Genomic DNA, 56603 nt, shown 5'->3' with positions numbered 1-56603 from the left:
GTGGCATCGAGCCCCATTTTCGAACCCAGACCGGAGACCGGCGAGGCGAAATCGAGGTAATCGATTGGCGTGTTGTCGATCATCACCGTGTCGCGCTTGGGGTCCATGCGCGTGGTGATTGCCCAGATGACGTCATTCCAGTCACGGGCATTGATGTCGTCGTCGGTGACGATAACGAACTTGGTGTACATGAACTGTCGCAGAAACGACCAGACACCCAACATCACACGCTTGGCATGGCCGGGATACTGTTTCTTGATCGTCACGACCGCCATGCGGTACGAGCACCCCTCGGGCGGCAGGTAAAAGTCGACGATTTCCGGGAATTGCTTCTGCAGGATCGGCACGAACACTTCATTCAGCGCAACGCCCAGGATGGCGGGCTCGTCAGGCGGCCGGCCAGTGTAGGTGCTGTGGTAAATCGGCTTGATGCGGTGGGTGATGCGCTCGACCGTGAAGACCGGGAAGCTGTCGACCTCGTTGTAGTAGCCGGTGTGGTCGCCGTACGGACCTTCATCGGCCATTTCGCCGGGATGAATCACGCCTTCGAGGACGATTTCGGCGCTGGCCGGGACCTGGAGGTCGTTGCCACGGCATTTGATCAGCTCGGTACGATTGCCACGCAGCAGGCCGGCGAATGCGTATTCGGAGAGGCTGTCAGGCACTGGCGTCACGGCGCCGAGAATGGTGGCGGGGTCAGCGCCCAAGGCCACGGACACCGGGAATGGCTGACCCGGGTGTTTGTCGCACCAATCCTTGAAATCCAGCGCGCCGCCACGATGGCTGAGCCAGCGCATGATCACCTTGTTGCGGCCGATCACCTGCTGGCGGTAGATACCCAGATTCTGCCGTTCCTTATTGGGCCCGCGAGTGACCGTAAGGCCCCATGTGATCAGCGGGCCGACATCGCCGGGCCAGCAAGTCTGCACCGGCAGCATGCCGAGGTCGACGTCGTCACCCTCGATCACGATTTCCTGGCACGGGGCGTCCTTGACGACTTTCGGCGCCATGGCGATGACTTTTCTGAAGATAGGCAGCTTGGACCAGGCGTCTTTCAAGCCCTTGGGCGGCTCGGGCTCTTTGAGGAACGCCAGCAGCTTGCCGATTTCCCGCAGCTCGGACACCGACTCGGCGCCCATGCCCATGGCGACCCGCTCGGGCGTACCGAACAGATTGCCGAGCACCGGAATGTCAAAACCCGTTGGCTTCTCGAACAGCAGTGCCGGCCCTTTGCTACGCAGGGTCCGATCGCAGATTTCGGTCATTTCCAGCACAGGGGAAATGGGTACCTGAATGCGTTTCAACTCTCCGCGCTGCTCAAGCTGCTGCACGAAATCCCGTAGATCCTTGAATTTCATTAACCCGGCCACTCACCAAATAGATGCACATCCTACCTGCTCTGACCGCAGACAGCAGCTTGTGTCCAAATCAAATGCGCGGTGAGTCGCGGAATATCGGCGTGAACAGCGGCTGCATCTTCTCGCCGCCCAGATCCGACAGGTGATCTTCGTCTTTGTACAGCGAACGCCCGTCAACTTCGGCAGGGCACAAGCCGCCTTCGCACAGCAGCGGTTTAGGGTCTATCAGGTGAACGCCCGCATCCGCCTCGCTCAGGCTGGCGAACAGTTGATTGATGAACGCCTGCCGCGCATCGAGCTCTACCAATGGACGTCCAACCTGCGCAGCCGAGCGCCCGACTCTCGCCAGGCTGCTCAATCTCTCGATCGCGCCCTTGCGCTGCTGCGGCACTTCCTTGAACAGCCAGACCTGCGCGCCGGCTGCCCGCAACTCAGCGACCTGCGCTTTCAGGGCGTCCGCGAAATACGCTTGGTTTTGAGCAATGGATTCCCGTTTCAGCAGCACGTAGCCCTTGTCACCGCCCTCCAGCCCATAGATGTACAAGCTCCAGCGCGCGGCCAGCGTCACGGCAGGGATCTTCTGCGTTCGGACGCGCTCGACGTTCAGGGCGTTGAAGTCCTGACAGCGCTTACTTGTTGCGGTGCTGACAAGCGGCGGGCATCCGCTCATGCTCGCCAGCCAGACAGGCACGTGCGCTTGCTCGGCCGCGATTCTGACGCCAGGCCACAAGGCCGCCGCATGACTGTCGCCCCAGATGAGATGGGACGGCGCGGCGTCCGCATTTCCACCTGCCCGACAGACTTTGTCCAGGCTTTTGCTGTGCTTTGAACCGAGCAGAAAGCAGTCCATCTGGCCGGCGTTCCATTCCTGCGACTGAGCATACGCAAGCGCCTGACCTGACATGCGTTGCGGCACGCCATCGCTGGAGCGTACCGCCTGCCCCATCAGCGCCAGAACGGCCAGGGTCAGCAGGCCGCCAATCAGCACCGGTTTGCGGCCGGCCAGTACGCGGCGTTCACGGAACGGCAGCTCAACGAAGCGCCAGCTCAGCCAGGCAAGGGCGCCTGCCAGAAGGATCCAGCCGATCGCTTCCAGATCGGAAATACCGTCGGCGGAAATCGCGTTGGCGTAGACATGAATAGGCCAATGCCACAGGTACAGCGAGTAGGAGATAAGCCCGATCGCCACCAGCGGTTTGATGCTCAGCAAACGTCCGACCCAAGACGCAGGATGACCGTTGGCCCAGATCATTGCCGTGGTGCCGAGCACCGGCAGCAGCGCCGCCCAGCCGGGGAATTGAGTGGTTTTGTCAAAACTCAGCATCGCCAGCACGACTGCCGCAAAGCCGCTCAGGCTGATTGCCTGGTACACCCAACTCGGCAGCGGGCGTTTAGGCGCAGGCGCAACGGCCAGCATGGCACCGCACAGCAGTTCCCATGCACGCATCGGCAGCAGAAAGAACGCCGCCTCGGGTTTGTGCTTGATCGCCCAGATATTCAGCCCGAACGACAGCACCAGCAAGCCGAGCAGCAACCAGCGCCAGTGCCGCACGTACCGCGTCGCCAGCACCATCAACAGCGGAAAGAAAATGTAGTACTGCTCTTCCACCGCCAGTGACCAGGTGTGAAGAAGCGGTTTGAAGTCTGACGCGGAATCGAAGTAGCCGTCATGCCGCATGAACAGCAGGTTGGACATGAACATCGATTGATACCGCACTTCGCGGCCCAGCTCGGCGTAGTCCTTGGGCGTCAGCAATATCCAGCCAAACATCAACGTCGCTAGCACAACAACGGTCACGGCAGGGACGATACGCCGCGCGCGACGGGCCCAGAAATCGATGAAGCTGAATCGCCCTGCGCTGATCTCGCGGAAGATGATGGACGTGATCAGGTAGCCGGAAATGACGAAGAACACGTCGACGCCGACGAAGCCGCCGCTCAGGCCAAGACCGAAGTGAAACAACAGCACCGGGACCACGGCCAAGGCCCGCAGTCCGTCGATATCGCGACGATTGCCAAACGTGTGCATGACGCTCCGAGCCTCAAATTCGAGGCAAAAAAAATGGTGTCCAAAAGGACACCATCTTTCTACATTCGGTTCAGCGCGGTGTTACTTGCGCTTCATCGACAGGAAGAACTCATCGTTGGTCTTGGTCTGTTTCAGCTTGTCGATCAAGAACTCGATGGCTGCGACTTCATCCATAGGATGCAGCAGCTTGCGCAGGATCCACATGCGCTGCAGCTCGTCGTCGGCCGTCAGCAACTCTTCGCGGCGTGTGCCGGAACGGTTGATGTTGATGGCCGGGAAGACGCGCTTCTCTGCGATCTTGCGATCCAGAGGCAGCTCCATGTTGCCGGTACCTTTGAATTCCTCGTAGATCACTTCGTCCATCTTCGAGCCGGTTTCAACCAGCGCGGTGGCGATGATGGTCAGCGAGCCGCCTTCTTCGATGTTACGTGCCGCACCGAAGAAACGCTTTGGCTTCTCGAGGGCGTGGGCATCGACACCACCGGTCAGGACCTTGCCGGAGCTTGGAATGACGGTGTTGTAGGCGCGAGCCAGACGGGTGATGGAGTCGAGCAGAATGACCACGTCTTTCTTGTGCTCGACCAGGCGCTTGGCCTTTTCGATCACCATTTCGGCGACCTGCACGTGACGGGTAGGCGGCTCGTCGAAGGTGGAAGCGACCACTTCGCCGCGCACGGTGCGCTGCATTTCGGTTACTTCTTCCGGACGCTCATCGATCAGCAGAACGATCAGATGGACTTCAGGGTTGTTGCGCGTGATGTTCGACGCGATGTTCTGCAGCATGATGGTCTTGCCCGCTTTTGGCGGAGCAACGATCAGACCGCGCTGACCTTTACCGATCGGGGCACACAGATCGATGACGCGACCGGTGAGGTCTTCGGTGGAACCGTTACCGGCTTCCATCTTCATGCGAATGGTCGGGAACAGCGGCGTCAGGTTTTCGAACAGAATCTTGTTCTTCGCGTTTTCTGGACGGTCGAAGTTGATGGTGTCGACCTTGAGCAGCGCGAAATAACGCTCGCCTTCCTTCGGCGGACGGATCTTGCCGACAATGGTGTCGCCCGTGCGCAGGTTGAAGCGGCGGATCTGGCTGGGAGAGACGTAGATGTCGTCTGGGCCGGCAAGGTAGGAGGCGTCTGCAGAGCGAAGGAAGCCGAAGCCATCCTGGAGGATCTCCAGCACACCGTCACCCGAGATTTCCTCGCCGCTTTTCGCGTGCTTCTTCAGCAGGGAGAAAATTACGTCCTGCTTGCGCGAACGGGCCATATTTTCTATGCCCATCTGTTCGGCCATTTCGAGCAGATCGGTAATAGGCTTTTGCTTGAGTTCAGTCAGGTTCATATAGGAATGACGTAATCATGTATGGAGGGGGAAATTAAGCTTTTGGCTTAATGAGGCCGCGCCGCAGAGAAGGCGACAGGATCGCGTGCAAATCGAAAGGAGACGGTCGGCGACGGCTAGCAGGGGGCAACGGAGAAGCCGTTGCGGGGCCGAATGTACCACTTGATTTTCTGAGCGTCTAGTACGAGGCCCGAAAAAAACCCCGCGATTTGCGGGGCTATATCGTCATCAGATGTTGGCGTCGAGGAACGCTTGCAACTGCGACTTGGACAGTGCGCCGACCTTAGTCGCCGCGACTTCGCCGTCCTTGAACAGCATCAGGGTCGGGATACCACGAACGCCGTGCTTGGCCGGGGTTTCCTGATTGTCATCAATGTTCAGCTTGGCAATGGTCAACTTGCCTTCGTAAGTGCCGGCGATGTCATCCAGAACCGGGGCAATCATCTTGCACGGACCACACCATTCAGCCCAGTAGTCGACCAGTACAGGACCGCTGGCCTTGAGGACATCGGCGTCGAAGCTCGCGTCGGTGACGTGTTTGATCAGGTCGCTACTCATGAGATTTCTCCGAGGTCATAGGCAAAAAAACGTGGGCCATCATAACTGTGTCACGCGGTGACAGGAAGCCGAGCTTAATTGTCTCTCGCTATGAGTCGGTATGGTTGCGTCAATCACCAACATTCAACCGGAGGGTGCGACGAACACGATGCCGGTGCGTAATGCTGCTCCGCGGATGTGCTCTTGCATGGCTTTCTGCGCCGGGCCAGACGCGTTTCGCGCCAGCGCCCGCAGAATTTTGCGGTGCTCCTGCCAGGTTTCCATGGCCCTGCCCGCCCGAATAAAAGGCAGTTTCTGGCTCTCCAGAAAAATGTCGGCGCTGGTGGTGATGATCCCCAGAATCGCCTGATTGCCACTGGCGACGAGGATGCGCCGGTGGAAATCAAAGTCCAGCCGGGCCGCGCAGTCAAAATCCCCTGCCTTGAGCTCAAGGCGCATGGCCTCGACGTTGTCTTCCAATACATCGCGCTCATCGGCTGTCAGCGTGACCGCTGCAAGCCCTGCGGCAAACCCCTCTAGCGCATAGCGCAGCTGAAAAGTCTCGGCAGGTGATGCGTGCGCTGCATACGGCCAGGAAAATCCGCTCGTGCTCCGTTGTGGTTCAGAAACCGCCTGCACAAACACGCCTTTGCCGGGCTGCACGCTGACCAGTCCCAACGCGCTCAACGATGACAATGCCTCACGCAATGAAGCGCGACTGACGCCCAGACGAATCGCCAGATCCCGCTGTGAGGGCAGTCTGTCGCCGGGGACATAGCCCTGCTCGGCGATCAATTTGCGGATCGCCTGGAAGGCGGCTTCAGGCACAGCGACAGGGCTCGGATGCATGGCGTTCAAGGTGCATAAACCGTAGGAAAAATCCCTTGTATCGCCATCGGAGGCATCCGGCAAGTGACGCCCAAGCGAAGGGCGCCGGGCCTTTCAGGCGCGCCAAAGCAGGGCGGCCCGCCAACTCACTGTTCAGACCAGTTAGACCGGATCAAGTCTGCGGGCCGCATTCCATGGTCGCAAACAAGCGGCTGGCATGGGCTGTGCACTGGTGCTTGGCCATCACTCGGGCTTCGCCTACACATTGATCGATTCGGAGACACCACATGACCCAGCGTCACAGCGCCCTGCTCGCCGCCCTGTTTGCCAGCCTGATGCTCGGCCAGGCCCCCGCCCACGCTAATGGTCTGGATGATGTAACCGCCCGCGGCACGCTGAAAGTCGCTGTTCCGCAAGACTTTCCACCCTTCGGTTCGGTCGGCCCCGACATGCAGCCCCGTGGACTGGACATCGACACGGCAAAGCTCATTGCCGACCAATTGAAGGTCAAACTTCAACTGACGCCGGTCAACAGCACCAACCGCATCCCGTACCTGACCACTGGCAAGGTGGATCTGGTCATCTCCAGCCTCGGCAAAAACCCGGACCGCGAAAAGGTCATCGACTTCTCCCGCGCCTACGCACCGTTCTACCTCGCTGTCTTCGGTCCGCCTGAAGACGCGATCAAAACCGTGGACGACCTGAAAGGTAAAACCATCAGTGTGACCCGTGGCGCCATCGAAGACATTGAGCTGACCGCTGTCGCGCCGAAGGAAGCGACGATCAAACGCTTCGAAGACAACAACTCGACCATTGCGGCCTATCTGGCCAAGCAGACCGACCTGATCGCCAGCGGCAACGTGGTGATGGTCGCCATCAGCGAGAAGAACCCCAAGCGCATCCCTGAGCTGAAAGTGAAGCTCAAGGACTCGCCGGTCTACGTGGGTGTGAACAAAGGTCAGCCCGAGTTGCTCGCCAAAGTGAACGAGATCCTCGAAGCGGCGAAGAAAGACGGCACGCTGGAAAAGAACGCGCAGACCTGGCTCAAGCAGCCATTGCCTGCCGACCTCTGATCATCGACTGCCGAGACGCTTAAATGGCTTACCAGTTCGACTTTATCCCGGTCCTGCAAAACACTGACCTGCTCCTGCGCGGCGCACTGTTCACGCTGGAACTGACGGCCATCGGCACCCTGCTCGGCGTCAGTCTCGGCATCGTCGGGGCGATTGTCAGGGCGTGGAAAATCCAGCCGTTCTCGGCCATTTTCGGTGTCTATGTCGAGCTGATCCGCAACACGCCGTTTCTGGTGCAGCTGTTTTTCATCTTCTTCGGGCTGCCGTCGCTGGGCCTGCAGATATCGGAGTGGCAGGCCGCCGTGCTGGCGATGGTCATCAACCTCGGCGCCTATTCGACGGAGATCATCCGTGCGGGCGTGCAGGCGATTCCGCGCGGCCAGATCGAGGCCTCGGCCGCGCTGGCGATGACCCGCTTCGAGACCTTCCGCCATGTCGTGTTGGTCCCGGCACTGGGCAAGGTCTGGCCGGCGTTGAGCAGCCAGATCATCATCGTGATGCTCGGCTCGGCGGTCTGTTCGCAGATCGCTACCGAGGAGCTGAGCTTTGCAGCCAACTTCATTCAGTCGCGCAATTTCCGCGCGTTTGAGACGTACATCATTACCACGCTGATCTACCTCTGCATGGCGCTGCTGGTGCGCCAGTTTCTGGCGTGGATCGGCCGACGTTACATCGCGAGGAGCCGCTGATGGATTTCACCCTTTGGGACGTCGTGCGCAACTTGCTGACCGGCCTGCAATGGACACTGGCGTTGTCGCTGGTGGCGTTCATCGGCGGCGGCGTGATCGGGTTGCTGGTGATGACCATGCGCATCTCCGAGAAGGCAATGCCGCGCAGGCTCGCGCGCTGCTACATCGAGCTGTTTCAAGGCACACCGTTGTTGATGCAGCTGTTTCTGGTGTTCTTCGGCGTGGCACTGATGGGCATCGACATTTCGCCCTGGCTCGCGGCGGCGCTGGCGTTGACGTTGTTCACCAGTGCGTATCTGGCTGAAATCTGGCGCGGCTGCGTGGAGTCGATTTCCAACGGCCAGTGGGAAGCTTCCGCGAGTCTGGCGCTGACGCCGTTCGAGCAACTGCGCCATGTGATTCTGCCCCAGGCGTTGCGCATTGCGGTGGCGCCGACCGTGGGGTTCTCTGTGCAAGTGGTCAAAGGCACGGCCGTTACGTCAATCATCGGCTTCACCGAGCTGACCAAAACCGGCGGCATGCTCGCCAATGCCACGTTCCAGCCTTTCATGGTCTACGGCTTCGTTGCCTTGGGCTACTTCCTGCTTTGCTATCCGTTGTCGCTCAGCGCGCGCTACCTGGAAAGGAGACTTCATGCCTCTGCTTAGAATTTCCGCCCTGCACAAGTATTACGGCGACCACCATGTGCTCAAGGGCATCGACCTCAGCGTCGAGGAAGGCCAGGTCGTGGCGATCATCGGGCGCAGCGGTTCGGGCAAGAGCACGCTGCTGCGCACGCTCAACGGGCTTGAGTCCATCAACGACGGGGTGATCGAGGTCGACGGCGAATACCTCGACGCCGCGCGGGCTGACCTGCGCAGCCTGAGACAAAAAGTCGGCATGGTCTTCCAGCAATTCAACCTGTTTCCGCACCTGACGGTGGGCGAGAACGTGATGCTCGCGCCGCAGGTGGTGAAGAAAGCCTCTAAAGCCGAAGCAACCAAGCTGGCAAAGGAAATGCTCAATCGCGTGGGCCTGGGTGAGAAATTCGACGCCTTCCCTGACCGGCTGTCCGGTGGTCAGCAACAGCGCGTGGCGATTGCGCGTGCGCTGGCGATGTCGCCCAAAGTGCTGCTGTGCGATGAAATCACCTCGGCGCTCGACCCGGAGTTGGTCAACGAAGTGCTCGCGGTCGTTCGCGAGCTGGCCAAAGACGGCATGACGCTGATCATGGTGACCCACGAAATGCGCTTCGCCCGGGAGGTGGGCGACAAGCTGGTGTTCATGCATCAGGGCAAGGTGCATGAAGTCGGCGACCCGAAAGAATTGATGGCCAACCCGAAGACGCCCGAGCTGGCGAATTTCATTGGTTCGGTTGAGCAGGGGTGACTGTAGGACCGGCTTTAGCCGGGAAGGCGTCAGCTGTCATGCCGCGAAACTGATGTCGCACACACCAGCCTCTTCCCGGCTGAAGCCGGTCCTGCTTACCGTGCAAAAGTGTCGGCGAGGCGTTGCCGGTTTGGCGACGGTGATGGATCGTGGCACGATGTCGGAGTTATCGACCGAGACCTTTTGACCATGCCGCTATCCACAGCCAAAAACCTCTCGCTGATCGCCGCGATCGACCTGGGCTCCAACAGCTTCCATATGGTTGTCGCGAAAGCCAATCAGGGCGAAATTCGCATCCTTGAGCGGCTCGGTGAAAAAGTGCAGCTGGCCGCGGGGATCGATGACGACCGCCGCCTCAGCGAAGAATCCATGCAGCGCGGGCTCGACTGCCTCAAGCGTTTTGCCCAGCTGATCAACGGTATGCCGCCCGGCGCCGTGCGCATCGTCGGTACCAACGCCCTGCGCGAAGCCCGCAACCGCAACGAATTCATTCACCGCGCCGAAGAAATCCTCGGCCATCCGGTCGAGGTCATCTCCGGCCGTGAAGAAGCGCGACTGATCTACCTGGGTGTCTCCCACACCCTGGCCGACACGCCCGGCAAACGCCTGGTCGCCGACATTGGCGGCGGCAGCACCGAGTTCATCATCGGCCAGCGCTTCGAGCCTTTGCTGCGCGAAAGCCTGCAGATGGGCTGCGTCAGCTTTACTCAGCGTTACTTCAAGGACGGCAAGATCACCCCGGCGCGCTACGCCCAGGCTTACACCGCAGCGCGGCTGGAAATCATGAGCATCGAGCACGCGCTGCATCGTCTGACGTGGGATGAGGCCATCGGCTCGTCCGGCACCATCCGCGCCATCGGCCTGGCGCTGAAGGCAGGCGGCCACGGCAATGGCGAGGTCAACGCCGAAGGCCTGGCCTGGCTCAAGCGCAAGCTGATGAAGCTGGGCGAAGTGGACAAGATCGATTTCGAAGGCCTCAAACCGGACCGTCGGGCGATCTTCCCGGCGGGCCTCGCGATTCTCGAAGCCATCTTCGACGCCCTCGACCTCAAGCGCATGGACCATTGCGAAGGCGCTCTGCGTGAAGGCGTGCTCTACGACCTGCTTGGCCGTCATCACCACGAAGACGTGCGCGAACGCACCCTCAGCTCGTTGATGGAGCGCTACCACGTTGATCTCGAACAAGCCGCTCGTGTCGAGCGCAAGGCGCTGTCGGCGCTGGAGCAAGTGGCGAAGGCGTGGGAGCTTGAGGACAATTCGTATCGCGAATTACTGAGCTGGGCCGCCAAGGTGCATGAAGTGGGTCTGGACATTGCCCACTATCACTACCACAAGCATGGTGCTTACCTGATCGAGCACTCGGATCTCGCCGGTTTCTCGCGCGAAGACCAGCAAATGCTCGCACTGCTGGTGCGCGGTCATCGTCGCAATATTCCCAAGGACAAGTTTGCCGAGTTCGGCAATGAAGGTGTGAAGCTGATTCGTCTGTGCGTGCTGCTGCGTTTTGCGATCCTGTTTCACCACATTCGCGGCACTCAGGAAATGCCGCAGCCTGTGCTGACCGCCAACGATAACCACCTGGACATCGTGTTCCCGGATGGCTGGCTGGAAAACAACCAGCTGACTCAGGCCGACTTCGCGCTCGAAGCGGAGTGGCTGACCCGAGTCGGCATCATCCTCAACGTACGCTGAGGACCGGGTTGCTGAGTTTTTCCAACAGACTCGCCTGCACATTGCGGGGGTTCTGGTTGCCGGTCGGGGTGCTGCGGATATAGCGCCCGTCCGGCTGCAGCAGCCAGCTATGGGTGTTGTCGGTCAAGTACCCTTCCAGCTCTTTCTTCACACGCAAGATCAGCTTCTTGCCTTCCACCGGGAAGCAAGTCTCGACGCGCTTGTCGAGGTTGCGCTCCATCCAGTCGGCACTGGACAGGAACATCTGCTCGTCACCGCCATTAAGGAAGTAGAACACCCGCGTGTGCTCAAGGAAGCGGCCGATGATCGAGCGCACCTGAATGTTGTGGGACACACCCGGCACGCCAGGGCGCAGGCAGCACATGCCGCGCACGACGAGGTCGATCTTGACCCCGGTCTGACTGGCCTTGTACAGCGCGCGAATGATCTTCGGGTCGGTCAGCGAGTTGAACTTGGCGATGATGTGCGCAGGCTTGCCCTCGGACGCGAACTGCGTCTCCCGGGCAATCATGTCCAGCATGCCTTTCTTCAAGGTGAACGGCGCGTGCAGCAGCTTCTTCATGCGCAGCGTCTTACCCATACCGATCAACTGACTGAACAGTTTGCCGACGTCTTCGCACAGCGCATCGTCCGATGTCAGCAGGCTGTAGTCGGTATAGAGACGCGCGTTGCCGGCGTGATAGTTGCCCGTACCCAAATGCGCGTAACGGACGATCTCGCCAGCTTCACGGCGCAGGATCAGCATCATCTTGGCGTGGGTCTTGTAACCGACTACGCCGTAGATCACCACGGCACCGGCCGCTTGCAGGCGGCTGGCCAGTTGAAGGTTCGACTCTTCGTCAAAACGCGCACGAAGCTCGATAACGGCGGTCACTTCCTTGCCGTTGCGCGCGGCGTCCACCAGCGCGTCGACAATTTCCGAATTGGCACCGCTGCGGTACAGCGTCTGGCGCACGGCCAGCACATGAGGGTCTTTCGCCGCCTGGCGCAGCAGATCGACGACCGGGGTGAAGGACTCGAACGGGTGCAGCAGCAGAATGTCCTGCTTGCTGATCACGTTGAAAATGTTTTCGCTGTTCTGCAGCAGCTTCGGAATCGCCGGAGTGAACGGCATGTACTGCAGCTCGGGGTGACTGTCCAGGCCAGTGATGCTGAACAGCCGCGTCAGGTTCACAGGGCCATTGACCTGATACAGCTCGCTCTCGCTCAGATTGAACTGCTTGAGCAGGTAGTCCGACAGCTGTTTCGGGCAGGTGTCTGCTACTTCCAGACGCACTGCGTCGCCGTAACGACGCGAGAACAGCTCGCCACGCAGCGCGCGGGCAAGGTCTTCGACGTCTTCGGAGTCGAGGGCCAGGTCGGCGTTACGGGTCAGACGGAACTGATAGCAGCCTTTGACCTTCATGCCCTGGAACAGGTCATCGGCGTGGGCGTGGATCATCGACGACAGGAATACATAATTGTCGCCTGGGCCGCCCACGTCTTCCGGCACCTTGATGATACGCGGCAACAGGCGCGGGGCAGGGATGATCGCCAGACCCGAGTCGCGGCCGAAAGCGTCGATACCTTCCAGCTCAACGATGAAGTTCAGCGACTTGTTCACCAGCAGCGGGAACGGGTGCGTCGGGTCCAGACCGATCGGCGTGATGATCGGCGCGATCTCGTCACGGAAATAACGGCGCACCCAGGCCTTTATCTTGGCGTTCCAGTTGCGACGGCGAATGAAGCGCACCTGGTGCTTTTCCAGCTCCGGCAACAGGATGTCGTTGAGGATGGCGTACTGGCGATCCACGTGGCCGTGCACCAGCTCGCTGATGCGCGCCAGAGCTTGGTGAGGCTGGAGGCCATCAGCGCCGGCCTGTTCGCGAGCAAAGGTGATTTGCTTCTTGAGACCGGCGACGCGGATTTCGAAGAATTCGTCGAGGTTGCTGGAGAAAATCAGCAGGAACTTGAGCCGCTCGAGCAACGGATAGGACTCGTCCAGCGCCTGCTCCAACACGCGAATGTTGAACTGCAGCTGCGACAGCTCGCGATGGATATAAAGACTGCTGTCATCCAGATTGGGCACCGCGATGACATGCGGGGGTGGATGATGCGGTTCCAGCGCGGGGACCACTTCAATGGTCGGCTCGACCACAGGAGTGACTTCCTGATTGACGGGCTGAGGGTCAAGCTCGACTGCGGCTTCGATAGATCCTTCGGTGCTCATGAATAATCCTGTAAGGCAATTGGCCTTGTAACAGTTGGGCCGCGCATACGGCCGATGTCGGAATGCCGCTTGCGCCACAACAGTGGTGACGTACAGCGCGGAACAACGGTCACGCCCAGGGCGTGGCAGTTCTGAAGATGTTTGCAGCCTGACTCGATATTGTGCGGCGGGGCGGCCGGCGTCAGGCGAGATGCGGTGAGCGGTTTGACTCTCCACGCTACGGATTTTTCCGTGCCGTGCAACCCCTGATCTGCAAACACGCTGAGGTTGCCTGCGCCCGCGAGCAGGATTTCGGGTCCGGGAACACGCGAGGAGAACGGTAACGGCGGCGACAGCGGGCTCTTAAAAGCGAGTGTTGGGGACGAATCGGTGCAGTCCATTGGACTGGCACGCTGAACTTCGCAGATGAGGGCAACGCGCACGGAATGCTCCCAGCCCATCCAAGCGGGCAAGCGTGACATTTATAAGCGGCGATTATGACACTCGCGTGACAGGTGTAATTGCGACGTAAGGTGTGCGATACAAACCCCCTCTCCAAGCGAATAATCGCTCCCGAACGTAGGAAACTTTAACGCGGTGACACATTTGCATACTTTCCTGAATGACTTGGGCGCGTTAGGCTGCGCGTTCATTTCGCCAGCACCCAAATAATGCTCCAGCATTTTTTACAAGAATTTGGCTACTTCGCCCTTTTCCTCGGGACCTTTTTTGAAGGCGAGACCATTCTGGTGCTTGCCGGCTTTCTTGCGTTCCGCGGATACATGGATATCAATCTGGTCGTGGTCGTTGCCTTCTTCGGCAGCTACGCAGGCGACCAGCTCTGGTATTTCATGGGACGCAAGCATGGCCGCAAGCTCTTGGCACGCAAGCCTCGCTGGCAGTTGATGGGCGACCGTGCACTGGAGCATATCCGGCGCCACCCCGACATCTGGGTGCTGAGCTTCCGTTTTGTTTACGGCTTGCGCACGGTCATGCCGGTTGCTATCGGCCTGTCCGGTTATCCACCAGGGCGCTATCTGTTGCTCAACGGTATCGGCGCAGCAGTATGGGCGGCAGCGCTGGGCGCAGCGGCGTACAAGTTCGGTTCGGTGCTTGAAGGCCTGCTGGGCAACGTCAAGAAATACGAGCTGTGGGTTCTGGGCGCATTATTGGTGATCGGTGTGCTGCTGTGGGTCCGCCGGCGCATCAAAAACGCACGTATCGCCCGAGAAGAGAAGCTGGCCGTCGCGGCCAATGCCGAAGGCAATGTAGAAGCCAGGAACACCCCTGACGAGTAAATCCTCGGCGCATGCCGATGAATCCGGAGACATTCGCTGACGGCGTTGTCCTAGGTTCATGGCTTGCGACAATCAGCGCAATGCTGACCTGCGTAACCGGTTACTGACCGGAGCGCCCGAGAGAGGAACACGCGAATGACCAAAAAAGTGGCCGTTATTCTTTCTGGCTGTGGCGTTTACGACGGCGCGGAAATCCACGAAAGCGTGCTGACGTTGCTGCGCCTCGATCAGCGCGGCGCTGCGGTGAAGTGCTTCGCACCCAATATCTCTCAGCACCACGTCATCAATCACCTGACCGGCGAAGAGATGCCCGAATCGCGTAACGTGCTGGTCGAATCAGCCCGCATCGCCCGTGGCGCCATCGAAGACATCCGCGAAGCCGACGTCACTGAATTCGATGCATTGATCATCCCCGGCGGCTTCGGTGCCGCGAAAAACCTGTCGGACTTCTCTACCCAAGGCGCTGGCTGCAAGGTCCAGGCTGAAGTGCTGGCGATGGCCGAAGCGTTCGCCGCAGCCGGCAAACCCATCGGGCTCATCTGTGTATCGCCGGCGCTGGCCGCCAAAATCTATGGACCGGGCGTCACCTGCACGATCGGCAACGACGCCGACACCGCTGCAGCCATCACCCGCATGGGCGGCACTCACCAGGAGTGCGAGGTCACGGAAATCGTCGAAGACAAGGACCGCAAACTGGTGAGCACACCCGCGTACATGGTCGCCACGTCCATTGGTGAAGCGGCATCCGGGATCAACAAGCTGGTGGATCGGGTTCTGGAGCTGGTGCAGGAAAACGAGGATCGCCTTCCCGACTGATTTGAAAAAGGGCTGGTAACGCATTTACCGCGCACTAGCCTTCAACCCTGCGGGTTTTCGCCTGTGGGCTGCGCGGGATACTCGCGCGCCAACCGTGTCAGGATCCGGTCGAGGCAGTTGGCAAACGCCTGTTTCTCCCGCTCGCCATAGGTGCCCTGCCCGCCACTGGCGTGGCCTTGCTCACGCAGGTCCGTGAAGAGGTTACGCATCGCCAGGCGCTGGCCCATGTTCTGCGCATCGAATTCCTTGCCCCGCGGATCGAGCGCCGCGACGCCCTTCTTGACCAGCCGATCAGCCAGCGGCACGTCGCTGCAGATCACCAGCTCGCCCGGCACGGCGTGCTCCACCAGATAATCGTCAGCCGCATCCGGCCCGCTGGGCACGACAATCAACTTCACCAGGCTCAGGCTCGGCTTGATCTGGCTCTGCCCCGCCACCAGCACGACCTCGAACTTGCGCCTGAGGGCGAACTTGATGACGAGGTCCTTGGCAGCCTTGGGACAGGCGTCGGCATCGATCCAGACGCGCATACGCGACTCCGATTTCAGAAAATGAATTTAGGCAGTTGCCGCGCGGCGCTTCTCAGCTATCCGACTGCGACCATACAACACCACAATCGCCGCCAAGGCTATGGCTTGCGCGCCAAGGGAATAGGCGTCGGCGTGAATACCCAGCCAGTCGAAATCGAAGAACGGCACCGGACGCGTCCCGAAAATCCCGGCTTCCTGCAACGCCTTGACGCCATGGCCGGCAAACACCACCGACAGCGCACACAGCAGCGCAGCATTGATGCCGAAGAACAGCGTCAGCGGCAGCTTCGCAGAACCCCGTAGGATCACCCACGCCAAGCCGACTAGCAGCACCAGCGCCGTGGCGCCACCAGCCAAAACGGCATTGTGGCCAGCGGGGCCTGCCTGCAGCCAAAGGGTTTCGTAGAACAGAATGACTTCGAACAGCTCGCGATAGACCGAGAAGAACGCCAGCACCGCAAAACCAAAACGGCCACCGCCGCCGACCAGGCTGCTCTTGATGTAGTCCTGCCAGGCAGCGGCATGACGTCGGTCGTGCATCCACACGCCCAGCCACAGCACCATGACGCTGGCGAACAGCGCCGTCGCGCCTTCCAACAGCTCGCGCTGCGAACCACTGACATCGATGACGTACGCTGCCAAGGCCCAGGTGCCCAGGCCCGCCAGCAACGCCAGCCCCCAACCGACGTTGACGCTGCGCACCGCCGATTGCTGCCCGGTGTTGCGCAGGAACGCGAGAATGGCGGCGAGCACGAGAATCGCTTCCAGCCCTTCGCGCAGCAAGATCAGCAGACCGGAGATGAAGCTCAATGAGGTGCTCAGGCCATCGCTGCCGAGCAGATCGGCCGATTCCTTGAGCTTGACCTTCGCATCAGCGAGCTTCTGCGCAGCCTGCGCGGCGGGCAAGCCGTCCTGAAGCGACTGCCGGTAAGCCATAAGCGCTTTTTCGGTGTCCTTGCGCACGGTAGCATCGACGTTGTCCAGCGAGCTTTCGACCAGCTCGAAACCCTCCAGATACGCCGCCACGGACAGGTCATACGCCTGCTCGCGATCACCGGACTGGTACGCGGCGAGACTCTTGTCGAGGGTTGCGCTGGTGTAATCGAGCAGCTGCGCCGGGCCGCGTTGAACCTGAGGCGGCTGCGCGCGCTGGGCACGGAAGCTTGCTGCGGCTTGCAGACCTTCGCTGGCACTGACCTCAGCGGGTGTCTGCCGCGCGAGATCAGCGAGGTTGTAGGGCTTGTCCTGCTTCGCAGCGGAATCCGCGCTGAAGCCTGCGATGTAAGTCGCGACGTCCCAACGCTGGCGGTCATCCAGTTGGTCCGCGAATGCAGGCATTTCAGTGCCTTCAATGCCCAGCCCGAGTGTGTTGTAGATGTCGTAGAGACTCAGGCGGTCCACCCGCGCCGCGTCACGCAAATTGGCGGGCGGCGGCGAAAGACCGATTCCGGCCGGGCCGTCGCCTGCGCCCGCATCGCCATGGCACACCGAACAATACTGCGCATACAAGGGCGCGCCACGTGCGGGATCCGGGGTGATCGCCGGCGCCTGACTGACCTCGTACGCCACTGCCAGCTTCGCGCCGAGCTGACGCGCCTGACGGGCCACTTGAGCGCCGTCCTGCTTCTGCTTGACTGCATTCAACAGCGCGTTGACGCCCTGCTCCAGCTCTGCGCGTTCTGGCTTGGCCGGCAACGCGGCGATCGTGCCCTGCAGCGCCGCGAGAAACTCCACCTGCTCGCGGTATTCGGCGTCATCCACGACCTTGCCGTCCGCGACCGTCGCCGGGTAGTCCGCCCCGACGTAATCGAGCAAATGCAAAGCCTGAGCTGCGTCCTCGGCAGGCGCTGCGCAGGCACCGACGCTGAACAGGCTCAACAGCACGAGGCTCAGGCAGGTCAAAAAGCGGGAGCGGAACATGGGGGTGGTTCTCAAATAGGAATGCGAAGGGTTGCCATTGTTCATGTTAGGCGCTGAGGACTCAAGCGCTGCGTTGATGGCTGTGACCCAATTGTAGGACCGGCTTTAGCCGGGAAGACTTAAGCCGTCACACCGCAGAGGTGAGGGTGCTGCCACTGGCCTCTTCCCGGCTAAAGCCGGTCCTACAAAACACCGCGCGCAGCCAATGAGATCGGCTGTGACTCAACTGTGGAGCGGGCTTTTGCCGAATCAGGCCCGGTGCAAGGTGGCGAGGAACGCCGCTGCGCTGACAAACAATCCGGCAAAGGTGCGGTTCATCCGGCGTTGCTGCTTGGGGGTCTTGAGGGCGCGGAGCACCTTCGAGGCCAGGCCGGTGTAGCCCGCCATGACGATCAGATCCACGCACACCATGGTCGCGGCGATGATCAGGTATTGCGGCAGCAGCGGCAGGTGCGTGTCGATGAACTGCGGCAGGATCGCCAGGATGAACACCAGCGCCTTGGGGTTGCTGATGTTCACCAGAAAGCCACGGGCCATGAGCACAAGCGGCTTGCCCACCGGGCGTACCGACGACTCATCCGCCAGATCGCTCGGCAGCGCACGCCATTGCTTGATGCCCAGATAGACCAGGTAGGCGACGCCAAACCATTTGATCAGGGTGAACGCCAACGCCGAAGTGGCCAGCACTGCGCCAAGCCCGGCGGCGACCACGGCGATCTGCACGACGAGGGCGACCTGCAGGCCCAGCGCATTCCAGTAGCCGCGCCAGAACCCGTATTGCAGACCGCTGGACATCGAGGCGATGGCGCCCGCGCCCGGAGACAGACTGATAACCCAGCAAGCGGCGAAGAACGCCAACCATGTTTCGAGCGACATCACGCACCTCAGGCAACGAAATCTTCGCCTAACCTAGTGTTTCCGGGCCTTTAAAGGCCAGCCATTTCTGACTGTTGCGGCGACTTGGCAGACAGCTGTTCCGGTCAGCTGCGTTATACGGCCAACGCAGGTGACGCCATCAGGACAACGCTTCCAGCTCGGCCTGCATCGACTCCAGCAGTTCCAGTGCTTCCATCCACGCTTCTTCGAGTTCGGACTCACGGGATTTGAGCTTGGCCTGATCGGCCAGCAGGTCGCGCAACTTATCTTTGTTGGCCGCCTCGTAAATGCCGCTGTCGCCCAGGGCCACTTCGATCTTCGCCAGTTTCTCGTGCAACGTGCCGAGCTCTTTTTCAAGCTTGTCAGCTTCGCGCTTGTGCGGCGCGAGTTGCTGGCGCAACGCGGCGGCCTGCTGACGCTGGGCTTTTTTGTCGGTCTTGTCGACGTTCACCGGCGTGTTACTTGTCGGCGCATTGCGCAGGCGGTAGTCCACCAGCCAACGGGCGTAGTCGTCCAGATCGCCATCGAACTCCTGAACCAGGCCATCGGCAACGAGCAGGAAGTTGTCAGTCGTGCTCTTGAGCAAATGACGATCGTGGGAGACCACCAGCACCGCGCCACTGAACTCCTGAAGCGCCATGGTCAGGGCCAGGCGCATTTCCAGATCCAGGTGGTTGGTCGGTTCGTCGAGCAGCAGCAGATTGGGTTTGTCCCAGGCAATCAGGGCCAACGCCAGCCGCGCTTTTTCGCCGCCGGAGAAATTCAGCACCGGTTCGTCGAGGCGCGCGCCACGGAAGTCGAAACCGCCCAGGAAATCCCGCAATGCCTGTTCGCGCTCGGTGGGCGCGATACGCTGAAGGTGCAGCAGCGGACTGGCCTTGGCGTCCAGAGAGTCGAGCTGATGCTGGGCGAAGTAGCCGACCACCGTATTTTCGCCACGCACCATGCGCCCGCTCAATGGCTCGAGTTCGCCCGCGAGGTTTTTGATCAGCGTGGATTTACCGGCGCCGTTCGGGCCCAGCAAGCCGATGCGTGCACCCGGCGTCAGTTGCAGCTTCACCTTTTGCAGGATGGCTTTGTCACCGTAGCCCAGTCGCGCGTCAGACAAATCCATCAGCGGGCTGGAGATCTTGTTCGACTCGCGGAAGGTGAAGTCGAACGGAGAATCGACGTGGGCCGCCGACAGCTCTTCCATTCGCTCAAGCGCTTTGATCCGGCTCTGGGCCTGTTTGGCCTTGGTGGCCTGGGCCTTGAAGCGCGTGATGAATTTCTCCATGTGCGCGCGCTGGGCCTGTTGCTTGTCGTAGGCCTGTTGTTGCTGGGCCAGGCGCTCGGCACGGGCGCGTTCGAAAGCGCTGTAACCACCGCGATAAAGCGTGATCTTTTTCTGCTCGACGTGGGCAACGTGATCGACCACCGCATCAAGAAAATCGCGGTCGTGGGAGATCAGCAGCAGCGTGCCCTGGTAGCTCTTGAGCCAGTCTTCAAGCCAGAGAATGGCATCGAGATCCAAGTGGTTGGTCGGCTCGTCGAGCAGCAGCAGGTCCGAAGGACACATCAAGGCCTGCGCCAGGTTGAGACGCATCCGCCAGCCACCGGAGAAGTCGCTGACCTGGCGCTCCATCTGCTCATTGGCGAAGCCCAAACCTGCCAGCAACTTGCGCGCCCGCGCATCGGCGGTGTAGCCATCGGCGCTGTCGAGCTCCGAATGCAGACGCGCCTGCGCGGCGCCGTCCTGGGCGGCCTCGGCAGCAGCGAGGTCATGCTGCACCTGACGCAGACGCAGGTCGCCGTCGAGAACGTAGTCGACCGCCAGACGATCAAGGGTATCGACCTCCTGACGCATATGGGCGATGCGCCAATCGGCGGGCAGCAGGCAGTCGCCATTGTCGGGGGTCAGTTCACCCCGCAGCAGCGCGAAAAGGCTGGATTTACCGGCGCCGTTCGCGCCGATCAGACCGGCTTTCTGGCCGGCGTGCAGGGTCAGCTCGGCGTCTTCTAGCAGACGTTGCGGACCACGCTGTAAGGTAAGGCTTTGAAGTCTGATCATAATGGCGGCGGAGTCTACCAGCTTCGCCCAGAACAGGTAGATGACGATGCTTTCGGACCTATGGAGTTTCACCCTCGATTTCTATGCTCGCCCAGGCGTCGAGCAAGCGTGCCTGAACCTGCAAGCCAATGGCGCCAATGTCTGCGCGCTGCTGTGCGGCGTCTGGATGGACCGGCGTGGTGTGCAGTTCGACTCAGAGCGAGCGCGACAAATCGGACAATTGGCCGACCCGTGGCACGAGAATGTGGTGGGGCCATTGAGGGATATTCGGACACGCTGGAAGGCCGACGCGGCAGAAGACGAAGAACTGACGGCGTTACGCGACAGGCTCAAAACCCTGGAGCTTGATGCCGAGCGTGAGTTACTGGTGCGGCTGCAACGGCTGACCAAAGGCTGGCCTGAGCGAGGTGCTCAACCTACGGGAGTGTGGCTGGAAGCGCTGGCGGGAGGTGCTGCTCAAGCCAGTCCCGACGCGTTGCAGATTCTGCTTCGCGCCGGGACCGATATCGCTTAGGACGCGCTGTTCGACGTCGAATCAGCAGCTGGCGCTGCCGGAGCGGCTGGCGCAGGGGACGCTGCCGGAGCAGCAGGCGCTGCGGCCGCTGGCTTGGCTGTTGCGGAGACAGCAGGCTTGGCGGCGGGTTTTGCCGCAGTCTTCGCTGCGACTGGCTTGGCAGCAGCAGGCTTCGATGCTGCTGGCTTGGCGGCCGGCTTGGCAACCGGGCTCGCTTTGGCGGCAGGCTTGGCGGCGGCACTGGCGGCCGGTTTTGCAGCAGGCGCTTTAGCCGGAGCAGGTTTGGCAGCGGCTTTCACGGCAGCCGGTTTGGCAGCGGCGGGCTTGGCGGCCGATTTCGCGGCAACAGCGGTTTTAGCAGCTGGCTTGCTCGCGGCGCTGGCGGCTGGCTTGGCAGCCGGTGCCTTGCTCGCAGCCGGCTTGGCGGCGACGGTTTTCGCAGTCACCTTGGCAACGGTTTTTTCAGCGACGGCTTTGACTGCAGTTTTAGCAGCAGGCTTTGCCGGGGCCGCTTTTGCTGCAGGTTTTGCTGATTTCGCAGGTGTTTTCGCAGGTGATTTTGCCGCGACAGGCTTGGCAGCAGCTTGAGCCGGGGCTTTTGCGGCACGATCGTTCAGCGCTTTGCCAACGGCTTCCTTCACGCGGCCAATGCCTTGGGCCAGCTTCAGGCTTTCCTGAGCATCACGCTTGAGGTTGAGGATATAGCTGCGGGTTTCGGTCTGACGATCTTTCAAAGCATCGAGCAACGATTCGAGCTCGGACACGCTGTCTTTGGCCTTGCCTTGCGCCTTGGCTTTACCGGCAGCGGCAGCGTCTTGCAATTTGGTGCGCGACTTGTGCAGTTTTTCCTGCGCCTTGCCACGTTGTTTCTCGAGCTTGGCGAGCAGTTTTTCAGCGTCAGCCAATGCTTGGGAGCAGGCGTTCTCGAGATGTTCGAGCAGGCTGCCTGAAAGCTGCTGTAGCAAATGCAACGGAGTGTTTACTGGCTTCTTGGTGGCCGACATGACTTACCTCCTGGCTGATTTGAGTGCGGCCATACTAGACCTCCGCCCGCACCGCCGCTAGGGCATCTTGACACTACAATCCCCGCTCTGTTGCAAGACGCCGAAAAACGCGGCAATACCCGTCACGCTCGGGCTTAAGCGCTGGCATAATCGCTCACTTCCCAGGCCGGAGAGCATTCATGTCGCGCTACCTGTTTATTATGTCGTTGTTCCTCTTGGTACCCCTTGCTCACGCGACCGATGCTCCGGCGTCCGACAACACCCACGACCTATCCTATAGCCTCGGCGCAAGCCTGGGTGAGCGCCTGCGTCAGGAAGCACCCGACCTGCAGTTGCCCGCGCTGCTTGAAGGTCTGCAGTCGGCGTATCAAGGCAAGCCGCTGTCGATCAAACAGGAACGCATGGAGCAGATTCTCAGCGACCACGACGCCGCCCTCGCCCAAGCTGAAAACTCAGGCCAGACCGAACCGCAGACTGAGGCGGCACTGAAGGACGAGCGCAAGTTCATGGACGGGGAGAAGGCCAAACCGGGCGTTCGCCAGCTCGCGGACGGCATCCTGATGACCGAGCTGACGCCGGGCAACGGCCCCAAACCCGACATCAATGGCCGTGTGCAAGTGAAGTACGTGGGCCGTCTGCCTGACGGCACGATCTTCGATCAGAGCCAGCAGCCACAATGGTTCCGTTTGGACAGCGTCATCGCCGGCTGGACCACCGCCCTTGCCGACATGCCGGTGGGTGCCAAATGGCGGCTGGTCATTCCCTCGGCTCAAGCGTATGGCGCAGAAGGCGCAGGCGATCTGATCGATCCATACACGCCACTGGTGTTCGAAATCGAGCTGATCGGGGTATCGCAGTAGCGCCGGCAGTGGCCGAGGCTCGCCGCGACAGATCATAAAAAAAGGGTGCCCAAGGCACCCTTTCTTACATCAGCGGCCTTTTCAGACCTCTTCCTCGACCTGTTCCTTGTGCGCGTTATGCAGCACTTCGATCAGGCAATCTTCCAGTTCAAAGCGCTCGTGCAGCAAGCCGCCCAATTCTTTGAATTTCTCGGCGACGCACTCGCCTTGATCACAGAGATCGTTGAACGCCAGCAGCTTTTCAGTGATGACGTCGATGCGAGGATAGATCGTGTCAGCCAGCTCGAGGCCGCGTTGATCGTTGAACGCCTTGGCTTCGCTGGTGAGTTGCTCGTAGATTTCGAAATGGCCGGCCGACACGTAATCGACCAAAGTGCCGCAGAAGTCCTGCAAGGGCACGCGCTTTTCAGAGAACGCTCCCGGCTCTGCACCCAGGGCGTCGTAGGCCTTGATCAGCTCGTTGCGCTCCAGCAACCAGCGGTCGATCAGCTTATGGACCCCACCCCAGCGTTCCTGAGCGTTCTGACAACTTTCCAGCATGATGTTCTCTCTTCCCTTCAGGGGCATGCTGCTTCAAGCGCTTTCCTGTTCGGCCCGAGATGTGTCGGAGCCGGCCGGGAAAGCGTAGCCAGCAGCATTGATCCGATGATGCGTGCGGGCCAGATTATGCCCGCATGACTGGCCCATCAAGGTACGCAGGACAGAAAGTTCATACAAGTGTTTAATCCGGGGTCCCCAGATCCATTGATCTGAATCGACGGAACTCGATAAAAAGGTAGTACAGCGCGAACAGTCCCAAGCCGGAAAATGCCAACAGGCTCCACTCCGGCAAGCTGATGCCGAACAGCGACCAGTTGATCTCGGAGCACCCTGCACTTCCCGCCAGCACCATCGCCATGACCTTCACGTAGATTTGCGTTTCCATCAGGTAGTGAAGGTTTTCAATGCACGCCGCCATGTTCTCGGGTGGCGATGCCTGCAACCAGACCTGACGTGCCGCGACGCTCGCCCCCAAAGCGGAAAACAGTAAAAGAAAGCCCGCGTAGATACGCCAGCCGGATTTGCCCGGCGCGTGCAGCGCGGCGAGCAGGCACACACCCGCCGATAACGCCATGAGCACACGCTGAAGCAGACACATCGGGCATGGCGCCGCATCAACCACAGGGCCGAGATAAACCGTCGCTCCCACAATCGATGCGCAGGCCAGAAACGCCAGAGAGAACAAGGAGCGCGTACGAGCCAGCTGCATGGAAGATCCGTAACAAAAGACGAAGGCGGCTACGGTAGAGGAAAGCGCGAGTCGCTTTCAAGGCACCCAACGGAGGATATTTCTTTGTTGATGTAGGTAAATCCCGACGCCGTGTTTAAGAGGTTGTACCGATAGCCCTAAGATCCTCTCAACAAGCCACAACAAGCACAGAAAAGTCCTACACAAATCAGCGAATCAGACACTGAAGAGGCCCGCGATCGGGCCTCTTCGGTTTGACGTCCTACTCCAGTCTAAGCGCGTGTCAGCGCTGGCAACGGACGTGCGAGCAAACGCTCATCCAGCAGACCCAGGCCTTCCTGAAACAGTTGATTACTGCGATCGGTCTCGCCCAGTTGCGCAAGCAAACGAGCCAGTTCGGCACACGCTTCCGGGTTGCGCTGCAACCTCAAGCTCGACTCGAGATAATCACGTGCTTTACCCCACAAGCTGCTTTGCAGGCACAGACGGCCCAGGGTCAACAGCAAGCCTGGGTCATTGGTATGACTTTTCAGCCAACCTTCGGCGGTCTGCAGTTGTTTGGCAGGATCGGCGCCGCGCACCAGTCCATACAACCGCGCAAGGTGGGTGTTGTAATCGCGCTTCATGGCCGTGCGCAAAACTTCCTCGGCCTGCACGTCGGCGCCCAAACGCCGCAGTTGTTCGGCGTACGCCAGCACCAGCGCAGGCTCCTGGCGCTGGGCCGAAGTCAATTGCTGCCAGGCGTTTTCCAGCGACGGTAAACCCGTGGCAACGGTATCGCTGTCGGATTCACGATGGGCCGCCAGCGAAAGATTCTCGCCCCAGGCGCGTCTCTCCAGTTCCGCCAGCTCTTGCGCCGGAAGCACTTTGTCCTTGCGCAGCTCAGGCATCAGGCGAATCAATTCCGCCCATTCACCGCGCTCCCGGTACAGGCGCTGCAACTGGCGTAACACCTGCGGGTTATGCGGATGGCGTTCCTGCATGGCCTGCAAGGTAACCAGCGCTCCGTCGAGATCCCCGCGGTCCACCTGCAATTGCGCGTGGCTCAGCGCAATGGCCAGTTCGGCGTGCGGCTGACGCTCAAGCGCGCGCTCAAGCAGGTTATCGCTTTCCTCGTAACGGCCCTGCTCGTTCGCTGCCCGGGCTGCACCGAGGTAGTAAAGCAGTGGCTGACGTTCCGCCTCGGCGGCGCGATGCAAATTGCGTTGCGCGCTGGCCCAACGGCCTTCGGCGAGGTCCATCTGGCCTTGCTCGATCGCGTTTTGCACACGGCGGCTTCTGTTACGACGCGACCAGGGATTGACCACCCCGCCAGAAGTCGTCAGCAACGTGATCAGCACGCGCACCAGCCACAGAATGAACAGGACGGCGACGAGTAACGCCAGCGCTGCCCAGATACTCGATTCGTAGCGGAAAGTGTCGTAGGAAATAAGCACGTAACCCGCATGGCGGGAGATCGCGACACCGATCAGCGCCGCGGCCACCACCAGCACGAAGAGGATGACGTAAGCGCGCTTCATGGCTGTTTCCCGGGCTGCGCCTCTTCAGCGCGTTTCTCCAGCGCACCGCCTACAGGCGTGTGACGCTGTTCGAGATACGCCTGAACCGCAGCCAGACTTTGTGTCAGGTCAGGGGTGGCGACTGAAACCGGCTGTTTGCCCAGCTCATCCAGACGCTGGCCGAGGGCTTTGCTCTGCTGGTTATCGCGATTGAAATTGTTGTCCAGAACGTTTCGGGCTTCAGCCATGGCCTTTTCGTAAACCGGGGCCTGGCCGTTGAGCGCGGCCCATTGTGCCTGCTCGATCGCCAGGCTCAATGCCAGGCGAACCTGGGTCAGGCTCTGGCCTGCCAGCAACGGACGAATATTTTTGTCCGCATGGAAGTCGATTCGCACGTACTGAGAGATCTTGTCCCACCACTTGGCCCAATAGCTGTCCTCGCTGCCATCGGTCAAACCGAACAGTGAATCGCCCTTGTCCTTGTATTCCGGCGCCAGCTCATTCAGCTGCGCGACTTGATCACGCACTGCCGCCAGTTGCAGGAACAATCCGGTGCGATCCGGTTGATCGACGCTGCGCAGCGCAGTCAGGCTTTTGGCCAATTGCTCGCGGGCCGCGAAGGCGCCGGGATCGTCCTGCTCGCGCAGAATCTCGTCAGCGCCCTGCACCAGTGCTGCAGCACTGTTGATGTCTTGCAGCGCAGACAGCCTCAGGCTTGCCAGGCGCAGCAGATGCTCCGCTTCGGCGAGCCGCCAATCCTTGCGGCTGGCACCGAGCACGGTCTCCACACGCTGGCTCAGGCGCTGCTGATCACCCTGCAACTGCGTGACGAGGCGACGGCGATCTTCCAGCTCTTCAGCCGGTGGCAATTGCCCCAGACGTGCGGCGATTTGCTGCTCGCTCTGCTTGAGGGCTTGAGTCTGAGCGCCGATGTCCTGCAACTGCCCCGACTGCTCCTGATGACCGGCCTGCATGGCGCGCAGTTGCCAAACGCTCCAGCCGCCAACGGCAACGCCCGCAGCGCCCAGCAACAGCGCCAGTATGGCGAGCCCGTTGCTGCTTCGGCGATTCGACGGTTCTTTGTACGTTGGATCCGGCAGCGCCTCAGGTTTGGCCAGTACCGGTTCAACGTCATCTTTTGGCAAGACTGTTTCGCTCACGTATCCATCCTTTGCATTTTGGGCGTCGCGTAATCCGACTGATCGACCATTACGCCTGTGAGGCAGGCGCGGGGTGTTCGCGCAATGCTGCCAGCAAGGCCGGGGCGCTCGCGCCACGGCAGTCCACTACGTTAAGAGCCCCGGCAGCACGCGCCTTTTCGGCGACCCGGGGGCTTGGTACAAACAAAGGCATCTGCGCAAGCGTAGGCCAGGCGTCGCCCGCCAACTCACGCAGATGCTCGAAACCCTGTCCACTGCTGACCACCAGCCCATTCAAGCGTTCCGCTTTTACCGTGTCGGGCAGCGCGAAAGCCGGGTATTGCGGCAGGTGCCGACGATACAGCGGCAGGTAATCGACCACTACACCACGCTCACGCAAACGCTCGGCGAGCAGCTCGCGCCCGTCTTCGCCGCGCATGATCAGCACTTTGGGGTCGTAGCCCGAGAGAGCCTGTTGAAACTGCGGCAGGTCGAGCAACGCTTCGCTGTCGTCGCCGTGTTCGGGGAAGAACACGTGCAGGCCATAGTCATCAAGGATCTGGGCGGTTGCAGCGCCGACGGTAAACCACGCCTGCATCGGCGGCTGCGGCCAGACTTCATCGAGCATCGCCAGCCCAAGGCGCGCGGCCGGCTTGCTGACGACGATGACGGCGCAGTACCCCGCGAGGTCGTAAATGATGGAACGGTTGGCTTCTGAAACCGGCAGAGGCTCGATCTCCAACAACGGCAGGCTGGCGCTGTACACGCCGACCTCAGCCAGCGTCTGCGCAAGGGCCTGCGATTCTTCAGCAGGACGCGTGAGCAGCAAACGCCAGGCCTTCACTCGTCGTCTGCCTCGCCGTATACCGCTTTGAGAATCTTCGCCGCACCTTGAGCCAGCAGCGCTTCGGCCACGTGTACGCCCAAGGCTTGAGCGTCCACTTGTGGCGCACGCGCTTCAGCGTGCAGCAGCACTGTGCCGGAGGGATCGCCCACCAGACCGCGCAACCACAGTTGTTCGCCTTCCAATACGGCATAACAGGCGATCGGCACCTGGCAACCACCGTTGAGGTGCTTGTTGAGCGCACGCTCAGCCGTGACCCGCACGGCGGTGTCGTCATGATGCAGCGGGGCCAGCAAAGCATGAAGTTCGATATCGACGCTGCGGCATTCGATGCCCACCGCGCCCTGCCCGCCTGCCGGCAGGCTGTGGTCGATGCTGATGGGGGCGGTGATGCGGTCTTCGAAACCCAGACGGATCAGGCCGGCCGCGGCAAGGATGATCGCGTCGTACTCACCTGCATCCAGCTTGGCGAGGCGCGTGTTGACGTTGCCGCGCAGAAACCGGATTTGCAGGTCAGACCGACGCGCCAGCAACTGAGCCTGCCGGCGCAGGCTTGACGTCCCGACCACGGCGCCGGCGGGCAGCTCATCGAGACTGGCATAGGTGTTGGAAACGAAGGCGTCGCGCGGGTCTTCGCGTTCGCAGATACAGAACAGGCCGAGCCCTTGAGGGAAGTCCATCGGGACGTCTTTCATCGAGTGAACGGCGATGTCGGCTTGGCGCTCGATCAGGGCTGTTTCCAGCTCCTTGACGAACAGACCCTTGCCACCGATTTTCGAAAGCGGCGAGTCCAATAGCTTGTCGCCGCGACTGACCATCGGCACCAGCGTCACGATCAGGCCGGGATGCGCCTGCTCCAAACGCGCCTTGACGTACTCTGCTTGCCAAAGAGCCAGGGCGCTTTTGCGGGTGGCGATGCGGATTTCGCGAGAAGACATGAACCGGTCCGTACTGAGTGAATGCGGCGAATAATAACAGCTCGGCCAGATCGGGCCGAATGACTGTATTCAATCTGCGCGCATCATGATCTCAATCAACCTGCGTACGCCATGCGACGGCGTGTCGCCCGCATCACGGCATGCCCCTCGCGGCACTCGCTTACAACTGCTGCATCATCTTGCGCACACCGGCAACGTGCCGGCGGCTGACGATCAACGCATCGCCGTTGAGCCCTTTCAGGAACAACTGGAAATGGCCCAGCGGCGTGCGCTGCAGGCGTTCAATGCGTTCCCGGGCGACCAGCGCGTTGCGGTGGATGCGTACGAAACGGTCGCCGAATTCGTCTTCCAGGGCTTTGAGCGGCTCATCCAGCAGCACTTCGCCGCCTTCGTGGCGCAGGGTCACGTACTTGTGATCAGCGATGAAATAGATGACCTCGGCCAGCGGGATCAGCTCAATGCCCTTTCGGGTACGTGCGCTGATGTGGCTGCGCGGGCCGGTGCCGCTTTCCGCAGCAGGCCGGGTCATCGCCGCCAGTTGCACACGATTCGGCCGCTCGGCCTTGCGCAACGCCTCAAGCAGATGCTCGGGACGAACCGGTTTGACCAGGTAACCCACGGCGCTGACCTGGAAGGCTTCCAGCGCAAATTCGTCGTGGGCCGTGCAAAACACGACGGCAGGTGGGGTGTCGCGCTCGCATAGCTTTGCCGCGACCTGAAGTCCGTCCAGGCCAGGCATGCGGATATCCAGCAACACCACGTCGGGTTTCAAATTTTCAATTAGCTGCAATGCTTCTTCGCCATTTGTGGCGCTGGGTTCCAGAACCTTGTAACCCTCGAGCTCACTTACCATACGGCTCAGGCGGTCTCGGGCTAGGGGTTCGTCATCAACGATCAGGACATTCATATTGCTCTGGCTTCCTGCGTGAGTCTCGCACAAGGATAGCGTAGACAGGTGAAGTGACGACCGTCTCGGCGCTCCACGCTCAGACTGGCGAGAGGGCCGAAAAGTGCCGTGAGTCGAGCGCCGATATTTGCCAAGGCCTGCTGAGTGCCGCTTGGGTTTTGCCGTAAGACGACCTCATCGTAAGGGTTACTGACGCGCAATATAAATACTCCCCGTTCGTAGTCTGCCTCAACTCTGACCACGCCGCCTTCAACACGGGGCGCGATGCCGTAAATCAACGCGTTTTCCAATAATGGCTGCAAGGTTAGCTGGGGAATTGGCAAGTCGTCAGGAATTGCACTTACGGCCCAGTCCAACTGTAGACGCTCGCCAAGTCGATATTGCTCAATCGATAAATAGCGTTTCGCCAATTCAAGCTCTTCGCGCCATGTCGTCAGGCTGCCGGGCTTGCCCAGACTGGCCCGAAACAGGTCAGACAGATCAAGCACCGCCTGCTCCGCCTTGACCGGATCGCTGGTGACCAGACTGGCGATGCTATTGAGTGTGTTGAACAGAAAATGCGGACGAATACGCGCTTGCAGGGACTCGATCCTGGCCTGAAGCTCCGCCTGCTGCTGTTTGCGCCACTGACTCTGCAGATAAAAGTAGCGCAGCATCAGCGCGGACATGATCAAGGCGATCAGTGCGTAGCGCAGGTACCGCTCGACGACGCCATCGAAGGAGGTCGGGGGATTGACCTGGTAGTAGTCAGTCACGGCGGTGCACATCAGCGTCACCGCGACCACCAGCAGACAACCGATGCAGCCGGCCACGCCAGCACGCAGGCGCGCCAGCCAGGGGCGCAATCCACACAGCAGCGCGGCGGACAACAGCACGATCCACTGCACGAAAAGAGAAATCAGCGCCAGCCGCACCCAGTCGAAATCCGGTCGCATGGGTTCGATGAGCACAAGCACGAAGACCAGCAACTCCGCCAGCACGACCAGCATCAGCAACGCCTGGGGCAGGCACAGTTCCGGGAGGAAGAACTCTTTGCCGGGCGCACTGCTCTGCCCCGGTTGTTTGCGCTCGTTTTGCATGGCCGCCAGTCTCTTCGCTCATACCGTTGCGGGCAAGCCGCCGGGGATAAATAAACGGCAATGCTGTTATCATCGCCCGCGTCTTTAGAATCGGCCGGCGCCGGTTTTTCATCAGTTTCAGCCACCAGCACAGCAGCGAGCGAATCATGAGCACCGACAAGACCAACCAGTCCTGGGGCGGCCGCTTCAGTGAACCCGTCGACGCCTTCGTCGCACGCTTCACCGCCTCCGTCACCTTTGATCAACGCCTTTATCGCCACGACATCATGGGCTCCGTTGCCCACGCCACGATGCTGGCCAAGGTTGGTGTGCTGACAGACGCCGAGCGCGACACGATCATCGACGGGCTGAAGAGCATCCAGGGCGAGATCGAAGCCGGCACGTTCGACTGGCGCGTGGACCTCGAAGACGTGCACATGAACATCGAAGCGCGCCTGACCGATCGCATCGGCGTCACGGGTAAAAAACTGCACACCGGGCGCAGCCGTAACGATCAGGTCGCCACCGACATCCGCCTGTGGCTGCGTGATGAAATCGACCTGATTCTGGCTGAGATCACTCGCCTGCAAGAAGGTCTGCTGGGGCTGGCCGAGCGCGAAGCCGACACCATCATGCCGGGCTTCACTCACCTGCAGACCGCGCAACCGGTGACCTTCGGCCACCACATGCTGGCGTGGTTCGAAATGCTCAGCCGCGATTACGAGCGTCTGGTCGATTGCCGCAAACGCACCAACCGTATGCCACTGGGCAGCGCCGCGCTGGCCGGCACCACGTACCCGATCGACCGCGAACTGACCTGCCAGCTGCTGGGTTTCGAAGCGGTCGGCGGCAACTCGCTGGACAGCGTCTCCGATCGCGACTTCGCCATCGAGTTCTGCTCCGCCGCGAGCATTGCGATGATGCACCTGTCGCGCTTCTCGGAAGAGCTGGTGCTGTGGACCAGCGCGCAATTTCAGTTCATCGACCTGCCTGATCGTTTCTGCACCGGCAGCTCGATCATGCCGCAAAAGAAAAACCCTGATGTTCCCGAACTGGTCCGCGGCAAAAGCGGCCGCGTATTCGGCGCATTGATGGGGCTTTTGACCTTGATGAAGGGCCAGCCGCTGGCCTACAACAAGGACAATCAGGAAGACAAGGAGCCGCTGTTCGACGCTGCCGACACCTTGCGCGATTCGCTGCGTGCCTTCGCCGACATGATTCCGGCGATCAAACCGAAGCACGCCATCATGCGCGAGGCCGCGCTGCGCGGTTTCTCCACCGCCACCGACCTGGCCGACTACCTCGTCCGCCGCGGCCTGCCGTTCCGCGATTGCCACGAGATCGTCGGGCACGCGGTGAAATATGGCGTTGAGACCGGCAAGGATCTGGCAGAGATGACGCTGGACGAACTGCGTCAGTTCAGTGACCAGATCGAGCAGGATGTCTTTGCGGTGCTGACGCTCGAAGGTTCGGTCAATGCCCGCAACCATATCGGCGGCACGGCGCCGGATCAGGTAAAGGCAGCGGCTGTTCGCGGCCAGCATTTGCTCGCCACCCGCTAAACGCATAAACGGGGTCGCCCGGTGCGGGCTACCCCATTCAATTGGCAGGACATCGAGAACAACATGAGCGACAACATCGAAATCGACGACGAAGAGTTCGCTGAAGCGACGCTGATTGAAGCCATCGAAAATCAGATCGAGAGCGACAATCCGCCTGCGGCCAAAGCCACGTTCAACAAACTGACCCTGGTGGGCATCGAGCGCGAAGAGATTCTGCAGATGATGGCTCACATTCTGGCGCTGGAGATCGACGGGATCCTGGCCGAAGATCGCCCGTTCAATACCGTCTGGTACGAAGCGGCCCTGCGTGCACTGCCCGACATGCCGCCGGGCGTGCGACTGGCGGAAGACGAGTAAAACCCGCCACACATGCCGGTCGCCCACCCGACCTGACGACCGGCCAGATACTTTCTGCAAAATCCCCAGACCTGACTACACTCCAACAGCCTCGCTGCCGCATGGCGACGGGGCCGTCACGCCTGCGATTCTGATCGCGGTGTATCCACTGGAAAAAGTCTGGAGCACCTATGTCGTTTACCCCTGAATTGGTTGCCGAGCTGGAAATCCTGTCACTGTTCAATCTGCGCAACACCAAAGAGGGACTGAAGGTCCACCACCATTCTGCGGCTCCCACGGCCGTCGCCGCCGCCCAACGACTCTTCGACAAAGGCCTCACCACGCAAAACGACGGAGGCTACTTGACCAGCCTGGGGCTGGATGCCGCCGACCACGCGCAATCGCTGCTGATCATTCTTGCCACAAGCCAGGAAGCTGCCTGACTTCGTCCCTCGCGAAACCTTTGCCTGGACGCATCAAATAAAGGTTTCGCGAATCCTCTATTTCGACGATGCTGCGCCGATAAAATAATGGCGCCATAAAAAAGACGCGCAGTCGAGCCGTAACGGCCTGACGCCCAGCTGTCTTGATTATCGCTACACCCTCACTTCATGCAGTGCCGCCCGCCGGCTTCGAGTCGCGATGACGCGTAGTTCCGAAATTCGCCCGGATCTGGATGAGGGCATTGATCGCAAGGTCCTCGCTCAGTTACGCAGCCGCTTCCTGGCATTGAGCGAGAGTCGACTGGCGCGCGCGTACGAAGGCCTGTCGAGCCGTCAGCAAAGCGTGCTCTCGCTGCTTCCGCTGTTTTTCCACGTCAATCATCCGTTGTTGCCGGGCTATGTGTCGGGCTCGACCCCCGCTGGCGTTTCCCATTACGAGCCTGACGCCCATTCCCTTGCTGAAGCGCAACGCCTGACGCGGTCGTTCTCCTACAAACCACGCCGGGTGAACCCACCGCAGCCGATTCACGGCATTTTCCTGATGGGCAGCCTTGGCACCCTCGCCCAGGCCGACCAGAGCGACATGGACGTATGGATCTGCCACGACCCGCTACTGTCGGCAGACGAAATCCAGGAGCTGCGCAGGAAGTGCCAGTCGCTTGAAAGTTGGGCAGCAAGCATGGGCGCCGAGGCGCACTTCTTTCTCGTCGATCCGGAGCGTTTTGTCGTCGGCGAACGCGACGCGCAGCTGAGCGGCGAGGACTGCGGCACGACGCAGCACTATTTGCTGCTCGACGAGTTTTATCGCACCGCCATCTGGCTGGCCGGGCGCACCCCGATGTGGTGGCTGGTGCCGGTCTATGAGGAAACGCGCTACGCCGAATACGCCCACACTCTGCTGTCGAAACGCTTTATTCGCGCTGACGAGGTGCTGGACCTCGGCAATATGTCGCACATCCCGCCGGGCGAATTCATCGGCGCCGGACTGTGGCAGCTGTTCAAAGGCATCGAATCGCCTTACAAATCGGTGCTCAAGCTGCTGCTCACCGAGGTCTACGCCAGCGAACACCCGCAGGTGCAGTGCCTGAGCATGCGCTTCAAGAAAGCCGTGTTCGCCAACCGCGCCGACCTCGACGAGCTGGACCCGTATGTAATGGTGTACCGGCGCATTGAGGAGTACCTGCTGGCGCGGGGTGAGCCCGAGCGGCTGGAACTGGTACGCCGCAGTTTGTACCTGAAAGTGAACAAGAAACTCACGGGTTCCACCCGCCACCGCAGCAACGGTTGGCAGCGCCTGTTGCTGGAGCGGCTGGTCAATGAGTGGAATTGGGACGAGCGCCAGCTGGCGCTGCTCGACAGCCGCAGCCAGTGGAAAGTGCGTCAGGTTGCCAGCGAGCGCCGCGCACTGGTCGGCGAGCTCAACTTCAGTTACCGCTTCCTGACCCAGTTCGCGCGGGCGCAAAAGGCAGTCAATTCGATCAACAAGCGCGATCTGAACGTGCTTGGGCGTCGTCTGTACGCAGCCTTTGAACGCAAAGCCGGCAAAGTGGAATTTCTCAATCCGGGCATCGCGCCGGATCTGGCCGAGGACACGCTGACGCTGGCGCAACTGCCGAACAAGCGCGAGCCCGGCAGGTATCAATGGTGTCTTTACAACGGCAGTCTGAGCGCCCACGAGCTGGAGACGTTTGCGCCGATCAAGCGCAGTCGCGAGCTGCTGGAATTGCTTACGTGGTGCCATCGCAACAACGTCATCGACAGCAGCACGCGCCTGGCGCTGCACCCCGGCATCAGCGATCTGACCGAGTTCGAGCTGTTCAATCTGCAAGGCGCATTGCAGCAGAGCATTGCGCTACCGCCGGGCATGGTCGAGGAAGAGGTGCTGCTGAGCGCGAGCGTGCCCCGCGAAATTCTGCTGTTGGTCAACGTCGGCGTCGATCCCCTCAGGCATCACAAAGACCTGAACATCCTGATGACCACCGAGCGAACCGACTCGCTGAGCTACGCCGGTGTGCGCGAAAATCTGGTGCTGACTTTTGACCAGATCACTCTCAACAGCTGGAACGAGGTGCTGGTCAATCGCTTCGACGGCCCCCATGCGCTGCTGGACTGCCTGACAGAATTGTTCAACGGCCTGCCGGAAAAGTCCGCGAGGCCTGTGATCCGCGTGCGCTGCTTTTGCCACAACCGCGCGCAGGCCATCGCCCAGCGCGTGGAGGAGCTCATCGGCACAGCGCAACTGCTGCTGGACCGGCGCCTGAATCATCGCTATCTCATCCAGGTCGAGCAGCGGTATCACGTCCTGGAAATGATCCCCGGTCAGATCAGTCATGTCACACTCGACCACTTGCCGGCGCTCTTTGACTATCTGGGAGAAGAGCTTTCCGCCTACAGCCCGATTCATCTGGACCCCCAGGCACTGGACGACTCGGACCTGTCGCTGTTCATCCCGTACGGCCAGCCTGAGTGCATTCAGGTGTTTTACCGGATCAACGAGCCGAATGCCGACCTGTACGTGCTTGATGAGCGCAATGCGCTATGGCATCAGCAGGTGCCTTATCACGCTGAATCCAGCCTTTTGGTGCCGCTGCAGCGCTTTTTTCAATCGTTGATGTACCGGCGCGTGGCGTTGCTGCCACTGGATCACCCGCTGGAATCAACCTCGCTGGAGGCTTTGTATTACCGCATAACCCCCGATGGATCAGGGCGGGCCCGCCGCGTTGAGCATCGTCCGAGCCCGGCGATGCTCATCGACAAATCGTTTTTTGATGTGCAGGCGATCATCGAGGAGGCGTCCCCCGGCCAGGTCAGCGTGACGCTGTACTGCGACGGGATGGAGTTCTCCGAACTGGAGTTTGGCGATCAGCTGTTCAGCGTCGTGGCGCACAGGATTCTCGAGCAGCGCCGCGAGCCGCAACGTTACCGCTGCTACATCACCGACCTGGACCTGTCCGGAATACTGGGGGATACGCGCGGGCAGACCATCCTGTTCCTGCGCTACAAAGCCGAGTTGGAACAGTCATTGAATGCCGCGATGGACGAGGCGTGACCTACAAGCGATCGGAAGTCGCGCTGCGACGCTGATCCGCCTGCCGCACGATCTCGCGCCGGCGTTCATCGGTCGCCGCCCGCCACTCACGGATGTCTTCGACGTGGCGCTGACACCCCGTGCAGACTTTGTCCTCGTCGAGCCGGCAGATGCTGATGCACGGCGACGGCACAGCCGGGCTGACGTTGCTGAACAGCGGTTTTGGCGGTTTGACCGGCGTTGCGTTAACGGTCACTGGCGGTTGCCATCGCTGCCGTCGAGGGCATCGAAGTCGATCTCTTCGCCGGCCTGCTGCTTTGCCAGACGATAGAGCATCTCGCTCAACAGCTCTTCGCTCTTGTCGCAGATCCAGTGTTTCGCTTCTTCGTCGTAATCAAAGTGAAAACCACCCGACGCAGCCGCCAGCCACAGCTGACGCAACGGCTCCTGACGACTGAAAATGAACTGCGAGCCGTTTTCGAACTTGACGGTCAGCACACCGGCCGAACTCTCAACGTCCAGATCCAGACCGCTCTCGTCGAAGATGTCCTGGAGCTTTTCCTGGGTGGCATCGACCAGGTCGTGAAAACGGGCTTCGGTCAAACTCATTGCATGAACCTCAAAAGTGTCAGCGGATGGCGCAGCGACGCACGATACGGTCGCTCCCCGGCAAATGCAAAGCCTACCCGCCCAAGTGCAATTGTGGGAACGGCTTTGGCCGAGAAGGCATCAAGCTTCTCGCTCCACTGCAGGCTGCGTCAGAAATCCGCGCGTGCAGCGCCGTCTAATTGCGCGGCGGCGTCAAACCCCCGCCGGACGGGAACTCCAGCGCATAGGCAATCTGTCGGGTGGTCGGTATACTCGGGCGCAATTAATGCTTATACAAAGGATTTCGCCATGAAGCGCCTGATTTCCTCCCTGGCCGCGCTGCTTGCAGTTGCGTGTCTGGTCTCTGCCTGCGGTCAGAAAGGTCCACTGTATCTGCCCGACGACGACTCGTCCGCCGACGGCACCAGCCAGACCAAATCGCACTCGCACAAGCATCAGACTTCGACCTACTAGGAATCAGTCATGGACGCCTTCAACTACCGCGACGGTGAGCTGTTCGCGGAAGGAGTGGCGTTGTCTGCCATCGCCGAACGCTTCGGCACGCCGACATACGTCTATTCCCGCGCGCACATCGAAGCGCAGTACCGCGCTTTCGCCGATGCACTGAACGGCATGCCGCATCTGGTCTGCTTCGCCGTCAAAGCCAACTCAAATCTGGGCGTTCTCAATGTCCTGGCGCGTCTGGGCGCCGGTTTTGACATCGTCTCCCGTGGCGAACTGGAGCGCGTACTGGCGGCGGGCGGTCAGGCAGACAAGATTGTCTTTTCGGGCGTCGGCAAGACCCGCGATGACATGCGCCGTGCGCTGGAAGTCGGCGTGCACTGCTTCAACGTCGAATCCACCGACGAACTCGAACGCCTGCAAGTCGTCGCCGCCGAAATGGGCGTGCGCGCTCCGGTTTCGTTGCGCGTCAACCCGGACGTCGACGCCGGCACCCACCCCTACATCTCCACCGGCCTCAAGGAAAACAAATTCGGCATCGCCATCGCGGACGCCGAAGACGTTTACATCCGCGCCGCGCAGCTGCCGAATCTCGACGTTATCGGCGTCGACTGCCACATCGGCTCCCAGCTGACTACGCTCTCGCCTTTCGTTGATGCACTGGATCGCTTGCTCGATCTGGTCGACCGGCTGGGCGATTGCGGCATTCTGCTGAAGCATATCGATCTGGGCGGCGGTCTGGGTGTGCGTTATCGCGACGAAGAGCCGCCACTCGCGGGCGACTACATCAAAGCCGTGCGTGAACGCCTCGATGGCCGCGATCTGGCGCTGATGTTCGAGCCCGGCCGTTTCATCGTTGCCAATGCCGGCGTGCTGCTGACCCGCGTGGAGTACCTCAAGCACACCGAGCACAAAGACTTCGCCATCGTCGACGCCGCCATGAACGACCTGATTCGTCCGGCGCTGTATCAGGCGTGGATGGACGTAACAGCGGTCAAACCTCGCGACGGCGCCAAACGCACTTACGACATCGTCGGCCCGATCTGCGAAACCGGGGACTTCCTGGCCAAGGAGCGCAAACTCGCACTGGCTGAAGGCGATCTGCTGGCGGTGCATTCGGCCGGCGCCTATGGCTTCGTGATGAGTTCCAACTACAACACCCGCGGGCGTACCGCCGAGGTGCTTGTGGATGCTGAGCAAGCCTTCGAAGTGCGTCGCCGTGAAACCGTGACTGAGCTGTTTGCCGGCGAAAGCCTGCTGCCGGAGTAATCCCATGCTGCTGCGTTTTACCAAGATGCATGGCCTGGGCAATGATTTCATGGTGCTGGACCTTGTGAGCCAACACGCGCACATTTTGCCCAAGCACGCCAAGCAATGGGGCGATCGCCATACCGGTATCGGTTTCGATCAGCTGCTGCTGGTCGAGGCGCCGAATAATCCGGACGTGGACTTCCGCTACCGTATCTTCAATTCCGACGGCTCCGAAGTGGAGCAATGCGGCAACGGTGCGCGCTGCTTCGCCCGTTTCGTGCTGGACAAGCGGCTGACCGCCAAGAAGCAGATCCGCGTCGAGACCAAGAGCGGCATCATCGAGCTGGACATCCGCAACGATGGCCAGATCAGCGTTGATATGGGCGCGCCGCGTCTGCTGCCGTCGGACATCCCGTTCGATGCGCCAGAGCAGGCCGCCAGTTATTCGCTTGATGTCGATGGCGAGACCGTCGAGCTCGCGGCCGTGTCCATGGGCAACCCGCACGCCGTGCTGCGCGTCTACGACATCAACAACGCACCGGTGCATGTGCTGGGACCGAAGATCGAGAACCATCCGCGCTTTCCGGCGCGGGTGAACGTGGGCTTTCTCCACGTCGTCGACCGCCAGCGCGCGCAACTGCGGGTGTGGGAACGTGGCGCCGGGGAAACCCAGGCCTGCGGCACCGGTGCCTGCGCGGCAGCGGTCGCGGCCATTACTCAGGGCTGGATGGATTCGCCAATGCTGATCGACCTGCCGGGCGGACGCCTGTCCATCGAGTGGGCAGGCCCCGGCCATTCTGTGATGATGACTGGCCCGGCTGTCCGGGTTTACGAAGGCCAAGTACGTCTATGAGTGAGAGTCCAATGACCGACCAGCCTCAGACTTCAAACGACACGCCCGGCCAGTCCCCTGCCGAGAACGCAGTGCCTGCCCTTGAAGCCGAGGCGGTCGCGGCCTGGCTGCAACAACACCCTGATTTCTTTGCCGAGCACGACGAGCTGCTGGCGATGATGCGCGTCCCGCACCAACGGGGCGACACCGTCTCGCTGGTCGAGCGCCAGCTGAAACTGCTGCGCGAGCGCAACATCGAGATGCGGCACCGGCTCTCGCAACTGATGGACGTGGCCCGGGACAACGACCGGCTGTTTGAAAAAACCCGCCGGTTGATTCTCGATCTGATGGACGCGACCAGTCTTGAAGAGATCGTCATCTGCGTGGAAGACAGCCTGCGCCAGGAGTTTCAGGTGCCCTTCGTCAGCCTTATCCTGTTCAGCGACAACCCGATGACCGTCGGGCGCTGGGTAAGCGCCGCCGATGCGCAGAAAGCCATTGGCGGGCTGATGTCCGGCGGCAAGACCCTGTGTGGCGCGCTGCGTGAGCATGAACTCGAGTTTCTGTTCGGCAGCGAGCAAAGCAAGGAAGTGGGCTCAACCGCCCTGGCCGCCCTCAGCCACCAAGGCCTGCACGGCGTTCTGGCGATCGGCAGCCGTGATCCGCAGCATTACAAAAGCTCGGTCGGCACGCTGTTTCTCAGCTACATCGCCGACGTGCTCAGCCGCCTGCTGCCACGCTTCACCAATTCGCTGCGGTCGGTTCGCTAGTCATGGAGCGGCAACTGGACGCTTACTGCACGCACCTGCGCAGTGAGCGCCAAGTGTCGAGCCATACGCTTGAAGCCTATCGTCGCGACCTGAACAAGGTCCTGGCGTTCTGCGAAAAGCAGCACATCGACAGCTGGAAAGCGCTGGATATCCAGGCCATGCGCAGCCTTGTCGCTCGCCTTCACCAGCAGGGACAATCCTCGCGCAGCCTGGCCAGACTGCTGTCAGCCGTTCGCGGCTTTTATCACTACCTCAACCGCGAAGGCCTTTGCGATCACGATCCGGCCAATGGCCTGTCACCGCCCAAGGGCGAGCGTCGCTTGCCGAAAACCCTGGATGCCGACCGCGCCCTGCAACTGCTTGAAGGCGGGGTCGAAGACGATTTTCTGGCCCGGCGCGATCAGGCCATCCTCGAGCTGTTCTATTCGTCAGGCCTGCGCCTGTCCGAGCTGACCGGGCTGAACTGCGCAGACCTGGATCTGGCGGACGGTCTTGTGCAGGTCCTCGGCAAAGGCAGCAAAAGCCGCGTTTTGCCGGTCGGAAGAAAGGCCCGGGAAGCGCTGGAGGAATGGCTCAAACAGCGGGCGCTGGCCAATCCGCAGGACGATGCGGTGTTCGTCAGCCAGCAAGGCCGCCGTCTAGGGCCGCGCTCGATCCAACTGCGGGTCAAGGCCGCCGGCGAACGCGAGTTGGGCCAGAACCTGCACCCGCACATGCTTCGGCATTCATTCGCCAGTCACTTGCTGGAGTCGTCCCAGGACCTGCGCGCCGTGCAGGAACTGCTGGGCCACTCCGACATCGCCACCACTCAGATCTACACCCATCTGGATTTCCAGCATCTGGCCACGGTGTACGACAGCGCCCATCCACGGGCCAAGCGCAAAGGTAACGCCGACAATGAGCATTAAGCTGATCACCTTCGATCTGGACGACACGCTGTGGGAAACCGCACCGGCGATTGTCAGTGCCGAAGCCAAGCTGCGTGAGTGGCTGGCTGCTAACGCGCCAAAACTCGGGCCGGTTCCGGTCGAGCATCTGTGGGAAATACGCTCGCGGCTGATAGACGAGGACCCGACGTTCAAGCACCGGATCAGTGCATTGCGCCGCAAGGTGCTTTTTCATGCGCTGGAGGATGCCGGCTATGGTCATACCGAAGCCCATGAGTTGGCGGACCAGAGCTTTGAAGTGTTCCTTCAGGGGCGACACCAGCTGGACATTTTCCCCGAAGTGGTTCCGACGCTGGAGATCCTGACCAAGTCTTACACGCTAGGCGTCGTGACCAACGGCAATGCCGACGTCCGCCGCCTTGGTCTGGCCGACTATTTCGCCTTCGCGCTGTGCGCCGAAGATCTGGGTATCGGCAAACCCGACCCTGCGCCTTTCGTCGAAGCGCTGAAACGCGGCAATGCCGATGCCAGCCAAGCCGTGCATGTCGGCGATCACCCGGGTGACGACATTGCGGGCGCTCAACAGGCCGGTCTGCGGGCGATCTGGTACAACCCCGGCGGTAAAGTCTGGGAGGCTGAAAAAGCGCCGGATGCCGAGATCAGCAGTCTGACGCAGTTGCCAGAGGTGCTGGCGCGCTGGGCTTGATCACTACTTCCCGCTTGGTGAACGCCGCTCTTTGTAGGAGCGCGCTTGCCCGCGAACTGCGGTGGGTCAGCTACACATTTATATCAGGCACATCGCGGTTCGCGGGCAAGCGCGCTCCTGCAGCATTGCCCGACGCCAGTACCTGACAAGCTAAATCGCAGGCAATAAAAAACCCGCAGCGACAGCGGGTTTTTCATCAAGCGCACAGCCATTCCCTTAGATAGGACGGCTGCCGTACTTGTTATCGGGCTTCTTGGGCGGATCGGCGACCACGTTGGCCTCCACTTCCACGACCTTTCCACCGCGAGCCAGGAACTCTTCCATCGCGCGAGCCAGAGCATCACGCTCTTTGTTCTTGGCTTCCACGCTGGGCAATTCGTCAACCGAGACGGCGGCCTTGGCCTTGCCTTTGGCCGGAGTCGCAGAGACTTCAGCGCTGTCGTCGACCTCCACTACATCTTCATCGGAAGCCGCTGCAAGCCCCTCACCGTCCTCCCCTTCTTCCAGATCGTCTTCCAGACCTTCTTCAATGTCGTCGTCGCTCATGTTCTACCTCATGACTTGCGAAAGCAGATTAGTTATAGCCCAGCTGGGCGTGATTTCTTGGACAGCCGGAAAAAATTCAACTACCGCGTACTCTCAGCGGTCGTGCCCCTCACCCTGAAGCGTGACGAGGACTTTACGGGCACCGCCTGAATCGCGGTGCTCGCCCAGATAAATACCTTGCCATGTGCCCAACGCCAGCCGTCCATTTGTAACCGGCAATGTAAGCTGGCAGCCAAGCAGACTGGCTTTGAAGTGCGCAGGCAGATCATCGGGCCCTTCGTCGTCATGCTCGTAGCCGTCGCGCCCCTGAGGCACCAGACGGTTGAAGAAACGCTCGAAATCGCGACGTACTGCCGGGTCGGCGTTCTCGTTGACGGTCAACGAGGCCGAGGTGTGCTGCAACCAGACATGCAGCAGGCCGATGCGGCATTCGCGTAATTCGCGAAGGCCTGCGACGATCTCGTCAGTCACCAGATGGAAACCACGAGGCCTTGCCCGCAGCGTGATCAAGGTCTGTTGCCACATACCGTTCTCCGCCCTTCGGCGCGCATTCTAACGCGCTGGAAAAAAAAACAAAGTGCGTAATGAGCGACGATTTTCAAGAGCGCTGAACAAGGGCATTTATGCCCTCGCAAGCGTCCAAAACCGTCAGGTTTGGCCGAATATTGCAGCGGATGTTCCTGGCTGGAACGCCTGCCCCCTGTTCGGACATCCCTATCGACAAACGCCAGACAAAAAAATGCCCGGAGACCCGGGCATTTTTTCATGCGTGGATTACAAGTTGTAGCCACGTTCGTTGTGTTGCGCCAGATCCAGGCCGACCGCTTCTTCTTCTTCGGTGACGCGCAGGCCCATGACCATATCGAGCACCTTGAGAATGATGAAGGTCACGATCGCGGTATAGATGACCGTGAAGCCGACGCCTTTGCACTGAATCCAGACTTGCGCCGCGATGTCGGTCACTGTACCGAAGCCGCCCAGCGAAGGCGCTGCAAACACGCCGGTCAGGATCGCGCCGAGGATACCGCCGATACCGTGAACGCCGAAGGCATCCAGGGAGTCGTCGTAGCCCAGTTTGCGTTTCAGGCTGGTGGCGCAGAAGAAGCAGACCACGCCTGCCGCCAGACCGATGATCAGGCCGCCCATTGGGCCTACAGTACCGGCGGCTGGAGTCACCGCCACCAGACCGGCAACCACACCCGAGGCGATGCCCAGAGCGCTTGGCTTACCGTGGGTCAGCCATTCGGCGAACATCCAGCCCAGCGCTGCAGCAGCCGTAGCGATCTGGGTGACCAGCATTGCCATACCCGCGGTGCCGTTGGCCGCAGCTGCGGAACCGGCGTTGAAACCGAACCAGCCCACCCAGAGCATGGCCGCGCCTACCAGGGTGTAACCCAGATTGTGCGGAGCCATCGGGGTGGTCGGGAAACCTTTACGCTTGCCGAGTACCAGGCACGCTACCAGGCCAGCCACACCGGCGTTGATATGAACAACCGTGCCGCCCGCGAAGTCGAGAACGCCCCAGTCCCACAACAGACCACCGACGCCGCTCCAGACCATGTGCGCGATTGGGGCGTAAACCAGGGTGAACCAGATTCCCATGAAGATCAGCATCGCGGAGAACTTCATGCGTTCTGCGAAGGCGCCGACGATCAGGGCCGGGGTGATGATGGCGAAGGTCATCTGGAAGGTCACGAAGACGGCTTCCGGGAACAGTGCTGCAGGACCTGTAATGCTGGCTGGGGTAATGCCTGCCAGGAACGCCTTCGAAAGACCGCCGACGAAGGAGTTGAAGTTGACGACGTTGGCTTCCATCCCTGTGGTGTCGAACGCCATGCTGTAGCCGTAGACGACCCACAGAATGCTGATCAGGCCGGTAATGGCGAAGCACTGCATCATCACGGAAAGAATGTTTTTCGAGCGGACCATGCCGCCGTAGAACAGCGCCAGACCGGGGATGGTCATGAATAGCACCAGCGCCGTCGATGTCAGCATCCAGGCGGTGTCGCCGGAATTCAGTACGGGGGCTGCCACTTCGTCTGCCGCCATGGCCAAGCCAGGGGTTACGAGGGACAACAGGGCTCCTAGCCCTGCGAATTGACGCAGAGTCATATTGTTTTCTCCTGGGGCGTTGGGGTTTGGCGGCTTAGATTGCGTCGGTATCGGTTTCGCCGGTACGGATGCGGATGGCCTGTTCCAGATTGACCACGAAGATCTTTCCGTCACCGATCTTGCCAGTGTTGGCCGCTTTGGTTATCGCTTCGATAACGCGGTCCAGATCCTTGTCGTCGATCGCAACATCGATCTTCACCTTGGGGAGGAAGTCGACTACATACTCCGCACCGCGATACAGCTCGGTGTGGCCTTTCTGACGTCCGAAGCCTTTGACTTCAGTAACCGTGATGCCCTGCACGCCGATTTCGGACAGCGACTCGCGTACGTCGTCCAGCTTGAACGGCTTGATGATGGCAGTGACTAGCTTCATGAAACTTTCTCCCGAATTGGTGGACTTGCCCCAGGAAAACAAACCCGACTCAAGTCTAAGCGCAGTGTCTGGCTTTGTAACGCGTCGTGTCCGTAACAGACCTGACCAACTCCAGAAAACCGCTTCTGACGAAACATTCCCCGCTCCGCCTGCCGCACTGCATTCGTCACAGCGACTGCATCAGTGCATGGGTTACAAGCCACTAAGCAGAAAGCTTGCCATCTCATCGATCGGCATGAATTTCGGCCCTTAGACTGTTAATTCATGCCTTAGCGTAGTCGTCGATTGCCATCACCGCACAACAACGGTGCGCACGTGCCCGAGGCCATGCGCGAAAAGCGTGCAGTGCATCCCCTGCCCCAAGTGGCCAAAAGCTGCGTGCTACACTCGCGTCATCTGATTCTGGAATTCCATCATGCTCGCCCCCAAAGCCTTTCTCGACGCCCTGAGCGGTCACGCTTCCCGCCTGTTCAACGGCGAAACCCCGGTTCCACGCAGCGAATTCGAAACCCAGTTCAAGGCGCTGCTGCAGAGCGGCTTCAGCAAGCTGGACCTGGTCAGCCGGGAAGAATTCGACAGCCAGATGATCGTCCTCGCCCGCACCCGCGCCCGTCTTGAGGCACTTGAAGCGAAGATGGCGGAAATGGAAGCGCTGTTGGCGACGCAACCGAAAGCGTCAGGGGCTGAGCCACAGGATTGAGCGTTGAATCCCGAGGGTGCTCAGGCGCAGTGCGCAATGCGCTGAACCTGGGCCCTGATCGCCTCCCCTCGCTCGATCTCTGCTTGCCGCAGATCGGAGGTGAGTTGCAAGTTCAGCCAAAACCCCGGGGTGGTCTCAAAACAGGCTGCCAGCAGTAGCGCCATGTCGGCACTGTCTATGAAGGCTTTGTTCAGCTACCCACTGACGGGCAGCCTTGAGCAGAGTGCCGAACATAATAATTATCAAATTCGCCAGATTCGACAAACTGAAAACCATGACGGGTGTAAAACCGATTTGAAGCGCTTTCCTTCAGCGCCCCAACGTATAAAGTCAGCGCCGCCGCATCCGCTTCCATGAAGATCTGACGAAGAGCAATCGAACCGATCCCTGATCCCTGTGCGCCTGGCTTGATGTAGAGGTGATCGAGCGACAACCCGTCGACACGCGGCTTGACCACGACAAACCCTACCCGCTCGCCAGAAACCTCGACGTGTCGAGTAAATTCTGGCGCAAAGCCCTCCCGGAAACGCTCCCGAGCACGCAAGGGATCGAAGCGACCAATGCGTTCAAGACTCTCACGCATGGCGTCGATCCGGATGGCAACAAGCGCTTCGAAGTCACCGGCTCGCGCCGCGGCGAAGGTGACTAAAGTGTTGTCCGCAGCTGACAACGGTTTGAGAGATTCCTCGGTGAGAATTTCTCCCGGACGTACAGGCTGCATTCCAGTCCTGGTCATGGTTTACCTCAATCCTTCGATTCATACACACCCCGAAAAACATGCCCTGCCCACGCGCCGGGCCAATGACTATCCTTCAGCTCGCCGCAGGAAGCGGTGCTGCCTACAAGGAAAGACATGTCCCTCGCGATTGTTCTGAGCCGTGCCCAAGTTGGCGTTGAAGCGCCTGCCGTCACCGTCGAAACCCATCTCGCCAACGGGCTGCCGAGCCTGACGCTGGTGGGTCTGCCGGAAGGGGCGGTGAAGGAAAGCAAGGATCGGGTGCGCAGTGCGATCCTCAACTGTCGACTGGAATTTCCCGCGCGGCGGATCACGTTGAATCTGGCCCCTGCCGATCTACCCAAAGACGGCGGACGCTTCGATGTCGCCATCGCACTTGGGTTGTTGGCCGCGAGCGCGCAGGTGCCGACGCTTGCACTGGAGGGCATTGAATGTCTGGGGGAGCTGGCGCTGTCCGGTGCGATTCGGCCCGTGCAGGGCGTGCTCCCGGCGGCACTGGCTGCGCGGGAGGCGGGCCACACGTTGATCGTGCCGGCGGTGAATGCCGAGGAAGCGTGTCTGGCGTCAGGCCTGAAGGTGATTGCAGTCAGTCATCTGCTGGAGCTGGTGTCCCACCTGAATGGGCATACGGTCATCCCGCCATATAAATCCAACGGCCTGATTCTGCAGACGCAGCCTTATCCTGATTTGAGTGAGGTGCAAGGCCAGACCGCCGCCAAGCGGGCTCTGCTGGTAGCCGCCGCCGGGGCACACAATCTCCTTTTCAGCGGCCCTCCCGGCACCGGGAAAACTCTGTTGGCTAGCCGTTTGCCGGGGCTGTTGCCGCCGCTGGATGAACTCGAAGCGTTGGAGGTGGCGGCGATCCAATCGGTCGCCAGTCATGCCCCGCTGACCAGTTGGCCCCAGCGTCCTTTTCGTCAGCCTCATCACTCGGCATCAGGTCCTGCACTGGTCGGGGGTGGCAGTCGCCCGCAACCCGGAGAAATCACCCTCGCGCACCACGGCGTGTTGTTTCTGGACGAGCTTCCGGAATTTGATCGGCGTGTGCTGGAGGTCCTGCGCGAGCCCCTCGAATCGGGCCACATCGTGATTTCCCGCGCGCGGGATCGGGTGCGCTTTCCGGCGCGTTTTCAACTGGTCGCGGCGATGAACCCCTGCCCGTGCGGTTATCACGGCGAGCCGACCGGGCGCTGCCGCTGCTCAACCGACCAGATTCAGCGGTACCGCAACAAGCTGTCCGGCCCGTTGCTCGACCGGATTGACCTGCACCTGACGGTCGCCCGGGAAACCACGTCTTTAGCGGGAACGCCCGACTGCAAAAGTGAAAGCGCCAGCGCAGCGGAGGTGGTGTCCGATGCACGCCAGCGCCAACAACGACGCCAAGGCTGCGCCAACGCCTTTCTTGATCTGCCCGCGCTGCGCCAACACTGCGCACTGTTGCCGGAAGACGAAGCCTGGCTCGAAAACGCCTGCGAACGCTTGAACCTGTCACTGCGCGCCGCCCACCGCCTCCTGAAAGTGGCGCGCACGCTGGCTGATCTGGAGAAGGTCGACGCAATCGCCCGATGCCACATTGCCGAGGCTTTGCAGTATCGGCCTTCGACGAACTAAAGATCTTCGTTATGCGTATCTCAAATGAGATACATAGTGATCTTTTTCAGGAGTAGCCCTCATGACAACCCAGACTTCAATGCTGCATGTGAGAATTGATCAGGCACTTAAAAACCAGGCATCGGAGACCTTGGCCAACTTCGGCCTCACCATTTCCGATGCCGTGCGTATTTTGCTTACGCGGGTGGTCCGGGAAGGCGGTTTACCCGCAGGCCTCGGCGCACACCCGGACGCCTACGATCAATGGTTCAGGGCCAAGGTGCGTGAAGCCATGGAGGACTCGGGCCCGACGCACTCTCACGAGGACGTGATGGCTGCCGCTACCGAATTACTCCAAAGGAAGCGCGGTGCTGACAATTGAATGGAGCAAGTATGCCAAGGCGGGTTTGCTCAAGCGCCTAGGCAGCTCTCCCGCCTCACCGAAACCGATCCACTTCCTTCTGCAAGTCAGCCGCCACGGCGTTCAGCTCTTGAGCCGTGATCGCCAGGTTGGACACGACTTCGCGTTGCTCGCTGTTCGCCAGGGCGATGCTTTGCAGGTTGGCACTGAGCAGGGTGGCGGTGTTGCTCTGCTCCTGGCTCGCCGTGGTGATGGACGTAAATTGCTCACCGGCCGAGCGGCTTTGCTCGTCGATCTGGGCCAGCGCTGCAGCGACTTTGGCGTTGCGCGACAGGCCTTCCTGCATCAGCGCGTTGCCTTGCTGCATGGTGCTGATGGCATTGCTGGTCTCCAGCTGAATGCTGCTGATCATGCCGGAGATTTCGTCGGTGGCCTGGCGCGTACGTGATGCCAGGCTGCGGACTTCATCCGCCACCACCGCAAAACCACGGCCTTGCTCGCCGGCGCGCGCTGCTTCAATCGCGGCGTTGAGGGCCAGGAGGTTGGTCTGCTCGGCGATCGAGGTGATGACGCTGACAATCCCGCCGATCTCTTGCGAGCGCTGGCCCAAGGTATCGATCACCGTCGCGGTGCTGCTCAGCGAGCCTGCAATTTGCTCCAGTGAGGCCGATGCCTCCTCCATTGACGTGCGGCCAATACGCGTCTGCTGGGCATTGCCCTGCGCCATGCGTTCGGTGGTGCCCATGTTGTCGGCGATGGTCAGGGCCGTGGCGCTGAACTCCTCCACTGCACCGGCCATGCTGGTGATTTCGCCGGATTGCTGCTCCATCCCTTCATAAGCGCCGCCCGACAGACCGGACAGCGCGTTGGCACGACCGCTGACTTCCAGCGCCGCCGTGCGGATGTGGGACACCATGGTTTCCAGCGCCTGGCCCATCTTGTTGAAGCTGCCCGCCAACTGGCCAATTTCGTCATGGCTGGAAATGTTCAGACGTGCGCTCAAGTCACCTGCGCCGAGGGCTTCGGCCTGATTGACCAGATCCGACAGCGGCCGCAGCTTGCTGCGCAACAGCCAGATCGCGGCACCGACAGCGATCAGCATCGCCAGCAGGCTGCCAATGGCCAGCTGGGTACCGACGCTCCAGGTCACCGCACTGATTTCATCCTTGGGCATCGTCGCCAGAACCGTCCACGGGCCGCCGGCAAACTTCTCGCCGACGGTGTAAAAATCTTCACCGGCGTCCTGCCAGAAACGCCCGACGCTTGGCGTCTCGGCGAACCCGGCCAGGGTGGTGCTTGCCTTATCCAGATCTTTCACGCCCGCAGGCGGCACCAGCCATTTGTTCTGCTCGTCGAGCAGCGCCAGCGATCCGGTGGAGCCAATGCGAAAGTTCTTCAGGTTGTCGAACTGCGCCTTTTGCGCGTCGGTGTAATCGAATCCGACGAAGAGCACGGCGATGTCCTTGCCGCTGGCGTCACGCACAGGGCTGTATTGAGTCATGTACAGTCGATCAAACAACAGCGCGCGACCGACGTATCCCTGCCCGGCGAGGAGCTTTTCATAGGCCGGATGTTTGTGATCCAGCGAGGTGCCGATGGCGCGCGAGCCGTCCTGTTTGCTCAGGGAAGTGCTGACGCGCACGAAGTCGTCGCCGCTGCGAACGAAGACCGTCGCAACACCGGCAGTCATTTTCTTGAAATCGTCGACTTCCATGAAATCGTTGTTCAGTGCCGTGCCGTTCAGCAGCAGCGTAGGGGTCTGCACGCCCGCGACCGCGACCGCAATCTGCTGATCAGCCTGCAGGCTCAGACCGCCCGAAAAACGCTTCTCGAACAGGCCGCTCAAACGCTGGGTGCTGTCACGCAGGGTGCTGTGGAAGGTGTTCAACTGGTCGGCCAGCAAACGGGCCTCGCTTCCCATGTGCTCTTCACGGATGGCCAGGTTTGCCGAGTCCAGTGAGCGCAGGGCGAACAGCGTGCTGCCGCTAATGACGACGGCCAGAATAACGGCCAGGGCGATGCCGAGTTGCGAAGCAATTCGGGCGCGAGGCTGAGACATGGGGGCTCCTTGCCGAACGACTGGGTCGTCCTGATCTCAGGAACACCATTCGGACGAATTCTATTAAAGGGAATCGATGAACCGATTGAGGTGAATCGGCTGTGCAGCTACACCTTCGGCCGGCAATTGAAATACTTGAGTCCTACACCGGTTTTGGACGGAATCTTTTCCGTCTTTAACGGTCCTCGCAGCGGACCACAGCGCCCGGGCCGCCCCCCTTTCACGAGACCAGCCTCCTCCGCTCACTCCAGGACCGCCACCTCCGGTAATTCCATCGCCTGCACTTCGCCCTGCAAAAAGTCGCTCAGCCGCCGCATACGCTCGCCGCCCGGGCGAGTCTTCGGCCAGACGAGGTAGTAGTTTTCGCCGCTGACCACCGCCGTGCGCCACGGCAGGCTGAGTCGGCCCTGAGCGACATCCTCTGCCACCATCAGCAGATCGCCCATGGAAACGCCGTAACCCCGAGCCGCCGCAATCATGCCCAGCTCCAGCGTGTCGAAGACCTGCCCTCCCTTGAGCGAGACCCGGTCAGACAAATCCATGCGCTCCAGCCATCGGCGCCAGTCGCGGCGATCGGGGGTGGGGTGCAGCAGTTCGGCGCCAGCCAATCGCTCGGCGTCCCACGGTGCATCATCCAGCAGCGTCGGGGCGCCCACGGGAATCAGCAATTCCGGGAACAGGTAGGTCGCCTCCCACTCCGGCGGGAAATGCCCGTGGCTGAGCAACACCGCGCAATCGAACGGCTCCTGGGTGAAGTCGACGCTGTCGATGTCCATCCAGGCGCTGGTCAGCTGGACCTCGTTGCCCACCTGCAGATGGCGAAAACGACTCAGCCGCGCCAGCAACCAGCGCATGGTCAGGGTCGACGGGGCTTTCATGCGCAGGATGCCCTCCTCCGCCATCAACGCGCTGCACGCTCGCTCCAGGGCTGAAAAGCCTTCCCGCACGCCCGGCAGCAATTCGCGCGCGGCTTCAGTGAGCTGCAAATTGCGGCCGTTGCGGCGAAACAGACGGCAGGCAAAATGCTCTTCCAGCGTGCGGATATGCCGACTCACCGCACTCTGGGTGATCGACAGCTCTTCAGCTGCGCGCGTGAACGAGCTGTGTCGCGCAGCGGCTTCAAACGCGCGCAGGGCATACAAAGGCGGAAGAGTGCGAGACATCGGCGGGGATTCCTCAGGCAGTCAAGCGAGTGCGCTCACTCTAATGCAGAAATGGCAGGATGAGTTTTACTCATGCGAGTGATCGGATTTATCCCTTTGTGCATCCCCGTCTGAATCCCCACAATGACCGGCCTGCCAACACCCGCAAACCCGAGCGTAAAAACCATGCACCAGCACGCCTTCAAAGAACTGTGGATCATCCTGCGTCTCGCCGGGCCGCTGATTGCTTCGCAGATGGCGCACATGCTGATGGTGTTCACCGACACCGTGATGATGGGCAAGCTGGGCCCGGAATCCCTTGCCGGTGGCGGACTGGGCGCGGCGAGCTATAACTTCGTGTCATTTTTCTGCGTGGGTGTCATGGCAGCCGTCGGCACATTGGTTGCCATCCGCAAGGGCGCGAATGATCACGCAGGCGTCACCCGTTTGACCCAGGCCGGTTTGTGGCTGGCATGGGGCATGGCGCTGATTGCCGCGCTGATCCTGTGGAACCTCGAGCCGATTCTGCTGCAGTTCGGTCAAGATGAAGCCAACGTGCACATGGCCAGCGAATTTCTGATCACGCTGCCATTGGCGCTGCCCGGCCTGTTGAGCTTCATGGCTCTGCGCGGTTTCACCAGTGCATTGGGGCGTGCGACCCCGGTAATGGTGATCAGTCTGGTGGGGGTGGCGCTGAACTTCGGGCTCAATTACGCCTTTATCCACGGGCTGTTTGGCCTGCCGCACTGGGGCCTGATGGGCATCGGCCTGGTCACGGCCATCGTCACCAACGCCATGGCACTGGCCCTCGCGTTTCACATTCGTTATCACAGCGCCTATGCGGCGTATCCCCTTCACAAAGAACTGATGAAGCTCTCGCGCAGTTGCCTGAAAGAGCTGTGGCGTCTGGGCCTGCCCATCGGCGGCACGTATGCGGTGGAAGTGGGGCTGTTCACCTTTGCGGCGTTCTGCATGGGCGCCATGGGCAGCACCCAGATGGCCGCGCACCAGATCGCCCTGCAGTCGGTGTCGATGGCGTTCATGGTTCCGGTCGGGATTTCCTACGCGGTGACCATGCGCATTGGCTTGCATTACGGGGCCGGAAACCTGCTGCTGGCGCGCACTGCCGGGCGCATGGGGATTGGTTTCGGCGGGCTGCTGATGCTGGCGTTCGGCATTCTGTTCTGGGTCGCGCCCCACGCGGTCATCGGGCTGTTTGTGGACGTCAACGATCCGAAATACCAGGGTGTGGTCGAACTGGCGGTGAAGCTGCTGGCCATCGCCGCCTGGTTCGAGATTCTCGACGGCACACAGACCATCGCAATGGGCGCGATTCGGGGATTCAAGGACGCAAAAACCACGTTCCTGATCGGACTGGCGAGCTATTGGGTGGTGGGCGCGCCATTGGCGTGGGGCCTGGGTTTTCTGGCAAACCAGGGGGCGGTCGGCGTCTGGTGGGGATTGGCGATCGGCCTGCTCTGCTCAGCGGTTGCACTGACTTGGGCGTTCGAGCGCAAGACGGCGAGGCTGCTGCGCAAAGAGGCAACGGGTGTTGTGGTGATGGGGTAAGCGACTCAGACCTGTAGGAGCGCGCTTGCCCGCGATTGCGTTATACCTGCAAACATATAGATGTCGGTGACTCACCGCGTTCGCGGGCAAGCGCGCTCCTACAGAATCTGTCCGAGGCATGTCGAAAAATTGCGCCGCCGCTCACTGGCTCTGCAGCGCCATCCCTTTGCTCTGATCCATCGCCAGATAATCCATCAGCTCCGGCAATGCCAGCGGGTGACTGATGAGAAACCCTTGAGCCTGATCGCAATTAAAGCTGCGCAGCAATGCCAGTTGCTCTGGGGTTTCGACGCCTTCGGCCACCACTTCGAGGCTGAGGTTGTGGGCCAGGTTGATCATGGCGTGGACCAGCTTGCGGTTTTCCTCACGCTGCTCCATTTCACCGACGAAGCTCTTGTCGATCTTCAGCAGCGTGATCGGCAGGCTGTTGAGGTGCACGAAGGATGAAAAGCCGGTGCCGAAATCGTCCAGCGAGAAGCGCACACCCAGGCGACCCAGCGCGTCCATGGTCTGCTTGACCAGGTCACTGCGGCGCATGACGGCTGTTTCGGTCAGTTCAAATTCCAGCCATTGCGCGTCAATGCCGCGATCGGCGATCAAGCGGCTGAGCGTCGCAAGCAGCTGGTTGTCCTGAAACTGGCGGAACGACAGGTTGATCGCCATGTGCAGCGGTGGCACGCCTTGTTCACGCAGGGTCTGCATGTCTCGCAGGGCACGGGCGATAACCCAGTAGCCCAGCGGAACGATCAGCCCGCTCTGCTCGGCCAGCGGCACGAACTCGCTCGGCGGCAACAGTCCACGTTCGGCGTGACGCCAGCGCACCAAGGCTTCCAGCCCCAGAATGTGTCCGGTATTCAGGCACAGGCGCGGCTGGTAGTGCAGCTCCAGCTCGTCTCGCCGCAAGGCGCGGCGAAGTTCGCTTTCCAGATCGGCGAGGCTGCGGGCATTGCGGTTGATGCGTTCGTTGAAGACGTGAAAGGTGCAACCTTGAGTGCCCTTGGCCTGCTGCATGGCGATGTGCGCGTGCCACATCAAGGGATCGGCGCCGCCGTTGATGCGCGCATAGGCGATGCCCAGACTGCACCCGATCAACAGGCTTTCGCCATCGACCCAATACGGTTCGGACAAGGCTTCGGTGATGCGCTCGGCAATGGACTCCGCGCGCTCAGGGGCGCGTCGAGTGTCGATCAGAAGAGCGAACTCATCGCTGCCCAATCGCGCCAGTTGATCGCACGCCTCCAGCTGGCCTTTCAACCGCGCCACCACTTGCAGGATCAGCCGATCCCCCGCCTGATGACCCAACGCGTCGTTGGCACGCCGGAAGTTGTCCAGGTCCAGATGCCCCAGCGCCAGGCCACGACCGTCGAACTCGGCCAGCCGGGCGGCCAACAGCGTCTGAAAGCCCTGTCGGTTGGCGATGCCGGTAAGAGGGTCTTGCTCGGCGAGGCGGTTGAGCGTGGTTTCCAGCACGCCCCGTTCGCGCACATGACGCAGGCAGCGGCGCAGGGCCTGAGGAGTAAGGGCGTCGCGCACCAGCCAGTCGCTGACGCCGACGGGCTCTTCGTCCGGCTCCGTGTCGAAAAGCAATACGGTAGGCCAGTTGCATTGGCCAGCGGTGGGCTGAAGGGCTTCAGTGGTGAAAAGGATTCCGGGGGCTGCGAGGTCAGTTTGATCGCCAGCAGCGTCCCAGCTCGGCGCGCAGTCAAGGACAGCGGCGTCTCCAAGCGGCGCCAGGCACTCGCGCAACGATGCCGGCCATTCGGGCGAATCTGCCAGAAGCAGCAAACGCAAGGGTTCGACAGGCGTAGACAAGCTAACTCCCCACACAAACGTAAAGACCTTGACGTACCCTCGAATGAGGTTCGTCAAACGCGAGAATCATCCGCAATGCGCAAATGTAACAAAACGGCGGAATATAGATAGCACGGCGCATCACAGGGTCGGACGGTGGCTGCACAATCCGCTGACCCTGTTAAAATGCCCGCCCTTTTCCAGGCGACCCCATTTTTCCCCATGTCCCGACTCAATCCCCGGCAACAGGAAGCCGTGAACTACGTCGGCGGCCCTCTTTTGGTGCTCGCCGGCGCTGGCTCCGGCAAGACCAGCGTGATCACACGCAAGATTGCCCACCTCATCCAGAACTGCGGCATTCGTGCCCAGTACATTGTCGCCATGACCTTTACCAACAAGGCCGCGCGCGAGATGAAAGAGCGCGTCGGGACCCTTCTGCGCAGCGGCGAAGGGCGCGGCCTGACCGTTTCGACGTTTCACAACCTGGGCCTGAACATCATCCGCAAGGAACACACCCGGTTGGGCTACAAGCCCGGGTTCTCGATCTTCGACGAGACCGACGTCAAAGCGCTGATGACCGACATCATGCAGAAGGAATACTCGGGCGACGACGGCGTCGACGAGATCAAGAACATGATCGGCGCCTGGAAAAACGAATTGATCCTGCCGCCCGAGGCTCTCGCCAATTCGCGCAATCCCAAGGAGCAGACCGCCGCCATCGTCTACAGCCACTACCAGCGCACGCTGAAGGCGTACAACGCGGTGGATTTCGACGACTTGATTCTGCTGCCGGTGAAGCTGTTCGAAGAGCACGCCGACATTCTGGAAAAGTGGCAGCACAAGGTGCGCTACCTGCTCGTCGACGAATACCAGGACACCAACGCCAGCCAGTACCTGCTGGTGAAAATGCTCATCGGCACGCGCTGCCAGTTCACTGTCGTGGGCGACGACGACCAGTCGATCTACGCCTGGCGCGGTGCGCGGCCGGAAAACCTGATGCTGCTCAAGGACGATTACCCGTCTTTGAAAGTGGTGATGCTGGAGCAGAACTACCGCTCCACCAGCCGCATTTTGCGCTGCGCCAACGTGCTCATCGCCAACAACCCCCATGCGTTCGAGAAACAACTCTGGAGCGAGATGGGTCACGGCGACGAAATCCGCGTGATTCGCTGCAAGAACGAAGACGCCGAAGCCGAGCGCGTGGCCATCGAAATCCTCAGCCTGCACCTGCGCACCGACCGGCCGTACAGCGATTTCGCGATCCTCTATCGCGGTAACTATCAGGCCAAGCTGATCGAGCTGAAGCTGCAGCACCATCAGATTCCGTATCGGCTATCCGGGGGCAACAGCTTCTTCGGACGCCAGGAAGTGAAAGACCTGATGGCCTACTTCCGCCTGCTGGTGAACCCGGATGATGACAACGCCTTCCTGCGCGTGATTAACGTGCCGCGCCGGGAAATCGGCTCGACCACCCTTGAAAAGCTGGGCAACTACTCGACCGAGCGCAAGGTGTCGATGTACGCCGCGACCGACGAGATCGGCCTGGGCGAGCATCTGGACGCCCGCTTCACCGACCGCCTCAGACGCTTCAAGCACTGGATGGACGGCGTGCGCCAGCAATGCGCGACGCAAGACCCGATCGCCGCTTTGCGCAGCATGGTCATGGACATCGATTACGAAAACTGGATTCGTCAGAACAGCTCCAGCGACAAGGCCGCCGACTACCGCATGGGCAACGTGTGGTTCCTGATCGAGGCGCTGAAGAACACGCTGGAGAAAGACGAAGAAGGCGGCATGACCATCGAGGAGGCCATCGGCAAGCTGGTCCTGCGCGACATGCTTGAACGTCAGCAGGAAGAGGAAGACGGCGCCGAAGGCGTGCAGATGATGACCTTGCACGCCTCCAAGGGCCTGGAGTTTCCGTACGTGTTCATCATGGGCATGGAAGAGGAAATCCTCCCGCACCGCTCCAGCATCGAGGCCGACACCATCGAGGAAGAGCGCCGCCTGGCCTACGTGGGCATCACCCGCGCCCGGCAGACACTGGCGTTCACCTTCGCCGCCAAGCGCAAGCAATACGGCGAAATCATCGATTGCCTGCCGAGCCGGTTCCTCGACGAACTGCCGCCGGATGATCTGGCCTGGGAAGGCAACGATGACACGCCCGTCGAAGTC

General features: G+C 60.8%; 54 protein-coding genes (2 of these 54 cut by a window edge). 24 read left to right on the top strand and 30 right to left on the bottom strand.

Annotated elements, in window-relative coordinates; genetic code table 11:
* From ubiD to L4G42_RS13055, 5 genes are all read right to left on the bottom strand, one after another.
* Positions 1-1358, bottom strand: the 5' portion of a protein-coding gene (gene ubiD / locus L4G42_RS13075) for a 4-hydroxy-3-polyprenylbenzoate decarboxylase (RefSeq protein ID WP_237250031.1). Its footprint begins 109 nt before the window's first position; only the first 1358 of its 1467 coding nucleotides appear in the window; the start codon lies at positions 1356-1358; its stop codon lies off the left edge, out of view.
* Positions 1359-1428: 70 nt separating this feature from the next.
* A complete protein-coding gene (locus L4G42_RS13070; RefSeq protein WP_237250032.1) occupies positions 1429-3387 on the bottom strand; it encodes an acyltransferase family protein in 1959 nt (652 codons plus the stop codon).
* 81 nt (positions 3388-3468) lie between these two features.
* Positions 3469-4728: a transcription termination factor Rho gene (gene rho, locus L4G42_RS13065; protein ID WP_037016529.1), complete on the bottom strand. Its 1260-nt coding sequence runs from the start codon at positions 4726-4728 to the stop codon at positions 3469-3471.
* 228 nt (positions 4729-4956) lie between these two features.
* Complete coding sequence (gene trxA / locus L4G42_RS13060; protein WP_237250033.1) at positions 4957-5286, bottom strand: thioredoxin TrxA; 330 nt, start codon at positions 5284-5286, stop codon at positions 4957-4959.
* A 123-nt stretch (positions 5287-5409) separates the two neighbouring features.
* Positions 5410-6114, bottom strand: coding sequence for a FadR/GntR family transcriptional regulator (locus tag L4G42_RS13055; RefSeq protein ID WP_237250034.1), 705 nt, complete (start codon positions 6112-6114; stop codon positions 5410-5412).
* 266 nt (positions 6115-6380) lie between these two features.
* On the opposite strand from L4G42_RS13055, the gene L4G42_RS13050 reads away from it, so the two are divergent.
* The 5 genes from L4G42_RS13050 (at position 6381) to ppx (ending at position 10915) form a co-directional block, all read left to right on the top strand.
* The gene (locus L4G42_RS13050; protein WP_237250035.1) at positions 6381-7166 is read left to right on the top strand and encodes a transporter substrate-binding domain-containing protein; all 786 of its coding nucleotides are present in this window, start codon (positions 6381-6383) and stop codon (positions 7164-7166) included.
* A 23-nt stretch (positions 7167-7189) separates the two neighbouring features.
* Positions 7190-7855: an amino acid ABC transporter permease gene (locus L4G42_RS13045; protein ID WP_237250036.1), complete on the top strand. Its 666-nt coding sequence runs from the start codon at positions 7190-7192 to the stop codon at positions 7853-7855.
* The gene (locus L4G42_RS13040; RefSeq protein WP_237250310.1) at positions 7852-8502 is read left to right on the top strand and encodes an amino acid ABC transporter permease; all 651 of its coding nucleotides are present in this window, start codon (positions 7852-7854) and stop codon (positions 8500-8502) included. Before L4G42_RS13045 ends, L4G42_RS13040 begins: the two co-directional genes overlap by 4 nt.
* Entirely contained in the window at positions 8489-9223 is a 735-nt protein-coding gene (locus L4G42_RS13035; RefSeq protein WP_237250037.1) for an amino acid ABC transporter ATP-binding protein, read from the top strand. Before L4G42_RS13040 ends, L4G42_RS13035 begins: the two co-directional genes overlap by 14 nt.
* Positions 9224-9412: 189 nt before the next feature.
* Positions 9413-10915: an exopolyphosphatase gene (gene ppx / locus L4G42_RS13030; protein ID WP_237250038.1), complete on the top strand. Its 1503-nt coding sequence runs from the start codon at positions 9413-9415 to the stop codon at positions 10913-10915.
* Here ppx and ppk1 read toward each other — a convergent pair.
* Both ppk1 and L4G42_RS13020 read right to left on the bottom strand, forming a co-directional pair.
* Positions 10902-13124, bottom strand: coding sequence for a polyphosphate kinase 1 (ppk1, locus tag L4G42_RS13025; RefSeq protein ID WP_237250039.1), 2223 nt, complete (start codon positions 13122-13124; stop codon positions 10902-10904). The genes ppx and ppk1 overlap by 14 nt on opposite strands.
* A complete protein-coding gene (locus L4G42_RS13020; protein WP_237250040.1) occupies positions 13121-13546 on the bottom strand; it encodes a hypothetical protein in 426 nt (141 codons plus the stop codon). Before L4G42_RS13020 ends, ppk1 begins: the two co-directional genes overlap by 4 nt.
* A gap of 225 nt (positions 13547-13771) precedes the next feature.
* Between L4G42_RS13020 and L4G42_RS13015 the strand changes: the two genes are divergently transcribed.
* Entirely contained in the window at positions 13772-14401 is a 630-nt protein-coding gene (locus tag L4G42_RS13015; protein ID WP_237250311.1) for a DedA family protein, read from the top strand.
* A gap of 135 nt (positions 14402-14536) precedes the next feature.
* Positions 14537-15217, top strand: coding sequence for an isoprenoid biosynthesis glyoxalase ElbB (gene elbB, locus L4G42_RS13010; RefSeq protein ID WP_237250041.1), 681 nt, complete (start codon positions 14537-14539; stop codon positions 15215-15217).
* Between the two features lie 41 nt (positions 15218-15258).
* Here elbB and L4G42_RS13005 read toward each other — a convergent pair whose 3' ends face one another.
* The 4 genes from L4G42_RS13005 to L4G42_RS12990 form a co-directional block, all read right to left on the bottom strand.
* A complete protein-coding gene (locus L4G42_RS13005) occupies positions 15259-15747 on the bottom strand; it encodes a YaiI/YqxD family protein (RefSeq protein ID WP_237250042.1) in 489 nt (162 codons plus the stop codon).
* A gap of 27 nt (positions 15748-15774) precedes the next feature.
* Positions 15775-17667, bottom strand: coding sequence for a cytochrome c/FTR1 family iron permease (locus tag L4G42_RS13000; RefSeq protein ID WP_237250043.1), 1893 nt, complete (start codon positions 17665-17667; stop codon positions 15775-15777).
* Positions 17668-17916: 249 nt separating this feature from the next.
* Entirely contained in the window at positions 17917-18543 is a 627-nt protein-coding gene (locus L4G42_RS12995) for a LysE family transporter (RefSeq protein ID WP_237250044.1), read from the bottom strand.
* Between the two features lie 139 nt (positions 18544-18682).
* Positions 18683-20593: an ATP-binding cassette domain-containing protein gene (locus tag L4G42_RS12990; RefSeq protein ID WP_237250045.1), complete on the bottom strand. Its 1911-nt coding sequence runs from the start codon at positions 20591-20593 to the stop codon at positions 18683-18685.
* Positions 20594-20639: 46 nt separating this feature from the next.
* Here L4G42_RS12990 and L4G42_RS12985 point away from each other — a divergent pair, with 46 nt between their 5' ends.
* Complete coding sequence (locus L4G42_RS12985; RefSeq protein ID WP_237259220.1) at positions 20640-21107, top strand: TIGR02444 family protein; 468 nt, start codon at positions 20640-20642, stop codon at positions 21105-21107.
* Here L4G42_RS12985 and L4G42_RS12980 read toward each other — a convergent pair.
* On the bottom strand, positions 21104-22111 hold the full coding sequence (locus L4G42_RS12980; protein ID WP_237250047.1) for an AlgP family protein: 1008 nt from the start codon (positions 22109-22111) through the stop codon (positions 21104-21106). The genes L4G42_RS12985 and L4G42_RS12980 overlap by 4 nt on opposite strands.
* Before the next feature lie 179 nt (positions 22112-22290).
* On the opposite strand from L4G42_RS12980, the gene L4G42_RS12975 reads away from it, so the two are divergent.
* Positions 22291-22971, top strand: a complete 681-nt coding sequence (locus L4G42_RS12975) for an FKBP-type peptidyl-prolyl cis-trans isomerase (RefSeq protein ID WP_237250048.1) — start codon at positions 22291-22293, stop codon at positions 22969-22971.
* 81 nt (positions 22972-23052) lie between these two features.
* Here the strand turns inward: L4G42_RS12975 and rsd are convergent, their stop codons facing one another.
* The 8 genes from rsd to L4G42_RS12935 form a co-directional block, all read right to left on the bottom strand.
* Positions 23053-23511, bottom strand: coding sequence for a sigma D regulator (gene rsd / locus L4G42_RS12970; RefSeq protein ID WP_237250049.1), 459 nt, complete (start codon positions 23509-23511; stop codon positions 23053-23055).
* Positions 23512-23692: 181 nt separating this feature from the next.
* On the bottom strand, positions 23693-24220 hold the full coding sequence (locus L4G42_RS12965; RefSeq protein ID WP_237250050.1) for a disulfide bond formation protein B: 528 nt from the start codon (positions 24218-24220) through the stop codon (positions 23693-23695).
* A 251-nt stretch (positions 24221-24471) separates the two neighbouring features.
* Positions 24472-25719 (bottom strand): heme biosynthesis protein HemY, encoded by a 1248-nt coding sequence (locus L4G42_RS12960; protein ID WP_237250051.1) that lies wholly within the window; start codon positions 25717-25719, stop codon positions 24472-24474.
* The gene (locus L4G42_RS12955; RefSeq protein WP_237250052.1) at positions 25716-26858 is read right to left on the bottom strand and encodes a uroporphyrinogen-III C-methyltransferase; all 1143 of its coding nucleotides are present in this window, start codon (positions 26856-26858) and stop codon (positions 25716-25718) included. Before L4G42_RS12955 ends, L4G42_RS12960 begins: the two co-directional genes overlap by 4 nt.
* Before the next feature lie 49 nt (positions 26859-26907).
* Positions 26908-27681, bottom strand: coding sequence for a uroporphyrinogen-III synthase (locus L4G42_RS12950; RefSeq protein ID WP_237250053.1), 774 nt, complete (start codon positions 27679-27681; stop codon positions 26908-26910).
* Positions 27678-28619 carry a hydroxymethylbilane synthase gene (gene hemC, locus L4G42_RS12945; RefSeq protein WP_237250054.1) on the bottom strand — a complete coding sequence of 314 codons (942 nt, stop codon included), beginning with the start codon at positions 28617-28619 and terminating at the stop codon, positions 27678-27680. The genes L4G42_RS12950 and hemC overlap by 4 nt, the downstream gene beginning before the upstream one ends.
* 160 nt (positions 28620-28779) lie before the next feature.
* A complete protein-coding gene (locus tag L4G42_RS12940; RefSeq protein ID WP_074892681.1) occupies positions 28780-29526 on the bottom strand; it encodes a LytR/AlgR family response regulator transcription factor in 747 nt (248 codons plus the stop codon).
* Positions 29523-30605, bottom strand: a complete 1083-nt coding sequence (locus tag L4G42_RS12935) for a sensor histidine kinase (protein WP_237250055.1) — start codon at positions 30603-30605, stop codon at positions 29523-29525. Before L4G42_RS12935 ends, L4G42_RS12940 begins: the two co-directional genes overlap by 4 nt.
* A 146-nt stretch (positions 30606-30751) precedes the next feature.
* On the opposite strand from L4G42_RS12935, the gene argH reads away from it, so the two are divergent.
* The 4 genes from argH (at position 30752) to L4G42_RS12915 (ending at position 35974) form a co-directional block, all read left to right on the top strand.
* A complete protein-coding gene (gene argH, locus L4G42_RS12930) occupies positions 30752-32146 on the top strand; it encodes an argininosuccinate lyase (RefSeq protein ID WP_237250056.1) in 1395 nt (464 codons plus the stop codon).
* 63 nt (positions 32147-32209) lie between these two features.
* Positions 32210-32503 (top strand): hypothetical protein, encoded by a 294-nt coding sequence (locus tag L4G42_RS12925; RefSeq protein WP_237250057.1) that lies wholly within the window; start codon positions 32210-32212, stop codon positions 32501-32503.
* 170 nt (positions 32504-32673) lie between these two features.
* Positions 32674-32925 carry a TIGR02647 family protein gene (locus tag L4G42_RS12920; protein WP_237250058.1) on the top strand — a complete coding sequence of 84 codons (252 nt, stop codon included), beginning with the start codon at positions 32674-32676 and terminating at the stop codon, positions 32923-32925.
* A 199-nt stretch (positions 32926-33124) separates the two neighbouring features.
* The gene (locus L4G42_RS12915; RefSeq protein WP_237259221.1) at positions 33125-35974 is read left to right on the top strand and encodes a class I adenylate cyclase; all 2850 of its coding nucleotides are present in this window, start codon (positions 33125-33127) and stop codon (positions 35972-35974) included.
* Between the two features lies 1 nt (position 35975).
* Here the strand turns inward: L4G42_RS12915 and L4G42_RS12910 are convergent, their stop codons facing one another.
* Together L4G42_RS12910 and cyaY are read right to left on the bottom strand one after the other, a co-directional pair.
* Positions 35976-36209: a DUF1289 domain-containing protein gene (locus L4G42_RS12910; protein WP_237250060.1), complete on the bottom strand. Its 234-nt coding sequence runs from the start codon at positions 36207-36209 to the stop codon at positions 35976-35978.
* Positions 36206-36562 (bottom strand): iron donor protein CyaY, encoded by a 357-nt coding sequence (cyaY, locus tag L4G42_RS12905; RefSeq protein WP_237250061.1) that lies wholly within the window; start codon positions 36560-36562, stop codon positions 36206-36208. Before cyaY ends, L4G42_RS12910 begins: the two co-directional genes overlap by 4 nt.
* Positions 36563-36850: 288 nt before the next feature.
* Here cyaY and lptM point away from each other — a divergent pair, with 288 nt between their 5' ends.
* Genes lptM through L4G42_RS12875 form a run of 6 tightly spaced genes read left to right on the top strand, consistent with a single transcriptional unit; the run spans position 36851 to position 41449 of the window.
* A complete protein-coding gene (gene lptM, locus L4G42_RS12900; protein ID WP_192171403.1) occupies positions 36851-37015 on the top strand; it encodes an LPS translocon maturation chaperone LptM in 165 nt (54 codons plus the stop codon).
* Between the two features lie 9 nt (positions 37016-37024).
* Entirely contained in the window at positions 37025-38272 is a 1248-nt protein-coding gene (gene lysA / locus L4G42_RS12895) for a diaminopimelate decarboxylase (RefSeq protein WP_237250062.1), read from the top strand.
* A 4-nt stretch (positions 38273-38276) separates the two neighbouring features.
* The gene (gene dapF / locus L4G42_RS12890; RefSeq protein ID WP_237250063.1) at positions 38277-39107 is read left to right on the top strand and encodes a diaminopimelate epimerase; all 831 of its coding nucleotides are present in this window, start codon (positions 38277-38279) and stop codon (positions 39105-39107) included.
* A gap of 11 nt (positions 39108-39118) precedes the next feature.
* Positions 39119-39856, top strand: coding sequence for a DUF484 family protein (locus tag L4G42_RS12885; protein ID WP_237250064.1), 738 nt, complete (start codon positions 39119-39121; stop codon positions 39854-39856).
* A gap of 2 nt (positions 39857-39858) precedes the next feature.
* On the top strand, positions 39859-40764 hold the full coding sequence (gene xerC / locus L4G42_RS12880) for a tyrosine recombinase XerC (protein WP_237250065.1): 906 nt from the start codon (positions 39859-39861) through the stop codon (positions 40762-40764).
* Entirely contained in the window at positions 40754-41449 is a 696-nt protein-coding gene (locus L4G42_RS12875) for an HAD family hydrolase (RefSeq protein ID WP_237250066.1), read from the top strand. Before xerC ends, L4G42_RS12875 begins: the two co-directional genes overlap by 11 nt.
* Before the next feature lie 216 nt (positions 41450-41665).
* Here the strand turns inward: L4G42_RS12875 and L4G42_RS12870 are convergent, their stop codons facing one another.
* The 4 genes from L4G42_RS12870 to glnK form a co-directional block, all read right to left on the bottom strand.
* Positions 41666-41995, bottom strand: coding sequence for a hypothetical protein (locus L4G42_RS12870; protein ID WP_192171409.1), 330 nt, complete (start codon positions 41993-41995; stop codon positions 41666-41668).
* Positions 41996-42088: 93 nt separating this feature from the next.
* Complete coding sequence (locus L4G42_RS12865) at positions 42089-42520, bottom strand: secondary thiamine-phosphate synthase enzyme YjbQ (RefSeq protein WP_237250067.1); 432 nt, start codon at positions 42518-42520, stop codon at positions 42089-42091.
* 249 nt (positions 42521-42769) lie between these two features.
* Positions 42770-44107, bottom strand: coding sequence for an ammonium transporter (locus tag L4G42_RS12860; protein ID WP_237250068.1), 1338 nt, complete (start codon positions 44105-44107; stop codon positions 42770-42772).
* A gap of 34 nt (positions 44108-44141) precedes the next feature.
* On the bottom strand, positions 44142-44480 hold the full coding sequence (gene glnK / locus L4G42_RS12855; RefSeq protein WP_002555808.1) for a P-II family nitrogen regulator: 339 nt from the start codon (positions 44478-44480) through the stop codon (positions 44142-44144).
* Between the two features lie 415 nt (positions 44481-44895).
* Here glnK and L4G42_RS12850 point away from each other — a divergent pair, with 415 nt between their 5' ends.
* A complete protein-coding gene (locus L4G42_RS12850; RefSeq protein ID WP_237250069.1) occupies positions 44896-45180 on the top strand; it encodes an accessory factor UbiK family protein in 285 nt (94 codons plus the stop codon).
* 190 nt (positions 45181-45370) lie between these two features.
* On the opposite strand, the gene L4G42_RS12840 is transcribed toward L4G42_RS12850, so the two are convergent.
* Positions 45371-45763, bottom strand: a complete 393-nt coding sequence (locus L4G42_RS12840; protein WP_237250312.1) for a GNAT family N-acetyltransferase — start codon at positions 45761-45763, stop codon at positions 45371-45373.
* A gap of 270 nt (positions 45764-46033) precedes the next feature.
* On the opposite strand from L4G42_RS12840, the gene L4G42_RS12835 reads away from it, so the two are divergent.
* Positions 46034-47527 (top strand): YifB family Mg chelatase-like AAA ATPase, encoded by a 1494-nt coding sequence (locus L4G42_RS12835; RefSeq protein WP_237250070.1) that lies wholly within the window; start codon positions 46034-46036, stop codon positions 47525-47527.
* A gap of 61 nt (positions 47528-47588) precedes the next feature.
* Positions 47589-47888: a type II toxin-antitoxin system RelB/DinJ family antitoxin gene (locus tag L4G42_RS12830; protein ID WP_237250071.1), complete on the top strand. Its 300-nt coding sequence runs from the start codon at positions 47589-47591 to the stop codon at positions 47886-47888.
* 55 nt (positions 47889-47943) lie between these two features.
* Here L4G42_RS12830 and L4G42_RS12825 read toward each other — a convergent pair whose 3' ends face one another.
* Both L4G42_RS12825 and L4G42_RS12820 read right to left on the bottom strand, forming a co-directional pair.
* Complete coding sequence (locus L4G42_RS12825) at positions 47944-49926, bottom strand: methyl-accepting chemotaxis protein (protein WP_237260849.1); 1983 nt, start codon at positions 49924-49926, stop codon at positions 47944-47946.
* 242 nt (positions 49927-50168) lie between these two features.
* Positions 50169-51089 (bottom strand): LysR substrate-binding domain-containing protein, encoded by a 921-nt coding sequence (locus tag L4G42_RS12820; RefSeq protein WP_237250073.1) that lies wholly within the window; start codon positions 51087-51089, stop codon positions 50169-50171.
* A gap of 165 nt (positions 51090-51254) precedes the next feature.
* Here L4G42_RS12820 and L4G42_RS12815 point away from each other — a divergent pair, with 165 nt between their 5' ends.
* Entirely contained in the window at positions 51255-52637 is a 1383-nt protein-coding gene (locus L4G42_RS12815) for a NorM family multidrug efflux MATE transporter (RefSeq protein WP_237250074.1), read from the top strand.
* A gap of 141 nt (positions 52638-52778) precedes the next feature.
* On the opposite strand, the gene L4G42_RS12810 is transcribed toward L4G42_RS12815, so the two are convergent.
* Entirely contained in the window at positions 52779-54449 is a 1671-nt protein-coding gene (locus tag L4G42_RS12810; protein WP_237250075.1) for a putative bifunctional diguanylate cyclase/phosphodiesterase, read from the bottom strand.
* A 201-nt stretch (positions 54450-54650) separates the two neighbouring features.
* Between L4G42_RS12810 and rep the strand changes: the two genes are divergently transcribed.
* Positions 54651-56603, top strand: the 5' portion of a protein-coding gene (gene rep / locus L4G42_RS12805) for a DNA helicase Rep (RefSeq protein ID WP_237250076.1). The gene runs 57 nt beyond the window's last position; only the first 1953 of its 2010 coding nucleotides appear in the window; its start codon is at positions 54651-54653; the stop codon falls past the right edge of the window.

The sequence above is a fragment of the Pseudomonas petrae genome, from assembly GCF_021728295.1.
Lineage (GTDB): Bacteria > Pseudomonadota > Gammaproteobacteria > Pseudomonadales > Pseudomonadaceae > Aquipseudomonas > Aquipseudomonas petrae.
This window is presented reverse-complemented; position numbering and strand designations above follow the sequence as displayed.

Excerpts from the sequence above, each read along its gene's own strand:
- L4G42_RS13070 (WP_237250032.1), bottom strand. The coding sequence starts at position 3,387 with ATGCACACGTTTGGCAATCGTCGCGATATCGACGGACTGCGGGCCTTG.
- rho (WP_037016529.1), bottom strand. The coding sequence starts at position 4,728 with ATGAACCTGACTGAACTCAAGCAAAAGCCTATTACCGATCTGCTCGAA.
- trxA (WP_237250033.1), bottom strand. The coding sequence starts at position 5,286 with ATGAGTAGCGACCTGATCAAACACGTCACCGACGCGAGCTTCGACGCC.
- L4G42_RS13055 (WP_237250034.1), bottom strand. The coding sequence starts at position 6,114 with ATGCATCCGAGCCCTGTCGCTGTGCCTGAAGCCGCCTTCCAGGCGATC.
- L4G42_RS13050 (WP_237250035.1), top strand. The coding sequence starts at position 6,381 with ATGACCCAGCGTCACAGCGCCCTGCTCGCCGCCCTGTTTGCCAGCCTG.
- L4G42_RS13045 (WP_237250036.1), top strand. The coding sequence starts at position 7,190 with ATGGCTTACCAGTTCGACTTTATCCCGGTCCTGCAAAACACTGACCTG.
- L4G42_RS13035 (WP_237250037.1), top strand. The coding sequence starts at position 8,489 with ATGCCTCTGCTTAGAATTTCCGCCCTGCACAAGTATTACGGCGACCAC.
- ppx (WP_237250038.1), top strand. The coding sequence starts at position 9,413 with ATGCCGCTATCCACAGCCAAAAACCTCTCGCTGATCGCCGCGATCGAC.
- ppk1 (WP_237250039.1), bottom strand. The coding sequence starts at position 13,124 with ATGAGCACCGAAGGATCTATCGAAGCCGCAGTCGAGCTTGACCCTCAG.
- elbB (WP_237250041.1), top strand. The coding sequence starts at position 14,537 with ATGACCAAAAAAGTGGCCGTTATTCTTTCTGGCTGTGGCGTTTACGAC.
- L4G42_RS13005 (WP_237250042.1), bottom strand. The coding sequence starts at position 15,747 with ATGCGCGTCTGGATCGATGCCGACGCCTGTCCCAAGGCTGCCAAGGAC.
- L4G42_RS13000 (WP_237250043.1), bottom strand. The coding sequence starts at position 17,667 with ATGTTCCGCTCCCGCTTTTTGACCTGCCTGAGCCTCGTGCTGTTGAGC.
- L4G42_RS12995 (WP_237250044.1), bottom strand. The coding sequence starts at position 18,543 with ATGTCGCTCGAAACATGGTTGGCGTTCTTCGCCGCTTGCTGGGTTATC.
- L4G42_RS12990 (WP_237250045.1), bottom strand. The coding sequence starts at position 20,593 with ATGATCAGACTTCAAAGCCTTACCTTACAGCGTGGTCCGCAACGTCTG.
- L4G42_RS12985 (WP_237259220.1), top strand. The coding sequence starts at position 20,640 with ATGCTTTCGGACCTATGGAGTTTCACCCTCGATTTCTATGCTCGCCCA.
- L4G42_RS12980 (WP_237250047.1), bottom strand. The coding sequence starts at position 22,111 with ATGTCGGCCACCAAGAAGCCAGTAAACACTCCGTTGCATTTGCTACAG.
- L4G42_RS12975 (WP_237250048.1), top strand. The coding sequence starts at position 22,291 with ATGTCGCGCTACCTGTTTATTATGTCGTTGTTCCTCTTGGTACCCCTT.
- rsd (WP_237250049.1), bottom strand. The coding sequence starts at position 23,511 with ATGCTGGAAAGTTGTCAGAACGCTCAGGAACGCTGGGGTGGGGTCCAT.
- L4G42_RS12965 (WP_237250050.1), bottom strand. The coding sequence starts at position 24,220 with ATGCAGCTGGCTCGTACGCGCTCCTTGTTCTCTCTGGCGTTTCTGGCC.
- L4G42_RS12960 (WP_237250051.1), bottom strand. The coding sequence starts at position 25,719 with ATGAAGCGCGCTTACGTCATCCTCTTCGTGCTGGTGGTGGCCGCGGCG.
- hemC (WP_237250054.1), bottom strand. The coding sequence starts at position 28,619 with ATGTCTTCTCGCGAAATCCGCATCGCCACCCGCAAAAGCGCCCTGGCT.
- L4G42_RS12940 (WP_074892681.1), bottom strand. The coding sequence starts at position 29,526 with ATGAATGTCCTGATCGTTGATGACGAACCCCTAGCCCGAGACCGCCTG.
- L4G42_RS12935 (WP_237250055.1), bottom strand. The coding sequence starts at position 30,605 with ATGCAAAACGAGCGCAAACAACCGGGGCAGAGCAGTGCGCCCGGCAAA.
- argH (WP_237250056.1), top strand. The coding sequence starts at position 30,752 with ATGAGCACCGACAAGACCAACCAGTCCTGGGGCGGCCGCTTCAGTGAA.
- L4G42_RS12925 (WP_237250057.1), top strand. The coding sequence starts at position 32,210 with ATGAGCGACAACATCGAAATCGACGACGAAGAGTTCGCTGAAGCGACG.
- L4G42_RS12920 (WP_237250058.1), top strand. The coding sequence starts at position 32,674 with ATGTCGTTTACCCCTGAATTGGTTGCCGAGCTGGAAATCCTGTCACTG.
- L4G42_RS12915 (WP_237259221.1), top strand. The coding sequence starts at position 33,125 with ATGACGCGTAGTTCCGAAATTCGCCCGGATCTGGATGAGGGCATTGAT.
- cyaY (WP_237250061.1), bottom strand. The coding sequence starts at position 36,562 with ATGAGTTTGACCGAAGCCCGTTTTCACGACCTGGTCGATGCCACCCAG.
- lptM (WP_192171403.1), top strand. The coding sequence starts at position 36,851 with ATGAAGCGCCTGATTTCCTCCCTGGCCGCGCTGCTTGCAGTTGCGTGT.
- lysA (WP_237250062.1), top strand. The coding sequence starts at position 37,025 with ATGGACGCCTTCAACTACCGCGACGGTGAGCTGTTCGCGGAAGGAGTG.
- dapF (WP_237250063.1), top strand. The coding sequence starts at position 38,277 with ATGCTGCTGCGTTTTACCAAGATGCATGGCCTGGGCAATGATTTCATG.
- L4G42_RS12885 (WP_237250064.1), top strand. The coding sequence starts at position 39,119 with ATGACCGACCAGCCTCAGACTTCAAACGACACGCCCGGCCAGTCCCCT.
- xerC (WP_237250065.1), top strand. The coding sequence starts at position 39,859 with ATGGAGCGGCAACTGGACGCTTACTGCACGCACCTGCGCAGTGAGCGC.
- L4G42_RS12875 (WP_237250066.1), top strand. The coding sequence starts at position 40,754 with ATGAGCATTAAGCTGATCACCTTCGATCTGGACGACACGCTGTGGGAA.
- L4G42_RS12870 (WP_192171409.1), bottom strand. The coding sequence starts at position 41,995 with ATGAGCGACGACGACATTGAAGAAGGTCTGGAAGACGATCTGGAAGAA.
- L4G42_RS12865 (WP_237250067.1), bottom strand. The coding sequence starts at position 42,520 with ATGTGGCAACAGACCTTGATCACGCTGCGGGCAAGGCCTCGTGGTTTC.
- L4G42_RS12860 (WP_237250068.1), bottom strand. The coding sequence starts at position 44,107 with ATGACTCTGCGTCAATTCGCAGGGCTAGGAGCCCTGTTGTCCCTCGTA.
- glnK (WP_002555808.1), bottom strand. The coding sequence starts at position 44,480 with ATGAAGCTAGTCACTGCCATCATCAAGCCGTTCAAGCTGGACGACGTA.
- L4G42_RS12850 (WP_237250069.1), top strand. The coding sequence starts at position 44,896 with ATGCTCGCCCCCAAAGCCTTTCTCGACGCCCTGAGCGGTCACGCTTCC.
- L4G42_RS12840 (WP_237250312.1), bottom strand. The coding sequence starts at position 45,763 with ATGCGTGAGAGTCTTGAACGCATTGGTCGCTTCGATCCCTTGCGTGCT.
- L4G42_RS12835 (WP_237250070.1), top strand. The coding sequence starts at position 46,034 with ATGTCCCTCGCGATTGTTCTGAGCCGTGCCCAAGTTGGCGTTGAAGCG.
- L4G42_RS12830 (WP_237250071.1), top strand. The coding sequence starts at position 47,589 with ATGACAACCCAGACTTCAATGCTGCATGTGAGAATTGATCAGGCACTT.
- L4G42_RS12825 (WP_237260849.1), bottom strand. The coding sequence starts at position 49,926 with ATGTCTCAGCCTCGCGCCCGAATTGCTTCGCAACTCGGCATCGCCCTG.
- L4G42_RS12820 (WP_237250073.1), bottom strand. The coding sequence starts at position 51,089 with ATGTCTCGCACTCTTCCGCCTTTGTATGCCCTGCGCGCGTTTGAAGCC.
- L4G42_RS12815 (WP_237250074.1), top strand. The coding sequence starts at position 51,255 with ATGCACCAGCACGCCTTCAAAGAACTGTGGATCATCCTGCGTCTCGCC.